This window comes from Parasulfuritortus cantonensis, assembly GCF_004337445.1.
GTDB classification, from domain to species: domain Bacteria; phylum Pseudomonadota; class Gammaproteobacteria; order Burkholderiales; family Thiobacillaceae; genus Parasulfuritortus; species Parasulfuritortus cantonensis.
Genome location: NZ_SJZB01000001.1, coordinates 55,717 through 113,387, shown reverse-complemented (window position 1 = coordinate 113,387; position 57,671 = coordinate 55,717). Strand labels below are relative to the sequence as shown.

At 66.3% G+C, this 57,671-nt stretch carries 44 protein-coding genes, 1 rRNA gene and 1 pseudogene (2 of these 46 only partly in view); 23 read left to right on the top strand and 23 right to left on the bottom strand.

Annotation, left to right across the window (positions count from 1 at the left end):
* The 3 genes from EZJ19_RS00520 to tagH all read right to left on the bottom strand — a co-directional run.
* Positions 1-900: ribosomal RNA gene (locus EZJ19_RS00520) — 16S ribosomal RNA — on the bottom strand (it extends 627 nt beyond the left edge of the window).
* Between the two features lie 446 nt (positions 901-1,346).
* Positions 1,347-2,567, bottom strand: a complete 1,221-nt coding sequence (tyrS, locus tag EZJ19_RS00515) for a tyrosine--tRNA ligase (protein WP_131444350.1) — start codon at positions 2,565-2,567, stop codon at positions 1,347-1,349.
* Positions 2,567-4,327, bottom strand: coding sequence for a type VI secretion system-associated FHA domain protein TagH (tagH, locus tag EZJ19_RS00510; protein ID WP_131444349.1), 1,761 nt, complete (start codon positions 4,325-4,327; stop codon positions 2,567-2,569). The genes tyrS and tagH overlap by 1 nt, the downstream gene beginning before the upstream one ends.
* 188 nt (positions 4,328-4,515) lie before the next feature.
* Between tagH and EZJ19_RS00505 the strand changes: the two genes are divergently transcribed.
* Positions 4,516-4,905 (top strand): DUF4280 domain-containing protein, encoded by a 390-nt coding sequence (locus EZJ19_RS00505; protein WP_131444348.1) that lies wholly within the window; start codon positions 4,516-4,518, stop codon positions 4,903-4,905.
* Positions 4,906-4,912: 7 nt separating this feature from the next.
* Here the strand turns inward: EZJ19_RS00505 and EZJ19_RS00500 are convergent, their stop codons facing one another.
* From EZJ19_RS00500 to tssA, 18 genes are all read right to left on the bottom strand, one after another.
* Entirely contained in the window at positions 4,913-6,415 is a 1,503-nt protein-coding gene (locus EZJ19_RS00500) for a type VI secretion system contractile sheath domain-containing protein (protein ID WP_131444347.1), read from the bottom strand.
* Between the two features lie 37 nt (positions 6,416-6,452).
* Entirely contained in the window at positions 6,453-6,863 is a 411-nt protein-coding gene (locus EZJ19_RS00495; RefSeq protein WP_131444346.1) for a hypothetical protein, read from the bottom strand.
* Positions 6,864-6,945: 82 nt separating this feature from the next.
* A complete protein-coding gene (locus EZJ19_RS00490; RefSeq protein ID WP_131444345.1) occupies positions 6,946-7,500 on the bottom strand; it encodes a M35 family metallo-endopeptidase in 555 nt (184 codons plus the stop codon).
* Positions 7,501-8,250, bottom strand: a complete 750-nt coding sequence (locus EZJ19_RS00485) for a hypothetical protein (RefSeq protein ID WP_131444344.1) — start codon at positions 8,248-8,250, stop codon at positions 7,501-7,503.
* A gap of 18 nt (positions 8,251-8,268) precedes the next feature.
* A complete protein-coding gene (locus EZJ19_RS00480; protein WP_131444343.1) occupies positions 8,269-8,814 on the bottom strand; it encodes a DUF4123 domain-containing protein in 546 nt (181 codons plus the stop codon).
* The gene (locus EZJ19_RS00475) at positions 8,815-10,896 is read right to left on the bottom strand and encodes a type VI secretion system Vgr family protein (RefSeq protein WP_131444342.1); all 2,082 of its coding nucleotides are present in this window, start codon (positions 10,894-10,896) and stop codon (positions 8,815-8,817) included. It abuts the gene before it with no gap.
* Positions 10,897-11,035: 139 nt separating this feature from the next.
* Positions 11,036-13,768, bottom strand: a complete 2,733-nt coding sequence (gene tssH / locus EZJ19_RS00470) for a type VI secretion system ATPase TssH (RefSeq protein ID WP_131444341.1) — start codon at positions 13,766-13,768, stop codon at positions 11,036-11,038.
* Positions 13,769-13,853: 85 nt separating this feature from the next.
* On the bottom strand, positions 13,854-14,273 hold the full coding sequence (locus EZJ19_RS00465) for a hypothetical protein (RefSeq protein ID WP_131444340.1): 420 nt from the start codon (positions 14,271-14,273) through the stop codon (positions 13,854-13,856).
* Positions 14,254-15,039 carry a hypothetical protein gene (locus EZJ19_RS00460; RefSeq protein ID WP_131444339.1) on the bottom strand — a complete coding sequence of 262 codons (786 nt, stop codon included), beginning with the start codon at positions 15,037-15,039 and terminating at the stop codon, positions 14,254-14,256. The genes EZJ19_RS00465 and EZJ19_RS00460 overlap by 20 nt, the downstream gene beginning before the upstream one ends.
* A 146-nt stretch (positions 15,040-15,185) precedes the next feature.
* Positions 15,186-16,223, bottom strand: coding sequence for a type VI secretion system baseplate subunit TssG (gene tssG / locus EZJ19_RS00455; RefSeq protein ID WP_131444338.1), 1,038 nt, complete (start codon positions 16,221-16,223; stop codon positions 15,186-15,188).
* A complete protein-coding gene (locus EZJ19_RS16120; protein ID WP_240754603.1) occupies positions 16,187-16,615 on the bottom strand; it encodes a type VI secretion system baseplate subunit TssF in 429 nt (142 codons plus the stop codon). The genes tssG and EZJ19_RS16120 overlap by 37 nt, the downstream gene beginning before the upstream one ends.
* Positions 16,585-18,060 carry a type VI secretion system baseplate subunit TssF gene (gene tssF, locus EZJ19_RS00450; RefSeq protein ID WP_240754602.1) on the bottom strand — a complete coding sequence of 492 codons (1,476 nt, stop codon included), beginning with the start codon at positions 18,058-18,060 and terminating at the stop codon, positions 16,585-16,587. The genes EZJ19_RS16120 and tssF overlap by 31 nt, the downstream gene beginning before the upstream one ends.
* Before the next feature lie 2 nt (positions 18,061-18,062).
* Positions 18,063-18,569: a type VI secretion system baseplate subunit TssE gene (gene tssE / locus EZJ19_RS00445; RefSeq protein ID WP_131444337.1), complete on the bottom strand. Its 507-nt coding sequence runs from the start codon at positions 18,567-18,569 to the stop codon at positions 18,063-18,065.
* A 1-nt stretch (position 18,570) separates the two neighbouring features.
* The gene (locus EZJ19_RS00440) at positions 18,571-19,368 is read right to left on the bottom strand and encodes a type VI secretion system accessory protein TagJ (RefSeq protein WP_131444336.1); all 798 of its coding nucleotides are present in this window, start codon (positions 19,366-19,368) and stop codon (positions 18,571-18,573) included.
* A 98-nt stretch (positions 19,369-19,466) separates the two neighbouring features.
* Positions 19,467-19,949 carry an Hcp family type VI secretion system effector gene (locus tag EZJ19_RS00435; RefSeq protein ID WP_131444335.1) on the bottom strand — a complete coding sequence of 161 codons (483 nt, stop codon included), beginning with the start codon at positions 19,947-19,949 and terminating at the stop codon, positions 19,467-19,469.
* Positions 19,950-20,034: 85 nt separating this feature from the next.
* Positions 20,035-21,534 (bottom strand): type VI secretion system contractile sheath large subunit, encoded by a 1,500-nt coding sequence (gene tssC, locus EZJ19_RS00430; RefSeq protein ID WP_131444334.1) that lies wholly within the window; start codon positions 21,532-21,534, stop codon positions 20,035-20,037.
* A gap of 33 nt (positions 21,535-21,567) precedes the next feature.
* The gene (gene tssB / locus EZJ19_RS00425; RefSeq protein ID WP_131444333.1) at positions 21,568-22,071 is read right to left on the bottom strand and encodes a type VI secretion system contractile sheath small subunit; all 504 of its coding nucleotides are present in this window, start codon (positions 22,069-22,071) and stop codon (positions 21,568-21,570) included.
* Positions 22,072-22,117: 46 nt separating this feature from the next.
* The gene (gene tssA / locus EZJ19_RS00420; RefSeq protein ID WP_131444332.1) at positions 22,118-23,155 is read right to left on the bottom strand and encodes a type VI secretion system protein TssA; all 1,038 of its coding nucleotides are present in this window, start codon (positions 23,153-23,155) and stop codon (positions 22,118-22,120) included.
* A gap of 259 nt (positions 23,156-23,414) precedes the next feature.
* On the opposite strand from tssA, the gene tssK reads away from it, so the two are divergent.
* The 8 genes and pseudogenes from tssK to EZJ19_RS00370 all read left to right on the top strand — a co-directional run bounded on the left by tssK (position 23,415) and on the right by EZJ19_RS00370 (position 36,009).
* Positions 23,415-24,746, top strand: a complete 1,332-nt coding sequence (tssK, locus tag EZJ19_RS00415) for a type VI secretion system baseplate subunit TssK (RefSeq protein ID WP_131444331.1) — start codon at positions 23,415-23,417, stop codon at positions 24,744-24,746.
* Between the two features lie 35 nt (positions 24,747-24,781).
* Positions 24,782-26,101 (top strand): DotU family type VI secretion system protein, encoded by a 1,320-nt coding sequence (locus tag EZJ19_RS00410; protein WP_206199262.1) that lies wholly within the window; start codon positions 24,782-24,784, stop codon positions 26,099-26,101.
* Positions 26,102-26,189: 88 nt separating this feature from the next.
* A pseudogene (gene tssM, locus EZJ19_RS16730) lies at positions 26,190-29,340 on the top strand (type VI secretion system membrane subunit TssM); the annotation flags it as partial.
* 45 nt (positions 29,341-29,385) lie between these two features.
* Positions 29,386-29,733 (top strand): type VI secretion IcmF C-terminal domain-containing protein, encoded by a 348-nt coding sequence (locus EZJ19_RS16725; protein ID WP_420813081.1) that lies wholly within the window; start codon positions 29,386-29,388, stop codon positions 29,731-29,733.
* Between the two features lie 43 nt (positions 29,734-29,776).
* Positions 29,777-30,499 carry a type VI secretion system-associated protein TagF gene (gene tagF, locus EZJ19_RS00395; RefSeq protein ID WP_131444328.1) on the top strand — a complete coding sequence of 241 codons (723 nt, stop codon included), beginning with the start codon at positions 29,777-29,779 and terminating at the stop codon, positions 30,497-30,499.
* 41 nt (positions 30,500-30,540) lie between these two features.
* Positions 30,541-34,239, top strand: coding sequence for a serine/threonine protein kinase (locus tag EZJ19_RS15695; RefSeq protein ID WP_165873396.1), 3,699 nt, complete (start codon positions 30,541-30,543; stop codon positions 34,237-34,239).
* Positions 34,240-34,254: 15 nt separating this feature from the next.
* A complete protein-coding gene (locus EZJ19_RS00375) occupies positions 34,255-35,163 on the top strand; it encodes a sel1 repeat family protein (protein WP_131444327.1) in 909 nt (302 codons plus the stop codon).
* Between the two features lie 27 nt (positions 35,164-35,190).
* Positions 35,191-36,009 (top strand): Stp1/IreP family PP2C-type Ser/Thr phosphatase, encoded by an 819-nt coding sequence (locus EZJ19_RS00370; RefSeq protein WP_240754601.1) that lies wholly within the window; start codon positions 35,191-35,193, stop codon positions 36,007-36,009.
* Positions 36,010-36,099: 90 nt separating this feature from the next.
* Here EZJ19_RS00370 and EZJ19_RS00365 read toward each other — a convergent pair whose 3' ends face one another.
* Both EZJ19_RS00365 and EZJ19_RS00360 read right to left on the bottom strand, forming a co-directional pair.
* Positions 36,100-42,357 (bottom strand): two-partner secretion domain-containing protein, encoded by a 6,258-nt coding sequence (locus EZJ19_RS00365; RefSeq protein ID WP_165873395.1) that lies wholly within the window; start codon positions 42,355-42,357, stop codon positions 36,100-36,102.
* A 198-nt stretch (positions 42,358-42,555) separates the two neighbouring features.
* On the bottom strand, positions 42,556-44,250 hold the full coding sequence (locus EZJ19_RS00360) for a ShlB/FhaC/HecB family hemolysin secretion/activation protein (protein WP_131444325.1): 1,695 nt from the start codon (positions 44,248-44,250) through the stop codon (positions 42,556-42,558).
* Between the two features lie 1,117 nt (positions 44,251-45,367).
* Here EZJ19_RS00360 and EZJ19_RS00355 point away from each other — a divergent pair.
* The 14 genes from EZJ19_RS00355 to EZJ19_RS00285 form a co-directional block, all read left to right on the top strand.
* Positions 45,368-46,096 (top strand): hypothetical protein, encoded by a 729-nt coding sequence (locus EZJ19_RS00355; RefSeq protein ID WP_476704061.1) that lies wholly within the window; start codon positions 45,368-45,370, stop codon positions 46,094-46,096.
* Between the two features lie 176 nt (positions 46,097-46,272).
* Positions 46,273-46,485 carry an AlpA family transcriptional regulator gene (locus tag EZJ19_RS00350; protein WP_131444323.1) on the top strand — a complete coding sequence of 71 codons (213 nt, stop codon included), beginning with the start codon at positions 46,273-46,275 and terminating at the stop codon, positions 46,483-46,485.
* Between the two features lie 44 nt (positions 46,486-46,529).
* Positions 46,530-47,399, top strand: a complete 870-nt coding sequence (locus tag EZJ19_RS00345) for a ParA family protein (protein WP_131444322.1) — start codon at positions 46,530-46,532, stop codon at positions 47,397-47,399.
* Complete coding sequence (locus EZJ19_RS00340; RefSeq protein ID WP_131444321.1) at positions 47,383-47,643, top strand: hypothetical protein; 261 nt, start codon at positions 47,383-47,385, stop codon at positions 47,641-47,643. Before EZJ19_RS00345 ends, EZJ19_RS00340 begins: the two co-directional genes overlap by 17 nt.
* Complete coding sequence (locus EZJ19_RS00335; protein WP_131444320.1) at positions 47,636-49,330, top strand: ParB family protein; 1,695 nt, start codon at positions 47,636-47,638, stop codon at positions 49,328-49,330. Before EZJ19_RS00340 ends, EZJ19_RS00335 begins: the two co-directional genes overlap by 8 nt.
* A 15-nt stretch (positions 49,331-49,345) precedes the next feature.
* Entirely contained in the window at positions 49,346-49,906 is a 561-nt protein-coding gene (locus EZJ19_RS00330) for a DUF2857 domain-containing protein (RefSeq protein ID WP_131444319.1), read from the top strand.
* Positions 49,907-49,909: 3 nt separating this feature from the next.
* Complete coding sequence (locus EZJ19_RS00325) at positions 49,910-51,094, top strand: STY4528 family pathogenicity island replication protein (protein WP_131444318.1); 1,185 nt, start codon at positions 49,910-49,912, stop codon at positions 51,092-51,094.
* Between the two features lie 235 nt (positions 51,095-51,329).
* Positions 51,330-52,100, top strand: coding sequence for a PFL_4669 family integrating conjugative element protein (locus tag EZJ19_RS00320; protein ID WP_131444317.1), 771 nt, complete (start codon positions 51,330-51,332; stop codon positions 52,098-52,100).
* Positions 52,097-52,645 carry a DUF3158 family protein gene (locus EZJ19_RS00315; protein WP_131444316.1) on the top strand — a complete coding sequence of 183 codons (549 nt, stop codon included), beginning with the start codon at positions 52,097-52,099 and terminating at the stop codon, positions 52,643-52,645. The genes EZJ19_RS00320 and EZJ19_RS00315 overlap by 4 nt, the downstream gene beginning before the upstream one ends.
* Positions 52,642-53,025 (top strand): single-stranded DNA-binding protein, encoded by a 384-nt coding sequence (locus EZJ19_RS00310; RefSeq protein ID WP_131444315.1) that lies wholly within the window; start codon positions 52,642-52,644, stop codon positions 53,023-53,025. Before EZJ19_RS00315 ends, EZJ19_RS00310 begins: the two co-directional genes overlap by 4 nt.
* A gap of 286 nt (positions 53,026-53,311) precedes the next feature.
* A complete protein-coding gene (locus EZJ19_RS00305) occupies positions 53,312-55,327 on the top strand; it encodes a DNA topoisomerase III (RefSeq protein WP_131444314.1) in 2,016 nt (671 codons plus the stop codon).
* Positions 55,328-56,127: 800 nt separating this feature from the next.
* Positions 56,128-56,379, top strand: a complete 252-nt coding sequence (locus EZJ19_RS00295) for a hypothetical protein (RefSeq protein WP_131444313.1) — start codon at positions 56,128-56,130, stop codon at positions 56,377-56,379.
* A gap of 24 nt (positions 56,380-56,403) precedes the next feature.
* The gene (locus tag EZJ19_RS00290; RefSeq protein ID WP_131444312.1) at positions 56,404-56,796 is read left to right on the top strand and encodes a hypothetical protein; all 393 of its coding nucleotides are present in this window, start codon (positions 56,404-56,406) and stop codon (positions 56,794-56,796) included.
* Positions 56,797-56,960: 164 nt separating this feature from the next.
* On the top strand, positions 56,961-57,671 hold the 5' portion of the coding sequence (locus EZJ19_RS00285) for a DUF5983 family protein (RefSeq protein ID WP_131444311.1). Its footprint extends 6 nt past the window's final position; only the first 711 of its 717 coding nucleotides appear in the window; its start codon is at positions 56,961-56,963; its stop codon lies beyond the right edge, outside the window.

Here is a 57,671-nt window from a genome sequence, read left to right as displayed (position 1 = left end):
AGTTTCAACCTTGCGGCCGTACTCCCCAGGCGGTCAACTTCACGCGTTAGCTTCGCTACTAAGTACTCTCGCACCCAACAGCTAGTTGACATCGTTTAGGGCGTGGACTACCAGGGTATCTAATCCTGTTTGCTCCCCACGCTTTCGTGCATGAGCGTCAGTGTCATCCCAGGGGGCTGCCTTCGCCATCGGTGTTCCTCCACATCTCTACGCATTTCACTGCTACACGTGGAATTCCACCCCCCTCTGACGCACTCTAGACATCCAGTTTCAAATGCAATTCCCAGGTTAAGCCCGGGGATTTCACATCTGACTTAAATATCCGCCTGCGCACGCTTTACGCCCAGTAATTCCGATTAACGCTCGCACCCTACGTATTACCGCGGCTGCTGGCACGTAGTTAGCCGGTGCTTCTTCTTACGGTACCGTCATCCACCTCAGGTATTAACCAAGGCGATTTCTTTCCGTCCGAAAGCAGTTTACAACCCGAAGGCCTTCTTCCTGCACGCGGAATGGCTGGATCAGGCTTGCGCCCATTGTCCAAAATTCCCCACTGCTGCCTCCCGTAGGAGTCTGGGCCGTGTCTCAGTCCCAGTGTGGCGGATCATCCTCTCAGACCCGCTACAGATCGTCGCCTTGGTAGGCCTTTACCCCACCAACTAGCTAATCTGACATCGGCCGCTCCAATCGCGTGAGGTCCGAAGATCCCCCACTTTCACCCTCAGGTCGTATGCGGTATTAGCTAATCTTTCGACTAGTTGTCCCCCACGACTGGGCACGTTCCGATGCATTACTCACCCGTTCGCCGCTCTCAACCCCCGAAAGGGTCTACCGCTCGACTTGCATGTGTAAAGCATTCCGCCAGCGTTCAATCTGAGCCAGGATCAAACTCTTCAGTTCAATCTTGCTACTCATTACCTACAGTTTCGTAGGCCACTCAATATCTCTCAGAATTAACTTAGAAATATGAGCATTCAGTCTACCTTTTAGCCTTCAGCCACCGCCTAAGCAGCAGCCTATGCCTCAACTCAATGCCCACACCTCTTAAAGGCTGTTCTAACTTTTTAAAGATCAGTTCGCTTTCGCGTGTCGCTACATCAACTAGCGAGAAGCGGAATTATTCGCGATTCAGTTCGCTTCGTCAACCCCCTCAGCTATTTTTTTGCTTCGGGTGACTGCCCATCGGGCCGCTTACCAAACCACAACTACCTCTTCGTTTCCTCGCTGCCGCCTTGTCTGCAGCAGCGAAGAGGGGCGCATTCTACCGAGCCGTTACCGGACGTCAACAGTTTTTTTACGATCTCGTTACGAACGCGGCACACCCCTTAGACAATCAAACACTTGCCTCAGGCGACGTGGACGCGGGCGAACTTTCGTTTGCCGACCTGGGCCACCACGGTGCTGCCCTTGGCCACGAGAAGCGCCTTGTCGGCCACCTTTTCGCCGTCCAGGCGCACGCCGCCGCCGTCGATCTGGCGCATCGCCTCGGAGGTACTGGCCACCAGGCCCGCCTGCTTGAGCAGTTGGGTCACCGGCAAGCCCGCCTGCCCGCCGTCGAGCGTCACCTCGGCAATGTCGTCGGGGATCGCGCCCTGCCGGAAGCGGGCCTCGAAGTCGGCCAGCGCCTTCTCCGCCGCGGCACGGTCATGGAAGCGGGTGATGATCTCCTGGGCCAGCGTCACCTTGATGTCGCGCGGATTGCGCCCCTCGGCCACGTCCCGCCGCCATTGCGCCATCGTGGCCAGCGACTCGAAGGAGAGCAATTCGATATAGCGCCACATGAGGTCGTCGGAGACCGACATCAGCTTGCCGAACATCTCGTTCGGCGGCTCGGCGATGCCGATGTAGTTGCCGAGCGACTTGGACATCTTCTGGACCCCGTCCAGCCCCTCCAGGATGGGCATGGTGAGCACCACCTGGGGCTCCTGGCCGTAATGCTTCTGCAACTCGCGACCGACCAGCAGGTTGAACTTCTGGTCGGTACCGCCCAGTTCGACGTCGGCCTTCATGGCGACGGAGTCGTAACCCTGGATGAGCGGGTACAGGAATTCGTGAATGGCGATCGGCTGGCCGCCGCTGTAGCGCTTGGCGAAGTCGTCCCGTTCGAGCATGCGGGCCACCGTGTGCTTGGCGGCGAGCTGGATGAGGTCGGCGGCGTTCATCTCGCCCATCCAGCTGGAGTTGAACATCACCAGCGTCTTTTCCGGGTCCAGTATCTTGTAGATCTGCTGCTCGTAGGTCTTGGCGTTCTCGATGACGTCGTCGCGCGAGAGCGGCTTGCGGGTGACGTTCTTGCCGGTCGGATCGCCGATCATGCCGGTGAAATCGCCGATCAGGAACATCACCTCGTGGCCCAGTTCCTGGAACTGGCGCAACTTGTTGATCAGCACGGTGTGGCCGAGATGGAGATCGGGCGCGGTGGGATCGAACCCGGCTTTGACGCGCAGCGGCTTGCCTCGCTTGAGCTTGGTGACCAGTTCGGCCTCGAGGAGGAGCTCCTCACAGCCGCGCTTGATGACGGCCAGGCTCTCGGCCACGGCCCCGGTGTCGTTGGTATTGGCTTGCATCAGGTCTTCTTGGTCTTCTTCAGTTGCTTGGTCTGTTCCATGTAGGCGCGCACGAATTCGCGCCCGAACAGTTTGTCGAAATGGTCCTCGGCTTCGCTTTCGATGTCCTTGTAGAACTCCGTATAGGTGTCCCACAGCTTCGCCTTGTAGAGCGCCGGCACCACGGAATCGAGTGCGCCGGCCTTCTTGATACGGGGCTCCAGGGCCTTGGGGTCGAAACGTTTCAGAACGCCCTGCAGCCCGGCCCGCATGCCGGCCATGACCGCCAGTTCATGCGCACGCATATCGTTGAATGCATCCGCCATGGCACGGGCCGGCGGCAGGAAGGCGGCATTGGGCGCACCGTAGGCGAGCAGGTAGTTGAGGGCCTCCTCGACCGTCTCGGTATGCTTGAGCGGATTGTTCTCGCGCGAGGCGATCATGGTGCGATCCTCGGCACGCAATTCCTTCTTCACCTCGGCACGCAGCAGCAGCAGGGTATGCACGCCCTCGACGGCGATGCGGAACATGCGGCCCAGTTCCAGCATGAAGGCTTCGGCGTCGTCCGGCGCCACCTTCAGGCCCGGCATGTTCAGGCCTTCGGCCAACTTGGCGAGCAGACGGTCGCCACCGGCCCCGACCGGCGCTGACGGTGCCGGCGCTGACGGTGCCGGCGCGGCCGGCGTCGGCGACGGCGACGGCGACGGCACGGCAACCTCGTCGACCGGCCAGTCGACCGGAGCGGCCGCGGCTGGGGGAGGCGGCGGTGGAGGCGCCGGCCTGGCCGGCGCCTCCACGCCCAACAGGTTGTCCAGGACCGAGAACAGGTCGTCGGCCGGCGCGCCGGCCGCCGCGGGTGGCGCCGCCGGAGCCGCTTGCGGAGCCCCGGACAGGGAACCCAACAGGTCGTCGAACATGGCGTCATCCAGCCGCCCCGGCGGCGCCGCCGGCGTAGCGGGTGCAGGCGGCGCCGTGCGCGCGCCGCCCTGGCGGCCTGGCGCGTTGAATGGCAGGTTGATGTCGTGGACGTGGTCGACGTGGCCGGCCATGCCACCGGAGCCAGGCAGGGTCGAATCCGACAGCGAGCTCGACGGGCTAGAAAGTGCCGAGTCGACATCGAGCCCCGTACCCAGGAAGCGGTCCACAGCATTCTCGTCCAGGCTCGCCGGCCGGCTGGGCGCGGGCCGGGAGGGGGCGGACGGCTTGGCGGTGCCGGATTGCAGGATGCCGAGCAGGGAATCGCCCTCGGGTACCGACGCGGCCTGCACCATGTCGGCGAGGTCGCTGCCCGCGGGCTCCGCGCCGATTCCGCCCCATACCGTGCTGGGACCGTCGTCCGGCTCATCCTCGCGGTAGAACGGATCCTGCTTGAGCGTATCCTCGCCGGGCGCCCCCCGGGGCTGAACCATGCCGTCGAACATGGCGAAGGGATCCGTGCTCCCGAAGCCACCCTGGGCAGCCGGTTCGCCATCGCTCACCTCGGCCACGAAGCCGTAGTCCCCAAGGGTCAGGACATCCCCTGCCGACAGTTCGGTCATCTGGTTGAAGCCGATGGGCGAGCCGTTGACCAGTACCGGATTGACCTTCGACAACACCTTCAAATAGAAATGGCCGTCCTGTTGGCGAATCTCGGCATGGACACGGGAGATGTAACGGTTCGGGTCCGGGAGGATCAGCGTGCAGCCCGGATTGCGGCCGATGCTCCCGCCGGCGGTACCGAAGGCGGATGACACGAGCGAGACGCCGGGCGGCGCACTGGTGGCGCGTAATATGAGCTGCATGAAAGACTGGCTGGTAAGCGAAAAATTAATTATGCAGCCCGCATCCCGGCACGTCGAGCCGGGCGCGGCGCGCGGCCGGGCTGTTGGAACAGGCGCCGCCGGCGTCTAGAATGACCAACGGCGGGTACCTCCACGGCTCCCGCCCTGGCCACGGCCAAGACTGACCAATCCATCGAGCAGGGGGTCCCATGTCCCAACAGGTATGCAACACCGCCGTACTCAAATGCACCTTCGGCCTGGGGCCCAGCATGCTGACAGTCTTGCCGACCAACAGGACGCTGACCAGCAACCAGCCGGCGGCCAACATCATGGATCACATCCCGATGACCAACATCGCGCCGTTCCCGCTTTGCAACTGTCCGGGCAACCCGGCGGTCGCGGCCGCCACCGCAGCCGCGCTCGGCACCCCGACGCCGGCAGCCTGCACGCCGGCCACGGCGGCACCCTGGATACCGGGCCAGACCACGGTACTGATCGCCAACCAGCCGGCGCTCGACACCAATTCCAAGCTGGTCTGCAGCTTCGGCGGCATGATCGAGGTCGTGGTGCCCGGGCAGTTCACCCACATGATCCCCTGACCCGCAGTCAGCCGGCCAGCACCCCGGGCAGGCCCCGCGCCGGGTCGGCCAGCGACTGCCAGCGCAGCAGCCGCGCATAATTGCGGCCCCGGAAACTGATCAGCGGCATCACGCCGCGCGCCAGGATGGCTTCGGCGGCCGAGTCGCTGAGGTAGAACTCGGCACAGGCCTGCTGGCGCGGCTCGCCATCCGCATCGCGCACCACATGACTGGGCAGGTCGGTGACGTTGAGGCGCGCCGAGACGTCCATGCCCGCCCCCTCCTCGCCCCACCCCTGGCCGACCAGCCAGGCCAGGGCATAGGCCGGATTGCCCCACAGATAACCGGCATGACCGGAACCGTCGGCCAGTTCCTCGAAGGCGAACGCTTCGACCGCTTCGCCCCCGGCCCCGTAGGGCAGGCGGACCAGCACCCGCGGCAGGGCGAGCCCGAGCCATCCGGCCGCCGGGCTGCGGCGCAGCGCCTGCCAGGCGGCCAGGGCCGGTGCGCTAGCCGGCTGCCATTGTGCGGCAGGCGCCAGGTCAGCGAGGTCGGCGACACCCAGGACGCGCGCATCGGCGCCGCCCAGCAGCGGCGCACCGACCCGGCCTGCCAAGGTGCCCAACGCCGCCAGCAGGGCGACGTCGGTGACCTCGGGACCGAAGCCGAAGTCGGCCACCAGCAGGGACCAGCGCGCCCCCTCGTCGAGCGCGGCGCCGGCGCCGCCGAGCAGCCGGGCCATGGCCGTTCCGGACAGGTCGCCGGCGGGGACCGCCAGGTCGGCGGCCAGTTCGGCCCGGCGAAGGTCCAGCACCGCCAGCCGCACGGCATTGTCGGTGTCCAGCTCGGTCGCCAGTTTCCAGACCCCCCGCCAAGCCGCCTCGAGACGCTGGAAATCGGGGTGGTGCAGGATGGCGCGCATGCGCCCGGCGATCAGCCGGTCCAGGTGCGCGTAGGCCTCGTCCCGACCGAGGGGCGCATCGGGCACGACATGGTCGGCGACCGCCTCGCGTACCAGCCGGTCCACCAACCCGGGGCTGGCCGGCTGGGCCGGTTCGGGGGCCCGGCCGAGCAGGCGGGTGAGCATGTCGCTGTCGCTCTCGGCCGGTATCCCGGCCGTTGCCGGCACCGCTCCGGCGGCGAGGCCGAGCGCCGCGGCGGCCCGGGCGAAGCTGGCCGGGTCGCCGAGCTCCTCGCGCAGGCCACGCAGGTCGGCGAAGGCGGCGGAATGTCGGAACAGGTTGTCGGGGTGGAAGTCATCCAGGCTGGCGAAGGTCAGTTCGACGCGGCGCGCCCCCCCGTCCGGATCGGCCACGGCCAGGGACAGCGCGGGGGCGAAGCGGGCCAGCACCCGCTCGGCATTGTCGACGTCGATCGACACCGGGGTGCGCGCCGCGAGGGACAACTCACGTTCGCGGTTGCCGGCCAGGTCGGCCAGGACCAGGATGCTCAGCCGCTCGTCGCCGGCGTCGGCCTCAGGCGCTTCTCCGGTACCGAATTGGAATGCGAAATCCAGACGTCCGCCAGTCATGTTGCCTCCAATGTCTTGCTGCCGGGCGCACCCGTCCTCAGGGATAGGTGAACCCGGCCGGGTTCGAAGTCAGGAACGCCAGCCCCTTCTCGTCGGGCAGGGTGTTGACCACGTCGTAACGGATCCGGTAGCGCTTGCCGGTGGTGGGAAAGGCATATTCCTTGTCGAACGGGTAGATGGTCCGCAACTCGGCACCGGGCTGCACGACGACGTAGTCGTCCGGGAATTCGGGGGCATCCCGCTTGCCCGACATTCCGATGAAAGGCACCTCCGCACCGTTCTCGTCGACCACCTCGAACAGCGCCCGGCCAGCCGGGACGTCCTCGCCCGAAAGACTGCGCTCGAGCGCGAAGGGGAGCTTGCCGGGGTTGCTGAAGCGGAGTTGGGCGTAGAGCCCGGTACCGTGCCTGACCACTTCCAGGGTGACGCTGAGGGTGTTCGGTTCCATAGTCTCGACTCGCTCGGTTGCGGCGCAGGCGGCCAGGGCGACCGCGGCCAGGGCCGCTGCGCACAGCCGCCATGGCCAGGGCCTAACTGCCACAGGCACCCTCGCAGAAGTATTCGAAATTGTCGGCGTTGGTCAGGGCCTTGTCCGGGGCGCTCTTGGCCAGGGCCTTGCTGCCGGCCGTGCCGTAGACGTGGTCCTTGGTGGCGCCGACCGAATTGAAGTGCGACATCTCGTGGCACAGCACGCCGGCCTTGGAATCGGCGCCGGTGGCCGGCGCCGACCAGAAGGCCTTGTCCACGTAGACCTTCTTGTCGTCGTTCGGATAGACGTAGGCGAAACGGTTGTCCTTGGGTGGGTCGCCGGGCGCAACGTTGTCGGCCGTATAGCCCTTGTTCAGTTCCAACATCTTGTCGACCCGGTCCTTGACCTTGTCGCGTGCGGCGTCCGAATCGCTCCCGAAGCAATCCTTGAACTTCTTCTTGTCCGCCTCGTTCCAGCGCTCCAGTTCCGCCTTGCGCGCCTCGAGCATGGTCTTCTGGTCCTTGAGTGCCTGCTCGATGGCCGCCTTCTGCGTTGCGTCCCAACCCGACTGCTTGGGGCATGAGGTGACCGGGTTGCCGGGCGCTCCGTCGCCCATTCAGCGCCCTCCCGACGGCTTGCCCGCCAGGCGGCGGGCGAACGCCTGCATGCGCGCGAGCAGGTCCGCCACCGGTAGCTCCGCCGCCGCCGGGCCGGCCAGGGCCGCCTGGAACACCGGGCTGGCGGTGGCACCCCAGCCGAACAGGTAGTCGAACTCGATCGTCAGGACGATGCGGTCCTTGGCCCGGATGCCCGCCTGCAGGCCGGCGGCGATGGTCCCCTGCATGAAGGCCTGCACGGCGGGGTAGCCGGCCGCCTGGTGTTTCTCCGGATACAGCCTGGCGAGCGTTTCCGCCAACTGGTCGGACGACTCGACCGGGCGGACGACCAGTTCGTCCACGCCCGCCGCGGCAAAGCGGCCGAGCGCCGCGGCGAGGCGTTCGCCACCGGGGCCGGCCACCTTGGCCAGGTAATCCTGGGCTCGGTCGCCCAATTCCTGCAGCCGCTTGCCGCCTTCGCCGGCGGCCTCGGGGAAGCGTCCGGCCCAGGGCAGCAGGGGATCGTCGTCGAAGGCAACGCCCAAGCGCACCATCAGGTCGAGCCAGAGCATGATCTCCGGCTCGGCGAGGTAGCCGCGCCGTTCGGCCCGGAGGCCCGCCAGGTCGGCGAGCGCGACCAGGCCCGGCTCGCCCAGCGCCGCGGCATACGCGGGAAAGAGCTGGCGCACCCGATCGACCTCCCGGCGCTTGAAGGTCGCCCGCATGGCCTGGGCGATGGCCTCGTACATGGCACTGTCGATATGTAGCACGATGTCGGCTCCGTCCGGTCAGCCGGCCGCGGGCACGACGACCTTGCCGGCCGCCAGGGCGCCTTCTTCGAGCCGGTAACTCAACAGCTCGGTAGCGCTTTCGCTCTCCGCCAGGTAGAGGTCGACCGGACCGAACATCTCGGCGAGCTGGTGCTCGCGGCAGGTGGGCAGGAAGATGCGCAGCACCCGGGGATCGTAATAGCGGAAGAACAGGTAGCGCTTGCCGGCCTCGTCGTAGACCCGGACCAGCGAGCGGAAATGGTAGCGGACCGACTGGAAGTCGAGCGGGCTGAGGGCGAAGATGCCCCAGTGCTGGCCCCAACCGGCTTCCAGCAGCCAGTCGGTGAAGGGGGCGTCCGGCTCGAGCTGTACCAGGTAGGGCGCCACCTCGAGCATGTCCGGGGTCAGGGTCCCGGGCAACAGGCATTCGAAATGGGCCGGCGCCTGCTCGCCGTGCAGCTGCACGAGCAGGGCGGGGATGGCCGCGCCGTCCAGGATGGCGTAGACGTTCGCCCCTTCCGGCAGGAACAGTTCCCGTTTCATGAAGTCGCTGTGACGTGCCATTTAGAGCCCCGCGCAGACTTCGCAGAACGGCGTGCCGCTGGCCGAAGCGTCCTTGAATGCCGCCGCCTGGGACGAGTATTTGACCGCCTGCGGTGGCACGCGCTCCGGCAACTCGGACTGCTTGTCGCTGTAGATGTCCTCGAGCTCGCGCGGCGGGTCCGGCGCCTTGGGCGTGGCCCCGGCGCCGCTGCCCGCGCTGCCGCCGCTGTTGATCTTGACCATCGGCCCCGAGATGTCGACACCGCTCGGACCGATGTTGACGAAGCTGCCGCCCACCTTCAACGACATGGAGGTCCCCGCCTCGATCACCAGGGTGGTGCCGGCCTTCAGGTGGATGGCCTGCCCGGCCTTGAGGTTGTAACCCTGGCCGACCTCGTGCTGATGGTTCTGGTCGACCTTCAGCGACAGTTCGCCGGTGACCTCGGAGTTGAAGTCCCCCTTGCTCTTGTCGTGGCGGTCGCCGCCGGTTTCCTCGAAACGCTTCTGGTCGATCTTGAGGTGGTATTCGTTCTTGGTCCACTCGACGCGGTCGTTCTTGACCAGGGTGAGATAGTCCTTCTCGGCCTGGATGAAGATGTGTTCGTCGCCCTTCTTGTCCTCGAAGCGCAGTTCGTTGTAGTTCTCCGCCGTGCCATCCGGCGAACTGCGACTGACCAGGGTGGTGACGGTGTTGCGGTCCGGCAAGGCATACGGCGGCGGCTGGTCGGCGTTGTAGACCCGGCCGGTGATGATCGGCTGGTCCGGGTCGCCTTCCAGGAATCCGACGATCACCTCCTGGCCGATGCGCGGCAGGGCCAAGCCCCCCCAGGCCTTGCCCGCCCAGACCTGCGATACCCGTATCCAGCACGAGCTGTCCTCGTCGGACTTGCCATAGCGGTCCCAATGGAACTGGACCTTCACCCGGGCGTACTCGTCGGTGTGTATCTCGTCGCCGTCCGGGCCGACCACGATAGCCGTCTGCGGCCCCTGGACGATGGGCTTGGGGGTCATGCGCTCGGGCCGGAAACTGACCTCGCCCTTCGGCATGGCGTTGAAACTGCAGCGGAAGTCCAGCGGGCTGCCGCCCGAGGAGGTGGTCGCATCCACCGCCTGGAAGTTGCTCGACGTGACCAGGTATTCCCGGTTCTGGGCACCGACGGGATGTTCCTCCAAGGTGAACAGCGCCCCGACGTCGAGCCCGTGGAAGCGGGTGGCGCCGCGGCAGATCTCGTACTGGCACTGCAACTCGTGGATGCGCACCTGGGCATAGTGCTCGCCGTCCGACCCCTCCACGTATTCGCCCGGATAATCGAACATCTCGAATCCGGACATGTCGTGCTCGCGCGTGACGTCCTTGGCCTTGCCGAGGTCGGCACGCGGTTTCGTGAAGTCGAAATCGTCGACGGCATAGCGGCCGGGCTGGATCGCCACGGTGCTGTCCCAACGGGTGATGTAGTAGTCGCCCGACACCCCCTCGACCGGGGTGGCGTTGTAGACCAGCGCCTTGCCGAGCCGGTTGGCCTCATGGCTGCCGAGGTCGTCCACCAGAACCATGACGTGTTTGCCGTCCTCGTGCTTGAAGTAGTAGTAGATGCCCTCCTGTTCCATCAGACGGCTGATGAAGTTGAAGTCGCTCTCCCGATACTGCACGCAGTATTCCCAGGGCGCGTAGCTGCCGTTCAGGTTGACCTCGTAGCTGGATATCTCCGCATACGGCGTGCGGTCCATCACCTGCTTGATGATGGCCGGCACATCCATGTTCTGGAAGATCTGGCAGGTCGACGAGCGGCTCAGGAACCAGGCCCAGGGCCGCACCGTCATGGCGTAGGAGTAGCCCTCCTCGGCGTCGTACCCGGTCGTCGACAGCTGGCCGAACAGGGCGAAGCGGGTGACGTAGCCGTTGATGAAACGCGCCGTCGAGCCCTCCGGGGCGATCTTCAACGTGACGTTCTTGCCCAGGATGTCCTTGGCGGTGATGTTGCCGTTCTTGCTGATCAGATCGACCTGATACTCGCTCAGACGGCCCAGTTCCTCCCGGCCACTCACGCCGCGGACGGTGAAGCCGTCCGTTAGGGGCGTGGCAATCTCGAGCATATGGGGCATATTCGACTCCTCAGTCCTGACCACCCGGTGCGACGGCCGGTTCTTCTGCGCGCAGTATAGCCCGCCCGGCCGCGCTCGACCCGGCCGCCGTCACCGTCCTGCCCACATTCGACCCGACCGCCACGCCTTCGCTCCCCGCTCAGGAATAGCTGTAGCTGAACTCGCCGTCGGCGACGCTGATGTGGACCTTCTCGATCGGCTTGCCCTCCATCATGTGCTCCAAGAAGTGCCGGCTGATGGCCGGCAGCACGGTGTTGGTCAGGATCGCGTCGATCATGCGGCCGCCGCTCTCCAGCTCGGTGCAGCGGGCGGTGATCAGCTTCACCACCTCGTCGTCGTAGGTGAACGGGATCTTGTGGTGTTCCTTGATCCGCTTGGCGATGCGGCCCAGCTGCAGGCGGGCGATCATGCCGATCATCTCGTCGTTGAGCGGATAGTAGGGGATCACCACCAGGCGGCCCAGGAGGGCGGGCGGGAAGACCTTGAGCAAGGGCTCGCGCAGGGCCTTGGCGATGGCCTCCGGTTCCGGGATCAGGTCCGGGTCCTTGCACAGGTTCATGATCAGGTCGGTGCCGGCGTTGGTGGTGAGCAGGATCAGGGTGTTCTTGAAGTCGATCACCCGGCCCTCGCCGTCCTCCATCCAGCCCTTGTCGAAGACCTGGAAGAAGATCTCGTGCACGTCCGGGTGGGCCTTCTCGACCTCGTCGAGCAGGACCACGGAATACGGCCGCCTACGCACCGCCTCCGTGAGCACGCCGCCTTCGCCATAGCCGACGTATCCCGGGGGCGCACCCTTCAGGGTCGAGACGGTGTGGGCCTCCTGATATTCGCTCATGTTGATGGTGATGACGTTCTGCTCGCCGCCGTAGAGGGCCTCGGCCAAGGCCAGGGCGGTCTCGGTCTTGCCAACGCCGGAGGTGCCGGCGAGCATGAACACGCCGATCGGCTTGTTCGGGTTGTCGAGGCCGGCACGCGAGGTCTGGATCCGGCGCGAGATCATCTCCAGGGCGTGGTCCTGGCCGATGATGCGCTGGCCGATCAGCTTGGGCAGGTTGAGGATGGTCTCGACCTCGTTCTTGGCCATGCGGCCGACCGGGATGCCGGTCCAGTCCGCCACCACGCTGGCCACCGCCTGGTAGTCGACGGTGGGCAGGATGAGCGGGTGCTCGCCCTGCAGCTCGGCGAGCTGGGTCTGCAGTTCCTTGAGCCGGGCCAGCAGGGCCTGGCGTTCCTCGTCCGACAGCTTGGGCGCCTGGGCGGCCTGGGCGGCGGCATCGGCGGCGTTCTCCAGCTGGCTGCCGGTGCCCTCGACCGCCTCGGCGGCGCCGCGCAGCTTGGCCCGGGTGTCGAGCAACTCGTCGACCAGGGCCTTTTCCTCGTTCCAGCGCTTCTCCAGGGCGGCCAAGCGCTCGTGTTCCTCGTGCAGCTGCTGGGTCACCATCTCCTCGCGGCCGCTGACGTCGACGCCGATGCTCTTCTCGCGGGCGATGATGCGCTGCTCGGTATCCAGGGCGTCGATGCGCTTGCGGCTGTCGTCCACCTCGGCCGGCACCGCGTGCAGGCTGACCGCGACCCGGGCGCAGGCGGTGTCGAGCAGGCTGACCGACTTGTCCGGCAGCTGGCGGGCCGGGATGTAGCGGTGCGACAGCTTGACCGAGGCCTCCAGGGCCTCGTCCAGGATCTGCACCTTGTGGTGCTTTTCCATGGTGCTGGCGACCCCGCGCATCATCAGGATGCCCTTGTGCTCGGACGGCTCGTTGACCTGGACGACCTGGAAGCGCCGGGTCAGGGCCGGGTCCTTCTCGAAGTACTTCTTGTACTCGGCCCAGGTGGTCGCCGCGACGGTACGCAGGGTGCCGCGCGCCAGGGCCGGCTTGAGCAGGTTGGCGGCATCGCCGGTGCCGGCGGCGCCGCCGGCACCGACCAGGGTGTGGGCCTCGTCCATGAACAGGATGATCGGCTTGGGCGAGGCCTGCACCTCCTCGATCACCGAGCGCAGGCGCTGCTCGAACTCGCCTTTCATGCTCGCCCCGGCCTGCAGGAGGCCGATGTCGAGGGCGAGCAGCTCGCAGTCCTTCAATTGCGGCGGCACGTCGCCGCGCGCGATGCGGGCGGCGAAGCCCTCCACCACCGCGGTCTTGCCGACGCCGGCCTCGCCGGTCAGGATCGGGTTGTTCTGGCGCCGGCGCATCAGGATGTCGACGATCTGGCGAATCTCCTCGTCGCGCCCGACGATGGGGTCGAGCTTGCCGGTGCGGGCCTGCTCGGTCATGTTGACGGTGAACTTCTTCAGGGCCTCCTGCTTGCCCATGGCGGCCGGGGCGATGGCGCTGCTGGCCTCGCCCGGCGCGGCGCCGCCGCCGACTTGGGAGCCGTCCTGGGCGGCCAGGACATCCTCCGGCGAGCCGGACAGGATGGTGCCGAAGCCTTCGGTGAGATCGTCCGGCTTGATCTTCTTGAACTCGCCCGAGATCGCCAGCAGGGCATTGCGCAGGGTCGGCGTCTTCATGCCGGCAACCAGCAGGTGGCCGGTGCGCACGGCGCCCTCGCGGAACATCAGGGTGCCGAACACCCAGCCGCGCTCCACCGACTCCTCGATCAGGGGCGAGAAGTCGGAGATCGCGGTGGCGCCGCGCGGCAGGGCATCCAGCGCCGAGGTCATGTCGGTAACGAGGCGGCCGGCGTCGAGGCCGAAATGTTTGACGATGCGGTGCAGGTCGCTGTCCTGGGTCTGGAATATCTGGTGCAGCCAGTGCACCAGTTCGACGTAGGGGTTGCCGCGCAGCTTGCAGAACACCGTGGCGCCCTCGATGGCCTTGTAGGCCAGGGGATTCAACTTGCCGAACAGGGAAACGCGACTGATCTCACTCATAGCGACACCTTATTGTTGATTGATCGATCGTCGGCCCGGAAACCCCGGACCAGGTTGTTGCCAGGACATCCGCGGCGGACCGCCGTCACCGGCCCGCCAGCTTGCTGGCGCCGATGCAGACGTTGCCGTCGAGCACCGCCAGCCCGAGCCGGTCGCCGACTGCGACGGCCGGCAAATCGTGCGCCGGGTAACGCAGGTGCACCCGGACCGACGGCTGCCCGGACGGCACGCCGAGCAGTTCGCCTTCCAGAATCATCGGGTTCGGGAAGCCGTCCGCCATGGACGGGGAATTGCGTATCCCGAACAGGCCGCCGCCGTCGGCCTTCACCTTGTCGACGCGGACCTCCAGCGTCTGGCTGGGCTGGCGCCCGGCGGGCCACTCCCAGCGCAACTCCAGTACCTTCTCCGAACAACCGAACATAAGCGCCACCCCGCAGGTCATGAGTATCGCGGCCACGTAGCGGGCGAAGCCGTATCCGAACCGGTCACGAAGTCGGATAGACATAGCACGTGAACCCCGCACCCGCACGTTGGAAATCCAGATAGCCGGCGTATGAAGTCGCCTTCGCACCCAGCACGTTGGCCAGTTGGTTGTAGAAATTGTCCGGGGTATCCAGGCCGGGGATGCCCTCGCTGACGATGCCCGCCTCGATGAATGCCTCGGCGGCATGGCTCGAGCAGTTGTGGCCGAGCAGGTAGAAGTCGCCCGGCTGGGCGCGCCGGTCCTGCCAGTACTTCGTAAACGCCTTGGCCTGCTCGGCGGTCACCGTCACCAACAGCAACGTCGACACCGCCTCCACTTCGCGCGCCTTGTCGGCACTCACGTACTGCGGCCGCCGGCGCTCGAAATCCTCGTAATAGAACACCGTGCCCTTCATGTTCATGCCCGAGATGTTCGAACTGGCCGACGGCCCGGGCCTGGAGGACTGGCTGCTGCTGCCCGAGGAGGAGCCGCTGCTGCCGCTGCTGCCACTCCGGTCCCAACCGCTCGACCAGTCGCCACCGTCGCCGAAGAAACCGACCGGGGCACCGTTCGGGAGCACGCAGTCGGCGTGCTGCTGGAGCACGCCCGGGGCATGGCCGATGCCGGTCTTGCCGCGCACGACCAGCCCGACGTGAAGGCCGTCGAAGCGGATTTCGAGTTGCCGGTTGCAGCGCTCCACGGCAACCGGCCCCGGCGTGGACCAGGCCTTGCTGAACAGCGAGCCCTCGTGGTTGATCACGGTGTTGAACACGTTGCAGGTCACACCGGGCACGCTGCTACCGGCCATGGCCACCTCCGGCGTCCCGGCGGCGGCCGCGGGAGCGCGCCGCGCCGAAGCCGAGCGCGGCGGCGAAACCCTGGTCGACAGTCATTCTGCGCAATCCCCTCATGTCACTCCTCCGGCGTCGCCCCCGGGGGCCGGCCCGGGCCGGCTCAGGTCCGGTCGACGCTCAAACCACCGCATAGCCACATGTCATCCGCATCGCGCCCCGCGCGCCGCTCGCCCAGCCAGGCCAGCCAGCCGAGGCCGCCACCGACGCCCAGTTGGAGCCTGGGGACCTCGTCTTTCTTCAGCACCAGATTCAGATCCCAGTCGAACTCGTAGCCGACATAGTTGCGTATCCAGTCGGCCAGGCGCCGCAGGCTGGTCTGCCCGGGCAGGAAACGCTGGTAATCGGCCAGGGTCAGCGGCCCCAGCACGATGAGAAACTTGCTCTGGACGTCCCAGACCCGTTCGCCGGCCACCGCCGTGACGCCCAGGCGGGCATTCGGGTCGCCCCGGCTCAGGCTGGTACGGGTTTCGCGCGGCAGTTCCAGCCAGTGGCCGCGGCATTGCTCGATGCGCACCGGGACCCGGAAGTAGCTGGCCAGCATGACCTCCAGGGAACCGGCGTTGCGAACCTGGCGCGCGAACAGGCCGGTGAAGGCGATCTTGGCGTAGTCGGGCACGCTGTCGCGGCCGCGCAGGCTCTCCATGCCGAGGCCGCCGAAGGCCCCCAGGTAGTGGCCGAAGGCGTCGTCGGCGGGGCGGTCCAGGCTCACCGTCGGCTGCGACCGGGCCCAGGCCCGGTAGAACAGCGACAACAGGCGATGGTGGAATACGTCCAGGAAGCGCACCAGGGTGGGGTCGCCCTGGTTGCGTTGGCGGTCGCGGGCGAACTCGGTCAGGTGCAGCGGCAGCGGACCGTTGGGACCGAGCAGCCCCAGGAAGCTGACCAGCAGGCGGGCCGGGTGGCCATCGTGGGCCGGCTCCAGGGCACGCAGGGTGGAAGGGGCGAAGGCCAGGGAGGGTTCCTGGGCAAACCGGACGAGATCGTCCTTGAGGCGCTTGCTGGTGCCGATGCGCGGCTTGGCCGGATCGGCCAGTTCGATCCGGCGCATGGCCTGGAAGAAACCGAACGCGTACGGGTTCTCGGCCAGGTGGCCGAGCAGGTCTACAGCACCTGACGCTGTCCGAGTCTCGCCGGCCATCGCTTGATCTCTCCGCGGCTGACTGAATTCAGCACGGTCTGGGTGAACGAATTGAGTGACGCGTGCCGGGCAAAGAATCGTTCCAGCACGGCCCCGAGCAGGAAGATGCCGCTGCCCTCGAAGGGGCGTTCCTCAAAGGTGAGCTGGATCTCGACGCCGCGCCCGAAGGCGATCGGCCCGGCCGCCGACGGCATGCGCGCGACGATCTGCCGGGCGGCCACCGACTGTACGCCTTCGAGCTGCTTGTGCAGCGGCGAATGGATGTCCAGGCCGTACAGGCCGAGCATTTCGCGCAAGGCGGCGGCACCCTCGCGCGGCCCGGCGTCGATCAGGGACAGGTAGTTGAGCGACAGGTGGCTGATCAGGCGCCAGGGCGTCTCGCCCTCCAGCACCGGCGCGACCGGCCGGGAAGGCCCTTGATGCAGCGGATACCGCTCACCGGGGCGGCGACTTCGAGGGAAAAGTCGTTGTTGTTGCCCAAGGACAGGAACAACGGCAGGTCGCGGTTGGAGCACAGGGTGTTGATCGACAGCTGGCTGAGATCGGAGGCGTAGGGCGCCTGGGCAGGGTCGACCAGGGACAGGAACACCTCGGTGCCGATGTAGCTCGAGCGGGCACCCTTGAGCTTCTGCCCCGAGGACAGCATGCGCGGCGTCCGGCGCAGGGTGTAATAGGCGCCGTATTGCGTGGTCACCTGATCGTGGATGGCGTAGAACGGCTCGAACTCCTGCTGGCTATCGCCGCCCGAGCCGTATCCGGTCACCTCGCTGACCTCGTATATCTCGTAATCCATCGGCCGCATGCGCTCGGGGACGACCTGGTACTCGTGGCTGGTCTCGCTGAGGTGGATGCGGTCGGCACGCTTGGCGAACAGGTTCACCGCCGGCACGGCATTGAGCATGAAGTTGGTGACGTCGACGGCCTTCTCCAGGGCCGCATCCGGCTTGTTCAGCAGCAGCACGATCTCCAGGCTGTCGCCGTCGCAGTCCGCCACCGCCTGGCGCAGGCCGGCCAGGTCGATGAACAGGTAGCGGGACGGGAAGGCGCTGTATTCCTTGAGCAGGCGATAACCGCCGAAGGCGCGCGGCGACTGCGGCAGCAGCGCCTCCTCGTCGGAGAAACCGACCGGCTGCACCGCCTCCGGCCCGAGCAGGCGGTACCAGCGACCGTTGGCCGGACGCACCAGCACGGCGACGGTGTAGGCGCACATGTGCTCGTACAGCTTGTGCGCCGTCCCCTCCTCGCCGGAAAGGTGCACGGTCAGGCGATCCAGCGCGGTCTGCCGGAAGGCCAGGCCGGCCGTGCTCTTCAACGTCAGGGTGAGCGCGGCGCGGGCCGATTTCGGCAGGTCCGGGCCGCTCCCCGAGATGGCCGGCAGATAACCCTGGTAATGCGCCTCGGCGAGTTGCACGGGCCACATGGTGAGATCGTGGGCGGTGCGGAATACGCAGGCCGTGCTCTCGCCCGGCTGCAGGCGCGAACGCAGGACGGTCTGGCGCGGCAGGGCGACGCCCTGGGCCAGGGCCGGCTCGTTGAGGTCGACCTGGAACTGGACGATGGCCATCGCCGGCGTCGGCGCCTGGTAGCCCGGGTACACCATCTCCAGCAGATTCTGGGTGAAGACCGGAAACTCGGAGTCGATCTTCAGCTGGATGCGCCCGGTCAGATAGGCGAAACCCTCGAGCAGGCGCTCGACGTAGGGATCCGGGCATTCCTTGGCGTCGGCGTCCAAACCCAGGCGGGCGGCGATCTTGGGGAATTCGCGCGCGAACTCCGCCGCCCCCTCCCGGATGTGCAGGAGCTCCTGGTTGTAGTAGTCGAGCAGACGCGGATCCATGCCTACTCCCGCTTCGCCTCGACGACCCGCGATTCGCCGCTTTCCATGTCCAGCTCGGTACGCAGCAGCAGATCGATGGGATACGGCTGGGCCCACATCTGGGCCTCGATCCGGAACGAGATCACGTTGTGGCGGGCGAAGCCCTCGTCGTTGGCCTGAGCGCGCACGCGCACCGTGTCGGCCAGCAGGCGGGGTTCGAAGTCGATGATGCTGCGCCGCAGCATCTGTTCGACCTCGCGCAGGTTGAGCGCCGCCGCCGGGCGCCCGGACAGGGCCGGGATACCGTAGTTGACCACCGAGCGACGGACCTGCGGGTAGTCCTCCAGGGCCGCGTCATCGTACTGGGTCGCGTTGAACAGCCAGTTGAGGTCGCGCAGGACACTTTCGCGCAGGCGGGCGGTGGAGAACGACCGGGCATCGCGCGCCTCGCTGCGCTTGTCCGGCTCATTGTCGATCAGGCGGTCGAGCAGGGAGGGATTGAGTCGCTCCTTGGCGACCGGCTCGGCCATCTCAGCTGCCCAGGGTGACCCGGCGGACATCCAGGAGCGGGTAATCGGCCGCATCCGTCGTCCACATCCGCTGGCCGAGGCCGATGAAGGTGTCCGGGGTGATCTCCCGCCACTCGGTCCGCCGAGCCAGCTTCAGGGCATCGTCCTCGGCCCGCTCGGAACCCGGGTAGCGCGCCGGCAGCAGGGCCACGTTCTCGCCGCCATTGGCGAAGGTCAGCGTGGCCGGCAGCCAGACCAGATCGCGCAAATCCTCGGGCGGGTCGATCTCGATGCGACTGAGACGCTCGAACGGAATCCAGTAATACTTGCCGTCCAGGATCGCCTCGAGCACCGGGCCGAGGCGCATGTCGGCATCGGCCAGCCAGGCGAAGGCCTGGCCATCGACGTCGCCGGCGCTCTGCGGCGCCGCTTCGAAGGCCTGGCCGCGCAGGCCGGCCGCCTCGGCATGATGGCCTTCCGCGTCCAGGCGGACGGCCTGGATCAGCAAGGCGACCCATTCGACCGGGTCGCCCAGGAGCAACGGCAGGCGAGTGCCGGCGAAGACCTCCTGGCGCAGCGCTTCGCACTGCAGGGCCGCCCGATAGGTCTGCACCATGGCCAGGGTTTCCTTGTCCAGCTCGGCCAGCGTGGCCAGCTGGGTGGCCGCCTTCTCCCACTGCCCGAGCAGGCTGTAGATCTGGAACAGGAGAATGCGGTGACTGATCCGGGCGGGCTCCGCCCGGACGGCCGCCTGGACGGCGGCGAGCGCCGACGCCAGATTGCCTTCCTTGAGGGAGCGCTCGATTGTATCGGCCTGCATGGCTTGCCATCCTTCGCGTCAAAAGGCGGACACACCCCGACCGCCCGGGCCGGCCAGGCCGATCCGGGCGGTTGGGCCCTGCACGATCAGAGCGAGCGTCAGGCGCCCTTGTTGGTGATCAGGTCGTAGCTGGCCTTGATGTCGCCACCCAGGCTGCCGTCCTTCTTCTGCGGCTTGTAGATCATCTCGATCTTCGAGAACGCGAACGAAACGCTCTCCATCGGCGTATCGCCGGAAGCGGAAACGCTGTACGACGTGACCATGCATTCCGTGAACGTGATCTTGAAGTACTCCTGCTGTTCCTTACCGGCCTTGCGCCCGACCAGGATGATCGAGTCGATGTGGTCGCCGATCGCGCAGGTCTTCATCAGGTTGACCGAACTCTTGTCCACCACCTTGGAGACCGTGAAATCCTGCATCTGCACGCGGCCCGCACCGGCACCGCCGGTGGCGCTGCCGATCGTGGCCGAGTTGGACTCGCCCCAGGACCACGACATCAACTCGATCTCATTGGCGTGCTTCGAGTCGGTGGATTCACCATCGATACCAGCAATTTTCAGGAAGTAGTCAACATCTGCCATCACATTCTCCTTTCAGGATTACTTGCTCATACCGCGGCCGGACTGGCCGGCCGCGGCACCTCTCTGGACCAATTCTGCGTCCGTGTCAGCTGCCGCCCTTGAGGGAAGGCAGCTTGGAGACCAGACGCAAGGACACGGTAAGCCCCTCCAACTGGTAATGCGGCTTGAGGTAGAACCTGGAGGTGTAGTAACCCGGGTTACCTTCCACCTCCTCCACCACCACCTCCGCGGAAGCCAGCGGCTTCTCGGCCTTGACCTCCTCGGAAGAGTGCTCGGGATCACCGTCGACATAGTTGGTGATCCAGTCGTTCAGCCAGCGTTGCATCTCGGTCCGGCTCTTGAACGAGCCCAGCTTGTCACGCACCATGCACTTCAGGTAATGGGCGAAGCGGCAGGTGGCGAACAGGTAGGGCAGGCGCGCCGCCAGGTTGGCGTTGGCGGAGGCGTCCGGATCGTCGTACTCGGTCGGCTTCTGCAGCGACTGGGCGCCGATGAAGGCGGCGAAATCGCTGTTCTTGCGGTGCACCAAGGGCATGAAGCCGTTCTTGGCCAGTTCGGCCTCGCGCCGGTCGCTGATGGCGATCTCGGTCGGGCACTTCATGTCGACACCGCCGTCGTCGGTCGGGAAGGTGTGCACCGGCAGGTTGGGCACCGCACCGCCGGATTCGACGCCGCGGATGCGCGAGCACCAGCCGTATTCCTTGAACGAGCGGTTGATGTTGACGGCCATGGCGTAGGCGGCGTTGGCCCAGGTGTACTTGCCGTGGTCGGCCCCCTCGGTGTCTTCCTCGAAGCTGAACTTCTCGACCGGATTGGTCTTGGCACCGTACGGCAGCCGGGCCAGGAAGCGCGGCATCGCCAGGCCGATGTACTTGGCGTCGTCGGACTCGCGCAGGGAACGCCAGGCCGCGTATTCGGCGGTCTGGAAGATCTTCGTCAGATCACGCGGGTTGGCCAGTTCCTGCCAGCTATCCATCTGCATCACGGTCGGGCTCGCGGCTGAGATGAAGGGGGCGTGCGCGGCGGCGGCCACCTTGGCCATCTCACCCAGCAACTCGACGTCCTGCGGACCCTGGTCGAAATAATAGTCGCCCACCAGGCAGCCGTACGGCTCGCCGCCGAACTGGCCGAATTCCTCTTCGTACAGCTTCTTGAAGATCGGGCTCTGGTCCCAGTTCGTACCCTTGTAGCGCTTGAGGGTCTTGTGCAGATCGGTCTTCGAGATGTTGAGCACGCGGATCTTCAACTGCTCGTCGGTCTCGGTGTTGTTGACCAGGTAGTTCAGGCCGCGCCAGGCGCTCTCGAGCTTCTGGAAGTCGTCATGGTGGATGATCTTGTTGATCTGCTCGGTGAGCTTCTGGTCGATCGCGGCGATGATCGCCTCGATCGTCTTGACGGCGTCGTCGGACACCAGGGCGGTATCGGCCAGGGCCTGAGAGGCCAGGGTGCGCACCGCCGACTCGACGGCCGACTTGGCCTGGTCGGTCTTGGGCTTGAATTCCTTCTGCAGGAGGGCGGAGAAGGCGTCCAGTTCAGCCTCTACGGCACCGGCTTGCTGCAATGTTTCTTGTTGTTCGTTCGCCATTATGGAATCTCCTGAATGCGACGTATCGGGTGCTTATTCCTGATCGGCGGGCTTGGCCGCGGACGCCAGGGAATTGAGCAAGGCAGGATCCTTGAGCACCTTGGCAAGCAGTTCTTCCGCACCCGTCTTGCCGTCCATGTAGGTCATCAGGTTGGAAAGCTGGGTGCGCGCCTCCAGCAGCTTGTTGAGGGCATCGACCTTCTTGGCCACGGCGTCGGGCGAGAAGTCGTCCATGCTCTCGAAGGTGATGTCGACGTTGAGGTTGCCCTCGCCGGTCAGGGTGTTGGGCACCTGGAAGGCGACGCGCGGCTTCATGGACTTCAGGCGTTCGTCGAAGTTGTCGACGTCGATGCTGAGGTACTTGCGGTCGGCCACCGCGGGCAGCGGTTCCTCGGGCTTGCCGGACAGGTCCGCCATCACGCCCATGACGAAGGGCAACTGCACCTTCTTCTGGGCACCGTAGAGTTCAACGTCGTATTCGATCTGGACACGGGGTGCGCGGTTGCGCGCGATGAATTTCTGACTGCTGCCTGCCATTTCCTCTACTCCTTATCAGGAAGTTGGTGTTGTTCCGACAAACGCCTCAATCCTCGTTCTCTTCGAATCGTATGCCACCGATCAGTTCGATGCGCTCGCGCGATTCCGGCATGAGTTCGCGCACGATGTCGACAAAATCCATCTCCAGCAGCTTGACCGCCCGGTCCAGCAGCATGGGCGCCGGGCTGCTCGGCTCCGCCCGCTTCAGGAAGTCCGACACCTGACGCAGCACGCGCACGGCATCGGCACGGCTGGCGAGACCGCCCACGGACTGGCCGCCCCCTGCTGCCGGGGCCCCGGCAGCGCCCGCCGCCTCGTCGCCGGCCGCCGCGTCTGCGCCCGCACCGCCGCCCGACAGCTCGGCGTAGAAATTGCGCAGTTGTTTGAGCTGGCGCACCAGGTCGCCGAAATCGGGCGACGTGCCGGCCTCGTTGCTGAAGGTGGACTCGATGTCGTTGAGCGCCTCGATGGCGGCGTCGACCGCCGCCGCCCGCGTCGCATTCTCGTCCGCGTCGCCGTCCTGCCAGGCTCCGGCGAGCAGGGCAGGACTCGCTGCCGTCTCGCCTTCGCGGGCATCCAGCCGGCCCTGGGCGATGTCCAGATCGCGCATGTTGAAGCGGCCGATGCCCGGCGCCTCGACGATGGGCGTGCTGCGGAAGAAAGGCATGAAGCGTTCGGGGTCGACGAGCATCGCCAGGGCGTTCAGGCGCTCGATGGGATCGTTGTCCTCGTCCTCGATCAGGTTGGGAAAGAAGTTGGGCCAGAACTGGCTCACCATGCCGCCGATCAGGTTCAGGCCGGTCGCCAGGCCGGCCATGCCCTCCAGGCGCATCAGGGCGAGCGTCAGGATGAAGGCGACGCGCACGTCGTGCGTGCGCCCGGACAATTCCAGCGCCAGGTCGCGCACCTGGCGCCAATCGGGCTCCTCGGCCCCCGAGGTCTCGCCGGACACCGGATCGTAGACGCCCGGCTTGCCCTGCGCCAGCCGGTCCAGTTCCTGGAATGCGGCATCGTATTCCAGATTTTCCCCGGACGGACTGTCCTCGCCAATCGGCTGCAGTAGGCTCTCGATATCCAGTGCCATGCCACTCCCCCGCTTTACCGTAACCCGCACCCAACGCCACCGAATGAACCGGACTGCGCGCGCACTGGCCTCGTGAATGCTGGTACGTGCCGCGCTGCAGGATTCCTAGGGGTCATACGGCTAGGACTGGATTGTTGTTGTTGAAGAATCTATACCATAGCACATATTATTTCCGCACCACCCACCAGCCCAGCCGGTCCGGCGCAACAGGCCGGTAACGGAATCTGACAAAAATGAACGAAGTGCGTGAGGCATGTAGATGAGTCAGCAAAATCGTGTGGTCTGGTCAGAAGGTTTATTTCTCCGGCCCCAGCATTTCCAACAGGCGGAGCGCTTCCTCGAGTACTGGATAGAGAGCCGGATCGGCGCCGGCTTCGCCTACGGCTATGGCTTCAGCAGCCTGGAGCTCGACCCCGAACTGCTCAAGCTCGGCAAGCTCGGCATCCGCTCGGCGCGCGGCATCATGCCGGACGGCACGCCGTTCGCCATCCCCGACGAATGCCCGGCCCCGCCGCCGCTCGAGGTACCCACGGACTGCAAGGACACGGTGGCCCTGCTGGCCCTGCCGCTGCGCCGCTCCGGCATGCCGGAGCTGAGCCTGGGCGACGCGGCCGGGCTGCCTCGCTACCGCGGGGTCGACGCCCTGGTCAGCGACAACGTCGCCGGCATACCCGGCGAAGCCGACATGAAGGTCGGCCAATTGGCCTTCAAGCTGGTGCTGGCCAACAGCTCGACCGAGGCCTACACCACCATGTCGGTGGCCAAGATCAGCGAGCGGCGCAGCAGCAACGTGGTGGTGCTGACCGAGAACCACATCCCGCCCTGCCTGGATTGCCGTGCCAGCGAGACCCTGCACGACTACCTGCGCGATATCGCCAGCCTGATCAACCACCGCGCCAACGGCCTCGCCGGGCGCCTCGGCCAGCCCGGCCAGCAGGGCGTCGCCGAGATCGTCGATTTCCTGATGCTGCAGGTGGCGAACCGCTTCGACCCGATCTTCCGGCACCTGCAGGAACGCGAGCCGCTGCATCCCGAGAGCCTTTACATGGTCTGCCTGGGCCTGGCCGGCGAGCTCGCCACCTTCACCCATGCCAACCGGCGTCCGGCCGACCTGCCGGCCTACCGGCACGACGCCCTGCTGGAAACCTACCTGCCCCTGATCAACGACCTGCGCGACTCGCTGACGGCAGTGATGGACCAGAACGCACTCTCCATCGAGCTGCAGGACCGCGGCCGCGGCCTGTACACGGCAAGCATCCCGGACCTCGACCTGCTGCGCAGCGCCTCCTTCATCCTGGCCGTGAACGCCCAGGTGGCCGGCGAACTGTTGCGCCACGACTTCCCCACCCAGGTCAAGGTCGGCCCGGCCGAGAAGATCCGCGACCTGGTGATGTCGCACCTGCCGGGCATCGTCCTGCAGCCGCTGCCCGTGGCGCCGCGGCAGCTGCCCTACCACGCCGGCTTCACCTACTTCGAGCTGGACCGCGGCAGCGAATTCTGGAAGACCCTGGAAGCGAACCGCCTGCTGGCCCTGCACATCGCCGGCGACTTCCCCGGCCTGCAGATGGAACTCTGGGGCATCCGCAGCTGAGCACCCGAGCATCAAGCTCCCAATAAGGACCCGTCATGAGCGAACCGACCCTACCCGACTTGCCGGACATGCCCGACTCCGACGCGACCATCATGATCCCGCGCCCCGGCGGCAAGCGCGCGCCGGCGGCCGAGCCGGCCCAGCCCGCGGCCCCGGCCCGGCGGGTCCGCGAGGCCGCCTACGAGGAGCCGGCGGTGCCGGCCGCCGCCGGCGGCGTCAACCCGCTGCTCGCCGCGGCCAACCCGGTCCTCACCCTGATCCCGCAGATCCGCGCCACCCTCGCCCACCCCGATCCCAAGGGCCTGCGCGACTACCTCCTGCACGCCATCTCGGAGTTCGAACAACACGCCCGCCAGGCCGGCGTCGCGCCCGAGAAGATCGTCGTCGCCCGCTACGCCATGTGCACCGTGGTCGACGAGACGGTGGCCTCGACGCCGTGGGGCGGCACCTCGCTGTGGGCGCGCGAGAGCCTGCTGGTGACCCTGCACAAGGAAACCTGGGGCGGCGAGAAATTCTTCCAGCTCCTGCACAAGATGCTCGAGGATCCGCAGCGCAACCTGGACCTCATCGAGCTGATGTACGCCTGCCTGGCGCTCGGCTTCGAAGGCCGTTTCCGGGTACTCGACAACGGCAAGGCCCAGCTCAACGAGTTGCGCAACCGCGTCTACCAGACCATCCGCCAGCAACGCGGCGAATACGAACGCGACCTGGCCGCGCACTGGCGCGGCGTGGCACGCAAGCCCAAGGCCCTGATCCGGCAGATCCCGCCCTGGGTGATCTTCTCGGCCATCGCCTTCGTCCTGTTCGCCGTCTTCCTCACCCTGGTCATCCTGCTCAACCAGTCCTCCGACCCGGTGTTCTCCAACCTGGCCGGGATCAAGGCGAACACCGGCAACCTGCAGCGCGCCGCCGCGCCCATCGCCAAGCCGCGCCTGCGCACCCAGTTGAGCAACGAGATCGCCCAGGGCCTCCTGGACGTCCAGGAAGATGCCCAGATGAGCCGGGTCATCATCCATGGCGACAACCTGTTCGAGCCCGGCAGCGCCGATCTCAACCCCGCCCTGGTGCCGGTGATCCAGCGCATCGCCGCGGCCCTCAACGAGGTGCCCGGCGCCGTCGTGGTGACCGGCCACACGGACGACGTGCCGATCCGTTCCCTGCGCTTCCCGTCCAACTACCACCTGTCGCTGGAGCGTGCCAACTCGGTGCTCGCCATGCTCGCCAAGACCCTGCGCGACCCGAGCCGGATGCGTGCCGAGGGCATGGCCGACGCGCAACCGCTGGCGCCCAACGACAGCCCCGCCAACCGGGCCCGCAACCGGCGCGTCGAGATCCTGCTGAGGGTGGCGGGATGAGCCGGTCTGCCATCGTCCACGCCCGCCCGGTCAGCCGTCCGCCGCTGATCACACCCAACCGCTGAGCGAACCGCAAGGGACAGCCGCCATGAAGGAAAAATTGCGCAACGTGTTCACCAACCACTGGGTGCTCGCCGGCCTCGGCCTGCTGCTGCTCAGCCTGGTCATCTGGTTCGTCGGCCCGGCCTTCGCCTTCTACAACCACCGGCCGCTCGGCTCGGCCACCAGCCGGATCGTCCTCATCCTGCTGGTCATCCTGATCTGGGCCGCCTACGAGGGCTGGAAGGTCTACCGCGACTGGCGCGCCAACAAGCAGATGCTGGCGGCCCTCGCCGAGGGCGAAAGCCAGGACCAGAACCTGTCCGCGCGCGAGGTCGCCGACCTCAAGCAGCGTTTCGAGCAGGCCGTGTCCACGCTCAAGAAGGCCCGCTTCGAAAACAAGGCCGGCGGCGGCCGGAGCTACCTCTACCAACTGCCCTGGTACGTGTTCATCGGTGCCCCGGGCTCCGGCAAGACCACCGCCCTGATCAACTCGGGCCTGCGCTTCCCGCTCGCCGACAAGTTCGGCAAGGACGCCATCAAGGGCGTCGGCGGCACCCGCAACTGCGACTGGTGGTTCACCGACGAAGCGGTCCTCCTCGACACCGCCGGCCGCTACACCACCCAGAGCAGCAACCAGACTGTCGACAGCCGTGCCTGGCAAGGCTTCCTGAAGCTGATCCGCAAGTTCCGGCCGCGCCAGCCCCTGAACGGCGCCATCATCACCCTGAGCATCTCCGACCTGCTCACCCAGAACGCCGCCGAGCGCCAGGAATACGGCCGCGCCGTGCACCAGCGCATCCAGGAACTGTACGGCGAGCTCGGCTGCCGCTTCCCCATCTACATCATGGTCACCAAGTGCGACCTCCTGGCCGGCTTCATGGAGTTCTACGGCGACCTCGGCCGCGAGGACCGCGCCCAGGTCTGGGGTACCACCTTCGAATACCGGGCCGAGGGCGGCGGCACCTCGCCCTGGCCCAGTTCGACAAGGAATTCGACAGCCTCTCGGAACGCCTGTACAGCCGCCTGTTCGCGCTCATCGAAGCCGAGCGCGATCCCCAGCGGCGCGCCCTCATGTACGCCTTCCCGCAGCAGTTCGGCAACCTCAAGCCGCTCATCGACAACTTCCTGCAGGAGGTGTTCGGCAACTCGGCCTTCGAGGAACAGGGCATGCTGCGCGGCGTCTACTTCACCAGCGGCACCCAGGAAGGCAGCCCGATCGACCGCGTGCTGGGCACCCTGTCGCGCGCCTTCGGCATCGAGCGCGAGGTCCTGCCGCCGGCCGCCAGTTCCGGCAAGAGCTATTTCATCACCCGCTTCCTGCGCGAGGTCGCCTTCTCGGAATCCGACCTGACCGGCCAGAGCGAACGCATCGAGCGGCGCAACAAACGCATCATGCTGGCCTCCTACGGGGTCGCCGGCCTGCTCGCCGTGCTGCTCATCGCCGGCTGGATGGTGAGCTATTTCCGCAACCAGACCCTGGTCGGCGAGATCAACGCCAGCGCCGCCGAGATCAAGAAGCAGGCCGCCCAGATGCCGCCCGCCATGCAAGGCAGCCTGGTCGACATCCTGCCGGTGCTGAACGCCGTGCGCGACCTCCCGGCCGGATATGGCCAGCGCGATCGGAGTGTGCCCCTGACCCTGGGCCTCGGCCTGTACCAGGGCGACAAGCTCGGCGCCCAGGCCAGCGCAGTCTACTTCCAGCTCCTGCGCGACGCCCTGTTGCCGCGCATCGCCCTGCGCCTGGAAGAGCAGATCCGCGCCGCCGACAACCCGGACATCCGCTACGAGGCCCTGAAGACCTACCTCATGCTGTACGACAGCGGCCACCTGGACGTCGATGCCGCCGAGGCCTGGATCAAGGCCGACTGGCAGCGCACCCTGGCGCGCGACGTGAGCGAGGCCGACCGTGCCAACCTGGCCTACCACCTGCACGTCGCCCTGATCCAGCGGCCCATCGAGATGGTCCTGCCGCTCGACCACAACCTGGTCGAGTCGGCCCGCCAGGCACTCGCCGCCTCGCCCCTGGCCCAGCGCGCCTACTCGCGCCTGAAGCTGATCGGTGGCGGCGCCGAGGCGCCCGACTTCCGGGTCAGCGACGCCGCCGGGCCGTCCGCCCCCTGGTCTTCACGCGCGCCAGCGGCAAGCCGCTCACCGAAGGCGTGTCCGGACTGTTCACGGTCAAGGGCTACAAGAGCGCCTTCCCCAGCGCGGCCGACACCATCGTCAAGCAGTTGGCCGAAGAGGAGGCCTGGGTGTTCGGGCCGCAGTACGCGGGGGCCAGCGGCCGCAATCCGGACGCCATCAAGGGCGAAGTCCTGCGCCTGTACCTGGCCGACTACATCCGCGTCTGGGACGACATGCTGGGCGACCTGCGCCTGGTGCCGGGCAACAGCCTGACCCAGAGCATCCAGACCATCTCCCTGCTCTCGGCCGGCGATTCGCCGCTCAAGCTGCTGGTCGTCGCCGTGGCCAAGGAGACCACCCTGGCGCCGCCGCCGAGCGCCGGCCAGGCCGCCGCCCAGGCGGCCGGCGGCCAGATGATGAACCGGATGCGCCAGACGGTGGACCGCATCCTGGGGGCCGATACCTCCGGCGTGGTCGCGGCGATCCCGGTCGACGCCCATCCGGAAGCGATCGTCGACCGCCACTTCGACCAGTTGCGTGCCCTGGTGGCGGGTGCCCAGGGGGCGCCGATGCCGATCGACGCCACCCTCGGCCTGCTCAAGGAGTACGAGGTGCAGTTGCGCGCCACCGAGGAAGCCATCAAGCGCGGCGCGCCGCCGCCCACCGACACCATGATGCTGGCCCGCATCAAGAGCGAGGCCGACCGCCTGCCGCCGCCGGCGCGCAACCTGCTCGACAGCCTGATCAACCGGACCACCGGCCAGGCCGCCTCATTCGCCCAGGAGGGCCTGAAGAAAGCCATGTCGGGCGGCGTCGGACAATTCTGCAAGCAGGCCGTGACCGGGCGCTACCCGTTCGTGCGCAACAGCAGCCAGGACGTCGCCCTGGGCGACTTCGCGCGCCTGTTCGGCCCGGGCGGCACCCTCGACCAGTTTTTTCGCACCAACCTGCAAACCCTGGTCGACGCCAGCGGGCCGATCTGGAAACCGATCAGCCTGGCCGAAGGCGTGAGCAGCGTACCCGCCGCCACGGTCACCCAGTTCCAGCGGGCCAGCGTGATCCGCGACGCCTTCTTTCCGGGCGGCAGCCCGAATCCGAGCGCTACCGCCGACCTCTACCTGGTCAAGCTCGAAGATGGCCTCAACGAGGTCACCCTGGTCAACGAAGGCCAGACGGTCAGCTTTCGCAACGGCAAGGGCATGGCGACCCGCCTGGTCTGGCCGAGCCTCAACCCCGGCAACCAGGTGCGCATGACCGCCTCGCCCGGCGGCACCGCCCTGAGCGCGGACGGCCCCTGGGCCTTGTTCCGGCTGCTCGACATGGCCAAGGTCGAGGGCGGCAGCCCGGACCGCTACCGGCTCACCTTCAGCTTCGACGGCCGCCGGGCCACTTTCGAGCTGCGCGCCGCCAGCGTGCGCAACCCGTTCCGGCTCCGCGAACTGGGCCAGTTCGCGTGCCCGGCCTGAGACCGCCGGTCATGGCGACGGCACGGACGCGGGGACTCGGCTGATGGCATTGCAGCCGGGCTTCGTCGGCAAGATACCCAGCCAGGGCGACTTCATCTCGCGCCGCCTGCCCTACGACTTCATCGACTGCTGGGACAACTGGCTCCAGGACGGCGTCGGCACCGCCCGCAGCGTCCTTGGCGAGCGCTGGCTGCAGACCTACCTGGTGGGGCCGGTCTGGCGTTTCCTGGTCGGCCCGGGCGCTTGCGGCGGGCACGGCTGGCTCGGCCTCTGGTTCCCCAGCGTCGACCGGGTCGGGCGCCATTTCCCCCTGACCGTGGCGGTACCGGTGCCGGCCCGGCAGTGGCAGCCCGCCCTGCTGTTCAGCCAGGAGGACTGGCTGGGCCGGGTCGAGGATACCGCCCTGCGGGCGCTCGATCCGCGCATCAGCCTGGACCAGCTCGACCAGGCCCTGGCCGGCCTGCCCCTCGAACTGCCCGATGCCGCCGTCGTCTCGGGCGGCACGCTGCCCGCGCGCGGCGTCTATCTGCTGCCCGAGACGGCCACGCAATCCGCCCTGGTGCGCTACGCCGCCACCCTGCCCAGTGCCGCCAAGGCGCCGGTGTCGTACTGGCACACCTGGGGCACCGACACGGTGCCGGCCTGCTACGTCGTCGCCGACCGCCTGCCCGACGCCGCCCAGTTCCCGGCTTATCTTTCCGGCGAATGGGCGCAATATGGCCTGCAACCTGATACCCTAGTGCCTCCTGGCCCGGAGGCATATTGACCGACGTTCCGGCCGGGCTTTCCTGACCGCCCGCTAAGCCTGTGAGTACACCCGAGCAACTCGGCAAATACAAGATCGTCCGCGTCATCGGCAAGGGCGCGATGGGCATCGTCTATGAGGGCTTCGATCCGGTCATCGAACGCACGGTGGCGATCAAGACCATCCGCATGGACGAGCTGGACGAGTCCGAGGCCGAGGAGCATTCGCGCCGCTTCAAGGTCGAGGCCAAGGCGGCCGGCAAGCTCAACCATCCGAACATCGTCGGCATCTACGACTACGGCGAAGAGCAGAACCTCGCCTACATCGTGATGGAATACGTGCAGGGCAAGGAACTCAAGTCCCTGCTGGATTCCGGCCAGCGCTTCCCGATCAAGCAGGTCGTCCACATCATGACGCAGCTGCTCGAAGCGCTCGGCTACTCGCACGCCCGCGGCGTCATCCACCGGGACATCAAGCCGGCCAACCTGTTCGTCACCGAGGACGGCGTGGTCAAGCTGGGCGACTTCGGCATCGCCCGCATCGACAGCACCCACAAGACCCACGCCGGCACGGTGCTGGGCACGCCCAGCTACATGTCGCCCGAGCAGATCAAGGGCGAATCGGTCGACAACCGCTCCGACCTGTATTCCTCCGGCGTCATCCTGTACCAGTTCCTGACCGGCGCGAAGCCGTTCACCGGCAGCATGGTCGCGGTCATGCACAAGGTCCTGACCGAGGACCCGGCCAAGCCGTCGTCGGTCAACCCGCAGGTGACGGCGCAGATGGAACGGGTGGTCGCCAAGGCGATGGCGAAGGAGCCCAACGACCGCTTTGCCAACGCCCGCGAGTTCGTCGAGGCCCTGCGCGCCGCCGCCGGGCCCGAACCGGCCGACGACGACGCCGAGGCGACCCGCATCATCAACGTGAGCGCCTTCCGGGCCGCCACCGCCGCAGCCGACATGACCGGGCGGACCAACGCGGCCGAGGCCACCAGCCAGACGGCACGGACGGCCAACCTGGCCGACAACGAGATCGAAATCGAGTTCTGGCGCAGCATCAAGGACAGTACCGACGCCGACGACTTCGAGGTCTACCTGAAGAAGTATCCCCAGGGCCACTACGCCGAGCTGGCGCAGCTCAAGCTGCACAAGCTGCGCCGGGCCGACACCACCCTGGGCCCCGGCGCCGAGGAGACCGCCAGCGGACGCAGCGGCAGCAACACCATCGAGGACATCCGGCGCAAGGCGGAAGAAGCCCGGCGCAAGGCCGAGGAAGAGATGCGCCGCGCCGAGGAGGAACTGCAGCGTGCCGAGGCCGCCCAGTTCAAGGCCGAAGAGGAAGCGCGGCAAAAGGCCGAGAATGCCCACGGTGAAACCGCGGCGCTCGCCGAAGCGGCGCCCAGCCTCGCGAGCCGCGTTGCCGAGGTGCTCGCCGGCAATACCGTCAAGGAAGCGCGCGACGACATCCGGAGCCAGGCCGAGACCCTGCAGAAACAGGCCGGCGACCTGCAGGCCCGCCTGCAGGACCTGCTCAGGACGCCGGAACTGCTGCCCGCCGAGACCCTGCAGCAAGTCAACAACGACCGCGACCTGTGCGGCACGGCGGCGAGCACGGCCTGGGAGGCCTTGCAGCAGTTCGAGATCGCCTACACCAAGCGGCTCGACGAACTGCAGCGCAACGTCGACACCATCACCCGGCACGGCCACCAGGCGGCCCAGGCCCTGCAGGAAGCCGAGCGAATTGCGAATGCGGCGCGGAAGCAGGGCATGACCGCGCAGGCGGTGGCCGAAGTCAAGAGCGCGACGGACCGCCTCCGGGCCATCACCGGCGATGCCCGCAAGCATATCGAACTGGTCATGCCGGACCAGGACCTGCTGCAACCCGACGTGCTGAAGACGGTGCAGACGGCCGAGGTCGCCTACGCGCGGGCCGAGGCGAAGGCGGATGAAACGCTTGCCTCGGCGGAAACGGCGTTACGGGAAGCCGAACAGGAAGCCAAACGCAAAGCCGAGGAGGAGGCACGCCAGAAGGCCGAGGCGGAAGCCAAGCGCAAAGCCGAGGAGGAGGCACGCCAGAAGGCCGAGGCGGAAGCCAAGCGCAAGGCCGAGGAAGAGGCACGCCAGAAGGCCGAGGCGGAAGCCAAGCGCAAGGCCGAGGAAGAGGCACGCCAGAAGGCCGAGGCGGAAGCCAAGCGCAAGGCCGAGGAAGAGGCACGCCAGAAGGCCGAGGCGGAAGCCAAGCGCAAGGCCGACGAAGAGGCACGCCAGAAGGCCGAGGCGGAAGCCAAGCGCAAGGCCGAGGACGAAGCACGCCAGAAGGCCGAGGCGGAAGCCAAGCGCAGGGCCGACGAAGAGGCACACCAGAAGGCCGAGGCGGAAGCCAAGCACAAGGCCGAGGACGAAGCGCGTCAGAAAACCGAGGCGGACGCCAAGCGCAAGGCCGACGAAGAGGCACGCCAGAAGGCCGAAGCGGAAGCCAAGCGCAAGGCCGAGGAAGAGGCGCACCGGAAGGCCGAGGCGGAAGCCAAGCGCAAGGCCGAGGAAGAGGCGCACCGGAAGGCCGAGGCGGAAGCCAAGCGCAAGGCCGAGGAAGAGGCGCACCGGAAGGCCGAGGCGGAAGCCAAGCGCAAGGCCGAGGAAGAGGCGCGCCGGAAGGCCGAGGCGGAAGCCAGACGCAAGGCCGAGGAGTCGGCAGCGGATGAGACGCTGGTGGCGCCTGCGGGACGGAAGTTGCCCGAAGCGGACGCCGAAGCGACCATCATGGTCTCTTCGCCGACGAGCCGTCCGCAGGAAGCACCGGCCCGGCCGTCGCCTGAGCGCCCCGCGCCGGCGGCGGAGAAGAAGGGGCTGCCCATCGTGCCGATCGCCATCGGCGGCGTGCTGGTGGCCGGTGCCCTCGGCTGGTTCCTGACCCGCGGCCCGGCGACACCGGAGCCGGCGCCGACGCCGGCGCCACCCGCGACCGCACAGGCCCCGAGCGAACCCGCGCCGCCACCGCCCAGTGCTGAGACGCGCGCCGCCACCCAACAGACCCAGGCCGCGCAACAGGCCGCCGACGCCGCGCGCCAGCAGGCCGAAGAACAACAGCGCAAGCTCGTCGAGGCGCAGAAGGCGGCCGAGGAAGCCAAGCGGAAGATCGAAGAGGCCAAGCGGGCCGGCGATGCCAAGGCCGCCGAGGAGGCCCAGCGCAAGGCCGCGGAAGAAGCGCGCAAGGCCGAGGCCCAGCGCAAGGCCGCGGAAGAAGCGGAAGCCCAGCGCAAGGCGGCCGAAGCGGAGGCCCAGCGCAAGGCCGCGGAAGAGGCGCGCCTGAAGGCGGAGGCCGAAGCGAAGCGCAAGGCGGCCGAGGCGGAAGCCCAGCGCAAGGCCGCGGCCGACGCCGAGGCGAAACGCAAGGCGGCCGAGGCCGACGCCCAACGCAAGGCCGCGGAAGCCGAGGCCCAGCGCAAGGCGGCCGAAGCGGAAGCGCAGCGTAAGGCGGCGGCCGATGCCGAGGCCCAGCGCAAGGCGGCCGAGAGCAAACCCGCCACACCCAGCGCCAGCCCGGGCGATCTGTTCCAGCAGGCCCAGGCGTCCGAGGCGGGCGGTCGTTTTGCCGAGGCGGTCCGGTTCTACAAACAGGCCGCCAACGCCGGCTACGGACCGGCTTCCAAGCGTCTGGGCGAGATCTACCTCAAGGGTGCAAAAGGCGTATCGAGGGATTATGCTGAATCGGTGCGTTGGTACGACAAGGCCCGTCAACAGGGCATGGACATACCCAACTGAGATGGAGGATGAGCAATGAGGCTTCGACACACGGCCATCTGCCTGGGGCTCGCTGCCCTGCCGTTCGCCGGCTGCGGCGGTTCCCACGAGGAAGCCAAGCAGGCGGCCCAGGCACCCGCTGAGCCGCCTGCGCCGGTCACCGCGCCCGCACCCGAGGTCGTGCCGCCACCCGCCCCGCCGGTCGCGCCGCCGACCGCTCAGGAACCGATGGTCCGGCCACCCGGCGCGGATCCGGCCAAGCTCGCCGGACATGCGAAGGCATTGGCCGACCTGGGTTATGTGCAGGAGGCCGAAAAGTTGTACGGCCATAGCTGCGACTGGGGCTACCAACCTGCCTGTGCGGCCCTCAAGACGCTGTCCGCCCCGGCCGGGAAGGCCGCCGCGACCGCCGTCCCGGCCCACGAACCGGTCCCGGCCGTGGTTGCCAAGGCGCCGCCCCCCGGCCCGGCCATCAGCCGGCCCGCGCCCGTGCCGGCGCCTGGCCACGTAGCGGCTTCGGCGGCACCGGTCGCCTCGGCCTCCGTCCCGGCTCCGGCACCGGCGGCGCCCGTTCCCGTCGCACCACCCGGCACGGCGCAAAAGGCCGCGCCGGCCAGCCCGCCGGCGGTACCGGAACCGGCGCTGGTGGCCGCGGCGAAGCCCGCCCCCGTCGTCGACAAGCCCGTCACCGCCGTCGATACCCGCAAGGTCAGCCAGCAGGCGCATGCCCTCGACGAGATGGGCTATCTCCCGGTTGCGCTCAAGCTGTACAAGGACGCCTGCCTGAACGGCGACGGTGCCGCGTGCAAGCGGCTGGGCGAGATCTACATCAAGGGTAGCGACGGCGTCGAGCGCGACTATGCCGAGTCGGTACGCTGGTACGACCGTGCCCGTCGCCTGGGCGTCGCCGTCCCGGCACTGGAAAAACGCGCGGTTTACCGATGACCCATCGTCTTTGAAGGGATGCCCAGCATGGCCAAGCAAACCCCCGCCGTCGAGATGCTTTCGCTATCCGACCCCGGCATGGTGCGTGCCCTGAACGAGGATTCGGTGTTCACGGCGGCCGACATCGGCCTGGCCATCCTGGCGGACGGCATGGGCGGCTACAGTGCCGGCGAGGTGGCCAGCGCCATGGCCATCGATACGGTCAGCAAGGAGCTGCTCGGCAGTCTGCCCGGGCTCCAGGGGGAACCGCTCGACGAGGCGACGGCCGACCTGCACGAGGACATCGAGTTCGCGGTCGGACGCGCCAACGAGGCGGTCCACTATGCCTCGCACAACGATCCCGACTGCGAGGGCATGGGCACGACGCTGGTCGTGGCGGCGCTGCTCGACGGCCAGATCACGGTCGCCCACGTGGGCGACTCCCGGCTCTACCGCTTCCGGGCGGGCGTCCTGGAACAGGTCACGCGCGACCATTCCTGGCTGGACGAACAGCTGGCGCTCGGCGTCATCACGCCGGAACAGGCCATGGCCTCCCGTTACAAGAACATCGTCACCCGTGGCATCGGGATCGAGGAGACCGTCGACGTCGAGATTCACGACTATCCGGCCGAGCAAGGCGACATCTACCTGCTCTGCTCGGACGGCCTGAGCGACATGATCGAGGATCCGGACATCGAGCGTCTGCTCGGCGAACACGGCCAGGACCTGGCCGACGCGGCGCGCCATCTCATCGACCAGGCCAACGAGAACGGCGGCCGCGACAACGTGTCGGTCGTCCTGATCCGCTACGGCGACAACCCGAAGGGCTGGCTCGGCAAGCTGGGCGGCATGTTCGCGCGCAAGTAGGGGGCACGCCCGCGGCCGCACCGGACGCGGGGCGGAGGAGCAAAAGAAAACGGGGCCATGCAGGCCCCGTTTTCATGTTGCCGGAGGAGATCAGTTGCGCAGGCCGCGCTTCTTCAACTCCTCCTCGTCGATCAGGAACGCCGGCGGGTCGTTCACCAGGGCGAGGCTGCTGCCCGGCAGATTGACGCCGTCGCCGTCGATCGAGTCGATGCCCGGGGGCACGACGCCGAACTGGGTCAGGAAGCCGTTCTGGATCGACACCCGGATGTTGTCCGTACCGAAGGTCGAGTTGAACAAGTCCTGCGACGCCGACGCCAGGATGCTGCTGATGGTCGACACCGCCGCCGCCACCGATTCGCCCGTACCCAGGTTGGTACAGCCGCCGGAATAGCATTCCCAAGCGTAGTTGAGGGTGCTGAAGTAGTGCGGGACCAGCGCCAAGTCGCCCTGTGCCGGCACCGTGATGGCGGCATTGCCGGAGTTATAGACGTTCAGGCTGGAGGGCAGTTGGATCAGGGTGAGGCCACCGGCCGGATAGGCGGGACCGCCCCCGGCAATCCCGCTGACGGCATCGGCGCCCACGGTCGCGGCGGACAGGGTCACCGAGCCGGGAACGTCGAGGTTGCCACCGCTGGAGAGGTGGGTGACCGGGTCGTAGTTGGCGTTGTTGATGGCATGGTTCACCGCAACGAGGCTGACGCTGGGTGCCGTGATGAGACCCACGTTCAGGTCGCTGAACGTATACAACCGGACGCCGACGCCGCTGACCGGCGAGGTGCTGCCCGCGGTGGCGGACACCGAGGTGCCGAAGTAGGAGTTGTCGTTCCAGAGGTCGACGAAACCGGCGCCGGCGTCGAGGACCATGTCACCGCTGACGTTGATCTTCTCGCTGTAGTCGACGCCGGAGTAGCCGGAGCCGGCCTGGTAGATGTTGCCGCCGGAGCTGTACACGTACAGGTTGTTGAAGTTGTATACCATCGTGCCGGCGTTGACGGGCTGGACGACATCGCCGCCGTTGCTCGCAAGCGTGGTATCGCCGGTGACGGTGCCCGAGCCGGCCAGGCTGAGTTGGCCGTGCGACGTCGCATCGAGGCTGGCCGCCGACAAGGTACCGAGGGTCAGGCTGTCGGCATCGACGATCACGACGTTGTTACCGGTCAGGTTCACCGTGCCCTGGAAGTCGTTGCCGGCATCCGACAGGTCGATGTCGCCAGCGCCGGCGTCCACCGTCGTGACGCCGCTGACGGTCAACGCGCCGGACTGGCTCACGTCGCCGCCATTGCTGGTGGCGCTGATGCTGCCGACCGGACCGCTACCGAGGACCAGATCGCCCAGCGAGGAACCGTCGGCGTTGGCGATCACGGTCAGGGCGCCGCTGGGCAGCGAGCCGAGCGTCAGGCCATTGGCGTCGGTGACCGAGGCCGAGGCGGCGGTCAGGTTCACGGTGCCCTGGAAGTCGTTGGCCAGCTCCGTCAGCGTGATGCTGCCGGCGCCCGCATCCAGCGTGGCGACGCCGGTCACGGTGAGGCCGCCGGCGTCCTGCGTGATGTTGCCGTCGTTGCTGGTGGCGTCCAGGGTACCGTCGACGAGGCCGGAGCCGAGGTCGAGGTCCGCCGTGGTCAGGCCGCCGGCATTCGCGACAACGGTCAGGTCGCCCGTGCTCAGGGTGCCGAGGTCCAGACCGTTGCTGTCGGTCACCTGGGTCGTGGCACCGGCCAGGTTCACGGCGCCCTGGAAGTCGTTGTCGACGTCAATCAGCGTGATGTTGCCGAGGCCGGCATCGACCGTGGCCGTCCCGGTGACGGTCAGGGCGCTGGTCTGGACGATGTCGCCGTCGTTGCTGGTCGCATCCAGGCTGGCAACCGTTCCCGCGCCGAGGTCCAGCGTGGCCGTGCCGCCGCCGGCGTTGGCCACGACGGTCAAGGCGCCGGTCGACAGGGTACCGAGGACAAGGCCGTTGCTGTCGGTCAGTGACACGGCGCCGATGGCGTTCAAATTCACCAAGTCCTGGAAGTCGTTGTCGACGTTCTCCCAAGTGATGCTACCGGTAACTGCGGTGGTGTTCAGAGTCGTCGTGCCGCCGACTACGATCGGTGCGGACTGGCTCAGGGAATCGGCCGTGAGGATGAGGTCGCCGGCGGATTGAATACCCGTGATGTTCAAATTCAGCGGGCTGATGAAGTGCTCCAGATCGGTGACGTTGATCGCCCCGTCCACCTCATTGGTGGCCCCCAGGTTCAGCACGTCGGCGAGTTCGATGGCGTTGCCGTCGCCGATGCCGTGCTGGGCATTCAGGGTTACCGAATTGGCGAAGCCGATGTCCTCAACGGTGGTCGTTTCCACGGAGTCGGTGATGGCGCCCGTCGTCGCGGTCAGGCTCACGTCACCGCTCGTTGCGATCTCGAACAAGCCGGTGGCGCCGTCATAGGTGAAGGCGATGGATTGAGCGTAGACGTCGAGATTGAACGAGTTGATGGTCTGGCCAAAGGTGGCGTCGTCGAAGGTGAAACTACCGTCCGCCGCCGCGATCCCGATATCGGTCAAGCCGGCCGGCAACACGCCGCCCATATAGGACGACGAGATGTCGCTATTCTGGAAGTTGAGGTACAGCCCCGTCCCGGTCATGGTCAGGCCGAGTGACGTCAGCGTGCTGGCGTCGATGTCCAGGTAGCCTTCCGGGATCGGGCCTGTGACCATGTTCGGGGAGCCGATATCACCCGCCGCGGACAACGTCACGGTGGGCGAACTGATCGCCGTCGCGTCGTCTTCGTCGTCGAGTATCGCACCGGTCGAGGAGGTCAGGGTCACCGAGTTGGAACCACTCACATCCGCGACCACCATGTCGTTGCCGGTCGTGACCGCGACGTCTACGCCATCCGCGGACAGCGCGCCTTGGAAGTCGTTGCCGGTGTCGGTCGCCGTGATGTTACCCAGCACCGCCTGCAAAGTCGTCGCACCGGTCACGGTCAGGCCGAGCCCATCCAGTTCGGTAATGTTGCCCGTCGTGGCGGTCGCGATCAACGCGCCATCCACCATGCCGCTACCAAGATCCAAATCGCCCGTCAGAGCGGTCACGGTCAGATCGCCGGTATTCAGCACGCCCAGATCAAGGGCATTGGCGTCCTTCACCGCCGTGGTGGCGCCGCTCAGATCGACCGCGCCGACGAAGTCGTTGAGCGCGTGGGTCAGCGTGATGGCACCGTTGCCGGCGGCCACGGTGGTGGCGCCGGTCACGGAGATGCTGGTCAGCGTCCCGCCCTGGGTGACGTCGGCATTGGTGGTAGTCAGGCTCAGGTCGTTGCCGGCCGTGATGTCATGATCGAGAGCGAGTCCGGCACTGCCGGTCAGCGAGATGTCGTAACCGCTGAGGTCGGCAGCCGTCGCCAGCGTGCCGCCGTCGCTCGCCAGGGTCAGGTTGGCCGTACCGGTATCGATGGCGCTGGCCGGCAGGGTCAAGGTACCGCCGGCCCGGATGTCGACAGACTGATTGGTACCGTTGCTGAGCGCGCTGATGGTCAGGTCGTTGGTATCGCGCAGGGTGATGGCGGCACCGGTCACGTCGACGCTGGAGAAATCGTTGCCCGCCTGGGCCAGGGTGACGGCACCGGTCGCGTCCAGGGTAGTAGCGCCGGTGACGACCATGGTGGTGCCCCCGACCTGGGTGATCGCGCCGTTCAGAGCGGTGGCATCGAGGGTGCCGGTGATGGCGGCGTCGCCGAACTCGATATAATTGGCACTGGTCAGAGCGACGTTGTTGACGTCGCTCACGCTCACCGTGCTGCCGAAGTCATTCGCCGCGTTGTTCAGGGTAATGTTGGTACCCGTAGTCGCGGCCAGAGTGAGGGTACCGCCGACGACCAGCGAACCACTCGTGCCGTCGTCGATGCCGGCGGCCGACAGGGACACGTTGTCGGTGTCCAGATTGCTCGCCGCCGTCAGGGTGAGCGCCCCACCGGTCACCGCAATGTCTACGGCCGTGCTGCTGGCAGCATCGGTATCGAGAACCCCCAACTGCAGATCGGCATCCGAAGCGATGCGGATTTCACCGGCAGCGCCACTGCCGTCCGTCGTGACCGTCAGCACGCCCGGCGTGTTGCCATCACCACCGGTCGCCGGACCAATGTGAACGTTGAAATAACCGGTGCCGTTTGCAGACACCTCGTTGCCACTCAGATCGATGCTGCCCGCATAGGCGTCGTCATTGCCACTCGCATTGTTGATCGTCGCACTACCCGTGACGATGCCCCCGGTGCCGAAGACGCTGCCACTGCCACCCGCTGCAATGGTCACACTCCCGCTGGTCGCCGTATGTGCGCCACCAATGCCGCTAGCCGAGGCATCGCCGGTCGTGACCGCAGAGTCAATGGAGATGTCGCCAGCCGTCGTCGACAACCAGATCGAACCCGAAGCGACACCGCTGGTGTTCGTATCTGCAGTAGTAATGCCATCCACGGCGGTGAAGATGGTGCCGTTCCCGGACACGGTACCGACGACGAAACCATTGGCTTCGTTCTGAAGCCGGAACTCCTGTCCCACACCGGTCACATCCGCGGCCACCGTGCCGATGTAATTCGCGGCGGTCAGGCTGACGGCGTTCAGGCTCTGGATACCCAGGCTGCCGGCCGTGATCGTCCCGGCGCTCTGGGTCAGCGTGTCGGCCACGATACGCACGGTCCCGGTTCCCGCATTGACGTTGCCGTTCAGGGTGACGCCGTCCTTGGCTTCCAGCGTGATGTCGCCACCGGCGGTCGTCAGGATGCCCACCGAGATGGAGCCAGTCCAGGCACCGCCGGTGAAGGCCGTGCCGGTCGTCGTGCCGGCCTGGATCAGGATGGAACCGGAGCCGGAGGCGACGATCGCATCGCCGTTGTCGGCGAACGTGATGCCGCCATTCTCGGTGTCATTGCTGGTCCGCAAGGTCAACGAGCGATCCGTCTTGAGTGTCAACGCATTGTCCGTAAGGTCGGCAAGGGTGATGGACTGGGTCGCCTGAAGGACGATGTTCGCGTCCGTGCCTTCGATTTCACTTTCGTAGATCGTGTAATCGGCCGGCGTTGCAGCAAACGCCAGCGTGGTGTTGCTGAAGGTGGTGTCCGAAGCATCGCTATCGTCACCATCCGACGTACCGTCCGCGATGGTGATGGTGGTCGGATCGAGCAGCAAGTCACCGACGGTGCCTTGGCTGGCGCCCAGATCGACGCTGCCGCGGTACACCAACTGGCCCTTGCCGGAGACTTCGGCAAAACCGCCGTCGCCACTTTCCGCGCCGCCTTGCGCGGAGACCTGGCCGTAGAACTTGGTCACGCCATCCGACCAGATGATCACCTTGCCGCCGTTTCCGCTGGTCAGGGCATCGGCGCTGATGCTGGTGCCGCTGCCGACGAAGGTCGCCGAAGAATTCTGCTCGGGACCATTGCCCTGGTAGTTGCCGCCCACCAGCACGGTGCCGCCACCGGCATCGCCGCTGGCGTCGATGTTCGCGCCGGCGAACAGGCCGACCTTGTCGCCCAGCACGGCCACCGTGCCGCCGGTCTCGCCGGCGTCCTTGCCGCTGGCATCCAGGGTGCCGGTGACGCTGACCACGCCGGCGTCGCCGCCGTCCAGGCGGATGACGCCGTTCTGGCTGGACAGGCTCTGCGCGCGGACGAGGCCGCTGACGTTGAGGACGGTGTCCATCAGGGCGTCGGCCGACCTGGCGCTGATCAGCACCTGGCCGCCGTCGGCGATGATGGCGCCGCTGTGATTGATGCTGGCACCGGCCGCGGCGGCGTCCACCGAGACGTTCATCAGGCCGTCGCCGGAGATGTCCAGGCTGACGCGGTCGCCCGCGGCCAGGGCCACGGTACCGCCGTCGGCGGTGATGCTGCCGCTGTTGTCGATGGTCGGGGCGACCAGGGCGATGTACTTGCCGGTCAGGCTGCCCTCGTTGACGACGCTGCCGGCGCCGCTGCCGTCGACGAACACGTAGTGGCCGCTGTTGAAGTCGTCATCCGAGATGTTCAGCGTCGAGGCCACCAGGCCACCCACGCTCACTTGGGCACCGGGGGCGAACAGCACGCCGTTCGGGTTGATCAGGAAGATCTGGCCGTTGGCACTCAACTGGCCGAAGATTTCCGAGGCGTCGCCGCCGACGATGCGGTTCAGGGTCACCGAACTGCTGCTCGGCTGCAGGTAGCTCACCGACTCGCCGCTGTAGATGCTGTAGGTGTCCCAGTTGATGATGCCCTTGTCGGTCGTCTGGGTGACCGTCATGTTGCTTCCGGAGGTGGCCACGTCGACGTTGCCAGACACCACCTGTTCGCCGGTCGGCAAGGCCATCGCCGGCGCCGTCACGGCCAGGCCCAGCATGGCCGCGAGCAGGCGGCTGACCCGGGCGCGCGGACGCCAGGTGATGGTGATGGACAGCTTGCGGCTGAGCTTGATGATCATGCGGCGCATGCCGCCTTGCTTGCGATTGTTTGTGCGGGCAGCGTTGGTATTCATGGTTTTCCTCTCCTACCTATCCTTGACGGGTCCGGGGCCGGTTTCCTAACTATAGGAACCTACTCAGAACCACTTGATGGCTTGAGCCCAGAGACGGGCGCGCTTGCTGTCGTCCGTCGACGGCTCGCCGTCCCGGAAGGCCACGTCCATGCGCATCAGGAAGTCGCCCCGCTTGCCCAGGTTCACGCCCACGCCGTAGCCGAACAGGGTGCTCGTGTTGTCGTCGTCCGAGGGCAACGGGTCGTGGTGCAGCTTGGAATAACCGAAATCGGTGAACGCGCTGACCTGCAGGGTGCCGCCGAGCGGCCGCAACGACGGGATGACGCGGCGCAGTTCCAGGGTGGCCAGGACGGCATCGTCGCCGGCGCCTTCGCCGACCGGGTGGCTACGCACGCCGCGCGGCCCGCCGAGAGACATCTGTTCCACGGCAGCCAGGTTCTTGTTCGCCAGCTGGCCGGCGAGGCTGATCATCAGGGCGGTGTTGTCGGCGACGTGCTGCAGGCGCTGGTAGGAGACGTTCAGCTTGGCGAACTTGCCTTCCGTGTCGTAGTTGTCGGCCGTGCCGTCGGAGGTGATGTCGACGTCGCCACCGGTCAGGGTGATGGTATAGGTGTTCAGGGCGCCGCCGCCGAGGTCGTCGCGGTAGTCGCCGGTTAACCCGAACCAGATGTTGTTCAGGGTGCGCTTGTCCTCGGTGGCACCGTCGAACTGGCGGTCGGCCATGCGCTTGTTGTCGTAACCGAGCAGGCCGAACAGGTTGTTGTTGCGGCTGCGGTTGAACGGGTGCACGGCGAGCAGCGAGGAGACCTTGGCGTCGCCGTCGGCGTCCAAGTCGGAGAAGGTGCCGCTCAGCTTGTAGGTGAGGTCGGAGTAGCTGGCCGTCAGCTTGGTGCCGGCGGAGCCCACCGGCAGGGTATAGGCGAGCCGGGCCAGCGTGGTGCCCTTGTCGTCGGCATACAGGCCGCGGATGGAGAGCAGGTCGCCGTAACCGGTCAGGTTGCGTGCCTCGAAGTCGCCGGTCACGCGCAGCTTGCCGGAGTTGCGGTTGCCCCAGTTGTCGACCTGGACATCGCCGCCGAAGCGCTTGCCCTCGTCGCCGACGACGACATCCATGTCCGCCTGGCCCGTCTCGACACCCGGCCGGATGGTGCTGCGCACCGTGACACCCGGCAAGTCGTTCAGGAGCAGGAGCGGCTTCTCGATGCCGGTTTCCGTGATCAGGGTGCCGGTCGGCAGCATGGTGTCCATGTACTTGCGGGCCATGCTTTCCTTGAGGCGGGCGCCTTCGGCCATCTTGATGTGGGCCTTGCCGATGGCGCCTTCGACCACCTGGATGTGGACGACGCCATCCTTGATCTCCTGCGGCGGCAGGATGGCCTGGGCCAGGAAGTATTCGTGCTGGCGGTAGAACGACTTGATCACGTCGGCGGCCTCGTTGAGACCGTCGAGGTTCAATTCCTTGCCCTGGTACTCGGCCAGTTGGGCCTGCAGTTGGGCTTCGCTGTAGACGGTGTTGCCCGTGAAGTGGAACCCGGTCACCTTGACGCTCGGCCCGGCCTCCATACCGGTGGCGGCCTTGCTGGGTTCAGCGGGCTTTTCCAGCACTTGGTCGGCCGGCTTGGGCGCCGGCGGGGCTTCCTTCACGCTTTCCAGAATCATCCCGGCATTGGGTGGGTCCACGGCCATCGCGTTGCCCATGGTGGCAAGCACGCCCAAGGTTGTCATTCCCATGGCGATGCAGAGCTGTTTCTTTTGCATGAGTCTTCCCCAAGATGCTCGTCGGCGACATAAGACCGACGGAAAACTAGGCACAAACACCTAGTACATTATCTAAATTCGCTTCGAAACATAACTTAACACCATGTCGATAGCAATCACGACATGGCGGATATCACCATCGACTTATAGTTTGTGGCGTCGATGGACACAGCACGGGAGCGGGGCGGGAAGGAGTTGGAGCGGGTGAAGGAAACAGAACACCACACCCAACCCATTGATTAAAAACAGCTTCTTGCTGTTCGTCCAATGGGACAAGACCGTATTATGTACCGCCCCGTCCTTCTTCGGCAAGTAAAGCTGTCTGCCGACGTCTTCTGACGGCCACCGACTGCCACCGAGGCTTGGCCTCCGTGCGTCTTCCCCACGATGCTCGGCTGTGCCCGATGGACAGAGCCATGGCCTGTTCGTCCAGGAAAATCTCCCGCTGAAATTCTTGGCGAGGTCTCCGCGCGCAGGTCATTTGACCTTTTCCACGGCCCTGATCGAACAACGCAGCGTGGCCCAAGCGCTGTGGCGGACCGCACTCGGTCCCTTGGTGTGTGACCTGAGAAACAGGTATCGCATGGACGCCTGGGCGTCAATCTTACCAAGGCCACCACCATACTCTGGGACGCACCGTAAGCGCCGGAATCCACGAGGCGCCTGCTTCTATTTCAGTCTGACAGCATTTCCCACAGGTCTCAGCACGCGTACGGACCAGTCGAACGTACCCGGCCATGCTACATGGCGGCGTTCAGCGAACTTGTGGCGAGCACGCTGATAGACCCCATGCAGACCAGCATATGCCAAGCGGGTCTTGCCGAATTCCGGCCGCACAACAACGCTCTCTCCCGTACGCACGTGGCATGCGGAAGGGTTGTGTTGCGAGATTCCTCCGGTCCCACCCTTGCAGTCAAGAGCGGATCGGCCCAGACATTTGACTTTTCGCATAGATGGCCCGCGACGATCAGGCCGCTGCAACGCACGGTGCGCATGAATGAGCATGGGCGTTGACTCATTCGCTGTTGTTGCTTACGCCCGGAACGCTCAGGTCTTGAGGAGCTTTTGATGTAGATATTCCTTGTAGGGAGATGGATGCATGCACGACAGTCCACCAGTGTCCAAGGTCTACTATCGACCGATCGAAGCCGCCATACGCTGGGCGGGTTTGCTGAAACACAAGAAAGACATCTTGCGCTCGATAACGTCGCCGAGGCAGATGCCCACGACGCTCAATTTCCCTGGATGGGCCGAGCTACGCCTATGCACCGAGCGCATCTACGATGCCATCTTCAACGGCGAACTCCCATACGGCTGCAATGGCATCACACTGGACGACAAGACGCTCTGGGACTCCCCCGACCTCACCATCAGGCATTTGGATCTCAAGCGTTGGATGCGGGACCACTACCCTGAACAACGACCAGCCTTTCTCTTCAGCCGCCGCGAGCGCATCGCTCACCCCATCATCACGCTGGAAACGGGGCAAGCGATGCTGGTGGAACGGCAGGCACTGAAGGCAGAGCTGAAACACTGCCGACGCCAGCTTGAGATGCTGCAGGAGCAGCATCACGTATTGTCGAAACAGATCGAAGTGACGCCAGCAGGCAACGAGTGCTCGATCACGGATCGGGCGGAATCGACCTACCAGCACATCATCGGCGGCATGCTTGACCTGATCCTGGGCCAGTCTCCGGCGGGCACTCCCTACTCGAGCTTCAGGACACAGGAAGCCATCGTCAGCGCGCTGATCGCACATCACGGTGGCATCATGGGGATCACCGAGCGCACGCTGAATGGCAAGTTCGCCCAGGCTCGCCGAAGAGTGCGCAGCTCGGCCTCCTAGCTAGGTCTGCAGAGAGCCAAGCAGTCATCCTGCGGGCGCGCTGCTCCTGTCGCATTCCGACTTGCAAGCTTGTATGTGCAGTTCCGGAAACTGCATTTGCAATGGCTTCCCGCAGTGATGTCTATTTAATGAGGGTCACGCCAACGAACGCCACTGAGCGTTAAGGAGTGACCATCATGTCGCAGACGCCTGCATTGCCGCCGGGCGAGCGCCGCATCTTGCGGCTCGACGAAGTCGAAGCCAAGTCTGGATTCAAGCGCGCCCACATCTACAGCCTGATGAAGAAAGGCGAGTTCCCCCAGGCTCTGCGCCTTGGGGTTCGCGCCGTCGGCTGGAATTCGACCGAGGTGGACCTCTGGATCAGCGAACGCCTCAAGAACCGGGTGTGACCGGCTCTCCCACGGATTCACAGAACATCTACGAGGAGAGCCTGATGCAGGTCATATCCATCATTTCCACGAAGGGCGGTGTCGGCAAGACAACCACTGCGGCGAATCTGGGCGGCTTGGTTGCCGACGCCGGCCTGCGCGTGCTGCTGCTCGACCTCGACGTACAGCCCACGCTGTCGTCCTACTATGAACTGGCGCACCGAGCCCCTGGCGGCATCTACGAGTTGCTGGCATTCAATGAGCAGCGCCTGGAGCAGTTGGTATCGCGGACTGCCATCACCGGCCTGGACCTGGTTCTGTCCAATGACGACCGGGGCGAGCTGAACACGCTGCTCCTGCACGCCCCGGATGGGCGTTTGCGTCTGCGCCACCTGTTGCCCACCCTGGCAGCGCAGTATGACTTGGTATTGATCGACACCCAGGGTGCACGCAGCGTGCTGCTGGAAATGGCGGTACTCGCCTCCGACGTCGCGCTTTCGCCCGTGACCCCGGAAATCCTGGCTGCGCGCGAACTGCGTCGCGGCACCCTGCAGTTGATCGAGGACATCTCCCCATACCGGCATCTCGGTATAGCGCCCCCTCCGTTGCATCTGCTGATCAACCGTGTCCATCCGGTTTCGTCGAATGCGAAGTTGATCCAACAGGCATTGCGCGACGTGTTCGCGGGCCAAGTCGGCGTGCATGTCCTGGACACGGACGTTCCTGCCATCGAAGCCTATCCCCGCGCATCGACGAAGGGCCTGCCGGTGCACCGCGTCGAGTACCGACAACCTCTGGGGCGGGTCGCGCCGGCCGCACTGGAGACCATGCGTGCCCTGGCGGGGGAGCTGTTTCCGGTATGGCGTGAGCGCTTCGCGCTGGTGTCAGGCAAGCCCAATGATTCCAGGGGAGCCCGCCATGGCGAACGCGCATGAACTGGCGCGCGGCCACAAGCGATTGCGCGCCTTGATCGAATTCGCCCTCGCGGAGGGTTGGCACGTCAAGCGAACGCCTGGCGGCCATCTCAAGTTCACCAAGCACGGCTGTGCGCCGATCTACACCAGTTCGACGGCCAGCGACCATCGGGCCAGCCTCAATGCCCGGGCGCAGATCCGCCGTGCCGATCGTGAGGCCCGTTGCGCCCTCGATGCCAAGGCGATGGGAGGCGGGCATGGCTGAAATGACCCCTCGTGACATGGCGGACAAATTGCTCGCCGCCGGATTTCAGCGCAACGGTCCCGCCGCCACGACGTTGAGCGATCCGATCGCCGACACGCCGATGATCGTGACGCTGGACCAGTTGCGCCCATATGACCACGACCCTCGCGTCAAGCGCAACCCGGCTTACGAAGAAATCAAGGCGTCCATCCGCGAGCGCGGACTGGATGCGCCACCGGCGATCACGCGCAGGCCCGGCGAAGAACACTTCATCATTCGCAATGGCGGCAATACGCGATTGGCCATCCTTCGCGAGCTGTGGACCGAGACCAAGCAGGAACGCTTCTTCCGTATCTCCTGCCTGTTTCGCCCTTGGCCGGAACGGGGCGAGATCGTCGCCTTGACGGGCCACCTGGCCGAAAACGAGCTGCGCGGCGGCTTGACCTTCATCGAGCGCGCCCTGGGTGTAGAGAAAGCGCGTGAGTTCTACGAACAGGAAATCGGCGGCGCGCTCACCCAGTCCGAGCTGGCGCGGCGGCTGACTGCCGACGGCTACCCGGTGCAGCAATCCCACATCAGCCGCATGCAGGACGCGATCCGCTACCTGCTGCCGGCAATCCCGACGGTGCTGTACGGTGGGCTGGGCCGACACCAGGTGGAGCGGCTCGCGGTGCTGCGCAGGGCATGCGAGCGCATCTGGGAACAGCGCGCCTTGGGCCGTCACCTCGCCGTGGACTTCGCCTCGCTGTTCCAGGATGTGCTCTCGCAGTTCGACACGCAGCCTGACGGTTTCTCGCTCCAGCGAGTGCAGGACGAGTTGGTGGGCCAGATGGCCGAGCTGCTGGAAGCGGACTACGACACGCTGAGCCTGGAAATCAATGACAGCGAAAACCGGCAGCGGGTGTTGACCAGCGAGCCGTCGCCGGTAAGCCCGATTGCCCCCATCGTGTCTGCGGCACCGCGGCTCGAATCGCCACCTCCGACGATGCCAATTGCACCACAGGCCGGTACACCGGTTGGACCCGCTGTCGAGTTTCCTCCGACACAGACTGCTGCGGCTCCCGCAACTGGCAGCGGCCAAGCCACAGGAGAGGACGCCGTGCCAGTGCCGGCCGACCGCAATACGGAGCGCCTGCAGGGGCACATCGTATCTCCGGCGCCGACGACCGAACGCCTGCAATCCCTCCAGCGCCTGGTGGCCGACCAATTGGGCGACAAGCTGCCCGACTTCGAGGCCAATGCCTTGCGCGCGATTCCCGTGCAGGTCGGCGGGCTCTACCCCATCTCGGATGTCTGGTACATCGAACCCGGACTGGACGTACCGGACCGGCTCCGTGTGCATATCGCGCAGTTCGCTTGCGAGATCGCCGAGGAGGCGGCGGTCGGCGGGCATATCGAGCCCATTGAGCGCGGCATCGGTTTCGTTTGCACGGCTCCACCCGTTGCACAAGCGAAGGCCTTGACGGCTTTCGCTCGTGCCGTGCTGACCCTGCTCGATGCGCTAAGCGACGCGCCGGCACCCGCAACAGGGTTTGATCGTACGCGGTTGGCCGACGATCTGGCGCCGTTGCTTCATAGCAGCGGAGGCGCTTCCATGCGCCTGAGCGATGCCGGTCTGGTGAAGCTGTTTCGGCTGCTGCGCCTGGCGCGCCGACTGCTGGACCTGGAGAGCGGCGCAGCATCCGCCAATCCAGGCCATGATTCCTGAGCGAGGGAGACCGCCATGTCGTCACCCCATCCGCTCAATCAGGCAGTCATCGCCCAGGCGCTGCACGATCTGCGCAACGGCCAACTGCGCCGCTGCAAGGCGATGGGCTTCGGCGAAGAGGAGCTGGATGCGCTCAAGCATCCGGCGCTGGTCAGCGTGCTGGTCAACACCACCGTGTCGTGGTGTTCGGTCTCAATCAACCGCGAGGTGCTGAAGCGGCTGCTCAACCAGGTGCAGGACGTGGAGCAGGAAATCGCCACGGTGGACCGCATGCTGCGCCTGGGTGCGAGCACGGAGATGGTGAGCCGCTTCTACGGTCTCACGCATCAGGAAGTCGCCCTGCGGCGCGACATCCTCGGGCTGCTGAAGCGCAAGGGGCGGCACCCGGTGCTGGACGAAGCGCAGGAAACTGGCCTGTGGAAGCACTGGAAAGCCGGCGTCACCGAGCGTCATATCGCGTTGAGCGACGATCTGGCCATGCTGGGCCTGACCATGGACCTCGCCGAAACGCTGGCGCTGCCGATGTCGGTGGTGTGGGCGGCGATACGGAACTGGATCGACCAGGGGCTGGTGTAGGCCATGGCGACGGACGGCGCACCACGGCGCGATGGTCCCATGGCGCTGTCGGCGCTGTTCGACGATGCGCTGCAGAACCTGGCGCAAGGGCCAGGCGCGGCACCACCCGGCGACGGCTTCCTGTATAGCGGCAATCGCCACGAAAGCGTGCCGCGAGCGCTGTTCCTCGATCGACGCCTGACGCCGCTGGAGCGCAACGCCTGGCAGGTCTTCCGCTTCCAGCTCAACGACGACGGCGTGACGGCCTTTCCGACCTATGACCAGCTCCGGCCTTACCTGGCCTCGATGCCGTGCGGGGCGCAGGCCTCGCACGAGACCGTCGCGCGCGCCTTGACGCTGCTGCGTCTGACGCGCTGGCTCAGCCTGGTGCGCCGCCGGCGCGACCCCAAGACTGGTCGCATCCTGGGCAACCTCTATGTCCTGCACGACGAACCGCTGACGCCCTTCGAGGCGATGCAGCTCGATCCCGACTATCTGGGCCTGGTGAGTCAGGCCCTCACCCATGCCGCCAAGGCGGTGCAGATCGTCGGCATGCACACGCTGAAGGAAATTGCCGAAGACCCGCTGCTCAGCGGCCGCACGTTGCCGACGCGCTTGCAGGTGCTGGCGCAGCACATGGCCCGGCATGGCTGGGTGACGCCAAGTTACCCACAGGAGGGCGGTAACCACGATTCCGAAGACGGCACAGAAGGCTTGCTTCGGAATGCAAATCCCCCGTCTTCGGAATCCGAAGTGGGGCCGAAACCCGCGCCGGATGGCTCTCTTCAGAATCCGAAGGAGGACCGTACAGTACGTAAGGATCGTATAAATGAAGTACGTACAGTACCGCGCGCGAAGGCCTTGCAGAACCTGCGACTACCCGAGCGTTTCCTGCGCTTGAAGGATGAGCAGCAGGCCGGCGCGCTGGTGGCGCTGCAGCAGGTGGACGAGGCGCAGCGCCAGGCGGTGCTCGACGAGTGGGCGGCACGCTGCCGCAACAGCGCGGTGCGCAACCCGGCCGGCTACCTGTTCGGCATCATCCAGAAGGCGATCCGCGGAGAGTTCAAGGTCTGGGCCGGAGAAAGTGCATCGGCGCCGCCAGCGCCCCCGCCACCTGCGCCATCGTCACCGCCAGCATCCCGTGCCACTGACCCCGAGGTGGCACGTGCCTACCTGGCGCGGCTGCGGTCGGCCCTGCACGACCCTTGAGCGATCCGGCTATCCCCTGGGGATAGGCCGAACAGGCAGCCTTCCGCCGGTCGCCGGTCGCTCATCCCGATCATCACCTTCAGCAGGGCTATCCCCAGGGGATGGCTGGTACAGACAGCCTTCCATTGACGGACAAACAGACAAACCGGGCGCGCGTGGTGTGCGGTTTGTTGACTGACGGCCTTCCGGCTGGAACCGATGCTGGCGACTCGTTCATTCACCGCGAGTCGTCCCCATGGCAAACGAACCCCTGCAACTGAATCTCGGATCGCTGCGCAGCGCGATGTCGCTGACGCTGCACACCCACCACGCATCGCGCATCTGGCACGGCCGCGCGCCGGCCGAGGGGCGCCCCGGCATCATCGGCCTCAACGGCTACATCAGCGTGATGAACAAGATGAAGCGCGGCGCCGAACAGGACGATCCCTACTCGGACTGGTGGATGCTGCGCATCGAAGACAAGCTCACGCAGACCAAGGCCAGCCTGCAGGCGCTGCGCGAACAGGTGGACCAGGCGCTGGCTGACGTGCCGCCCGCGCTGTCCCTGGGCGAGAACATGAACGTGCAGCCGGTGAAGCTGCCGCTGTTCGTCAACGCGCAGCTCGGCTTCATGGCGGTGTACCTGCTGGCCGACTACGACGACCTCGCACGCAAACTGATCCTGGCCCACCACACGGCACTGATCGACCGCAGCACGCTGGAGCGCTGGCTCAATGACGGCGCCCATGCGCTGCGCAGCCTGTTTTCCCTGGCGCAGCAGTACCGCTACTCCGGCACGACGCGCGACGACTTCGCGGCGAAGAACGCCGCGGCGCGGGCGGCGCAGGAGAAGTTCGGCGAGTTGCCGCAGGACGTGCTCGAAGGTACCCACCGCTCGCGCTTTGCGCCACCCATCGTACGGCGGGGGAGTCGGCCCGAGGCATCGGTCGCTGACGCTATGGAGTCTGGCATTGCCGATGGCGCAGGCGATGTCGCAGGACAAGATGATGAGGGCTGCAAGGCATGACGGCTCTTTCTTCTTCCGGCCGTCCAGCGCGCTTCATTCCACTGGCACAGGCGGACTTCCAGCGGCTGGAACACGCAGGCTACCTAAAAGGCCTTTTACAGCCTTTTAAAGGTAAGGGGAGTCTGGAGACCTGGGCCAGCCAGTGCATGGCGCTGCGCGACGAGCTGATCGTCCTGGCGCAACGGCAAGTGTTGCCGCAGGCGCGCGCCTATCCCTTCAACCTGCTCGACGTGCACCTGGCCCAGCAGACGACTGGCGCAGGGACGACCTTTCTGCGCTGGCGCAACCTCGACCGCTCATCCATGGGCGTGGCCTTGTGGGAGTCGCTGCTTGATCGCCCCGCGACACCGGCCTCGCTGATCGATGACCTGTATGCGATCGAACAGCAGCGTATCGCGCTGAACATGCAGATCAGCCTGACCCACAGCATCGCCCGCCTTGCCCTGGAATGCGCCAGCCGGATGGCCCAAGCCGAGGCGATTTATCTGCGGCGTGCCCACGGGCATGTCGCGTCCGTTTCCACTACCCCAAAGGAGTCAACATGAGCACGCACTTCGTCGGCGAGGGCAACATCGGTTCCGCGCCGGAGTACCGCGAATTCCCCAACGGCAACGACGACCCGCGCCGGCTGCTGCGCCTGAACGTCTATTTCGATAACCCCATCCCGAAGAAGGATGGCGAATATGAGGACCGCGGCGGTTTCTGGGCGCCGGTAGAGCTGTGGCATCGCGATGCCGAGCGCTGGCAGTCGCTGTACCAGAAAGGCATGCGCGTGCTGGTCGAAGGCCGCACTGTGCGCGACGAATGGGAGGATGCCGACGACAACGAGCGCGTCACCTTCAAGATCGAGGCCCGGCGCGTCGGCATCCTGCCGTACCGCCTCGAGGCGGTGACGCTCGGCGCCAAGCCGGCCGTGGGCCAGTGACCAAGCATCGCGGGCGGCTGTAGCAACCGTCAGACGCCCGCCTTGCACCAGTAGGCTATCCCCTGGGGATAGTTCCACTGCGGTCCACCGAGTTTCAGGCCGCCCTCCCGACACGAATCTCCCGTCCCTCACATTGTCGCGACCCACAACTACCACTGCGGCAACCATTCCTCAGCCGATCACAATTCGGTGTCCATGCCATCCGGCTTCCTTGCTGCCGGTCTCACCTGGCCCAGCCATGCTGTTGTCCATCCGATGAACTGCACATTCCCGAGGAGGCTTCAACATGCGCGTGTTCCTATGCGAGAAGCCTTCGCAAGGCAAGGACATCGCCCGCGTGCTGGGCGCCGGCCAGCGTGGTTCCGGTTGCTACAGCGGCGCGGGTATCGTCGTGACCTGGTGCATCGGTCATCTGATCGAAGCGGTTCCGCCCGAGGGCTATGACGAGTGCTACAAGCGTTGGGTCATCGAGCAACTGCCCATCATTCCCGAGTATTGGCGCGTCGAGCCCAAGGCGGCGACCGCCGCGCAGTTCAAGATCGTCAAGCAGCTCGTCGGCCAGGCCACCGAGCTGGTGATCGCCACCGATGCCGACCGCGAAGGCGAGATGATCGCCCGCGAGATCATTGAGTTGTGCGGCTACCGCGGGCCGATCCAGCGTCTGTGGCTGTCGGCGCTCAACGATGCGTCGATCCGCAAGGCGCTGGGCGCGCTGAAGCCGTCGGCCGAGACGCTGCCGCTGTACTACTCGGCCCTGGCCCGCTCGCGTGCCGACTGGCTGATCGGCATGAACCTGAGCCGACTGTTCACGCTGCTCGGACGGCAGGCCGGCTACACCGGCGTGCTGTCGGTGGGCCGGGTGCAGACGCCGACGCTGAAGCTGGTGGTGGATCGCGACCGCGAGATTGCCCGCTTCGTCTCCGTGCCGTTCTGGGCCGTCGAGGTCACGCTGTCCCATGCCGGTCAATCCTTCATTGCAAGTTGGACGCCGCCGCAGGGTTGTACGGATGACGCCGGCCGCTGCCTGCAGCAGCCGGTTGCCCAGCAGGCCGCGGAACGCATGCGCGCCGCCGGCAACGCCCAGGTGGTGTCGGTCGAGACAGAGCGGGTGCGCGAAGGTCCGCCGCTGCCGTTCGACCTGGGCACGCTGCAGGAGGTGTGTTCCAAGCAGTTGGGGCTGGACGTGCAGGAGACGTTGGACATCGCCCAGGCGCTGTATGAGACGCACAAGGCGACGACCTATCCGCGCTCCGACTCGGGCTACCTGCCCGAGAGCATGCTGGCCGAAGTGCCGGCCGTTCTCGACAGCCTGGTCAAGACCGATCCCGGCCTGCGCCCATTGATCGACCGCCTGGACCCGACCCAGCGCTCGCGTGCCTGGAACGACGGCAAGGTCACGGCGCACCACGGCATCATCCCAACGCTGGAGCCCGCCAACCTGTCGGCCATGAATGACAAGGAACTGGCTGTCTACCGACTGATCCGCGCGCATTACCTGGCGCAGTTTCTGCCCCACCACGAGTTCGACCGGACAGTGGCGCAGCTCGCTTGCGGCGGACAGTCGCTGCTGGCCGTGGGCAAGCAGATCGCCGTGGCCGGCTGGCGCCAGGTGCTGACGGCGCCGGAGGAAAGCGATGCGGATAACGACGACGCCCCGCGCAGCCAGGTGCTGCCGGCGCTGCGAGCCGGCTTGTCCTGCCAGGTCGTCCACGTCGATCTGAAGGCGCTCAAGACCCTGCGGCCCAAGCCCTACACGCAGGGCGAACTGGTCAAGGCCATGAAGGGCGTCGCTAAACTCGTTACCGACCCGCGCCTGAAGCAGAAGCTCAAGGAGACGACGGGCATCGGCACCGAAGCGACGCGCGCCAACATCATCGGCGGCCTGCTCGGCCGCAGCTATCTGCTGAAGAAGGGCCGTGCCATCCGTGCCTCGGATGCCGCCTTCACCTTGATTGACACCGTGCCGGCCGCCATTGCCGATCCGGGCACGACGGCGGTCTGGGAGCAGGCGCTGGACATGATCGAAGCCGGCCAGATGACGCTGGACACCTTCATCGCCAAGCAATCCGCCTGGGTGGCCCAGCTCGTGCAGCAGTACAGCGGCGCAACGCTCGCCATCAAGCTGCCGCCTTCGCCATCCTGTCCGCAGTGCGGCGCGCCGATGCGCCAGCGCACCGGCAAAAACGGCGCTTTCTGGTCGTGCAGCCGTTACCCGGATTGCAAGGGAACGCAACCGGTCGATACCTCGACAGGCAAGCGCGGTGCGCCGCGCAAGCAGCGGGCTTCCCGCAAGGCGTCCTGACGCCGACGAATCCCCGCGCCACGCCGGCCGTTTCCAACGGCGGGGCCAACCTCCCGCATCTCGCGGGACTCCCCAGCACACGCCTCCTTCTGCAACGGTGTGCGCGTCTCGCTGCCCCGCGACGGGTCCGCGAGACGAGAAGGTCGCTCCTCCGCGAATCGCCTCTGCCGCGATTCCATTGATCGAAGTGCTCCCGTTTATGACGAGGGATCTCCTGACGCCTGGCAGGCTTGTGCCGCTGCGAGCCGTCAGGAGACCCCTCGGGTCGACGGTATTCGGTGCCGGTGCCCGCCGGCGGAACAACGGGCTCCCTTTGTGCGCGGATGTGTGCCTAAGGATGTCGACCCCAGCCACGACACGGGTCGGGTGCGATTGCTGACGCAGCGAGCGGCTTTGACGACGGCCGGGACTGCCACAGCCCACAGGTGGTTTCTCTCTTCTCCGGCTGAAGGCTCAAGTGCCTTCGGCCTGTTGGTCTTTGTTTGATCCTGATCGGTGTCGCGCAGCCTCAAAGCCCTCAAAGCGGCCCTTGTGCAATGCGCATTCCTCGAAGACGCCAGTGATGCGACGCCTCCATTCTGCAGTCATGCGCTGCTGACAGCCGTCAGCACCATGCCCTGGCAGCTCCGGTCTTCAAGGCTGCAACGCGGTTCGCCGCGTGGATCGAACCAGTCCGCCTCGCATCGCCCATTGCGGACGAGCGTCTTCGCGACGCCCGATGCCATTCGTGTTCAACCCTTCGGGAGGTATCCGCTCCCGTCTGGGTGTTGGGCTCCCGGTCCTTCAACCAGGAGAGCCCCATGTTCCTTGCATTCGCATCGACGCCCCCGAGTGCCGCACTGGCCCGTGCCGAAGCCATTGGCTATCTGGCCCTGGCCTACACCGGCAAGCGCCTGCCTCTGCAGGTGCGCCACAGCGCTGCCGGCCACTACATCGGCACCGCCGATGAAGACGGCCCGGTGTCCCGAGAGTCCGTCGAGTACTTCCGTTCGCAGCACGCCGCCGACCACGCCCTGACAACAGGCCGCTGGCAGCAACGCATCCACCCCTGACTTCCACTTACCAGGAGCCATGTCATGAACCAGTCTTTGTCCCAAGACGTATTTGATCAGATCGCCGCGGAAGAACGGCATTTCGCCGAAGCACCGCGGGCCTTTCTCGAAGCGTGGAAGCGCGGTGCGGAAATCGCCGGCCCCGAGTGGTTCGGTGACGGCACCCCCGAAGGCCTGCAGCGCGCCACCAGCAAGTGGGATCTGCGCCCCAAGGTGTTGTTGCTCAACGACGCCCTGGATGTCCTCAGCGGCGGCCAGCGCATGTTCCTGTCCGCGATGGTGAGCTTCTACAACGCCCGCGAAGGCGGCGCGATGCTCAAGCGTTGCGGATTCGAGGGGCTTTCCGATCTGGGAGGCCTCGATCTGGAACGCCGCAAGGTCATTGCCGATCTCGCGCTGAACTACAGCGGTTGGTGACGCCGATCCGCTTGTTCGCCACCCGTTCCATTTTTCACCCATGAGGGACATGCGCCTCTATGCGAGGCCATGTCCCTCCTTGTTCTCGACATCTCTTCAACCACCCGCTGGGGCTTGCTCCCCAGCCGGGGAATGGGCTCCACTTCCTCTTATGGAGAAAACTCATGTCCCCGAATACCAACCCTTTCCTCCGCGGCTACCAGAACCTGCGCATTGATCGCTCCCTGTGCATCACCTACGAGGACGACTGTCCTCCGGTCTGGCGCCCGCTGCATCCCAGCCAGACGCCTCTGACGGATGACCAGGTCGCGCTCTTCCCCTGCGTCTTCAGCAATGACTTCGCGTTGATCACCGAAGGCCAGGACATTCCCGAAGACCTGGAGGCCCAATGCCAGACCGAAGGCGTGGCGCGCACCGTGGTCTACGCCGTCAGCGGCGATGACTTCGGCCAGCCCGTACACGTCGGCGACATCTACTCGGAGGAAGCCGCGCGAGAAGTTGTGCGGCGACTGAGCTTCGAGACGGGCTTCTACAGCCGGTGCTGGGAGATCAGCAGTGCCCATCTCACCGCCGACGCAGGCCGCTTTCTCGCAGATCTGGCGGACATCGCCACGCCGAGCGGTTTTCTGTTCGTCGCCTTCCGCATCCCGTACAGCCCCGCGATCGGCGTGAAGCTGATCGCCACCCCCTGGACGGATGCGAACCTGCAGCATGTCGAGGGCATTACCGCCGAAGAGCTGCGGCAGGCACACGGGGCCAAGGGCATGCCGGAGTCCCTCGTGGAAGTGCTGCACCTGGCTGCGCTCGCCGACGTTCGCATGCTGGTGTTCGATGCCGATGCGCCGGTGCTGGACGGATTGCCCTTGTACGACGAC

What these genes read in the sequence shown, in the direction of transcription:
- EZJ19_RS00360 (WP_131444325.1), bottom strand. Translation starts at nt 44,250, where the DNA reads ATGCAAAAGAAACAGCTCTGCATCGCCATGGGAATGACAACCTTGGGC.
- EZJ19_RS00370 (WP_240754601.1), top strand. Translation starts at nt 35,191, where the DNA reads ATGGCCAAGCAAACCCCCGCCGTCGAGATGCTTTCGCTATCCGACCCC.
- tssB (WP_131444333.1), bottom strand. Translation starts at nt 22,071, where the DNA reads ATGGCAGGCAGCAGTCAGAAATTCATCGCGCGCAACCGCGCACCCCGT.
- EZJ19_RS00465 (WP_131444340.1), bottom strand. Translation starts at nt 14,273, where the DNA reads ATGTCTATCCGACTTCGTGACCGGTTCGGATACGGCTTCGCCCGCTAC.
- EZJ19_RS00500 (WP_131444347.1), bottom strand. Translation starts at nt 6,415, where the DNA reads ATGACTGGCGGACGTCTGGATTTCGCATTCCAATTCGGTACCGGAGAA.
- EZJ19_RS00335 (WP_131444320.1), top strand. Translation starts at nt 47,636, where the DNA reads ATGGCTGAAATGACCCCTCGTGACATGGCGGACAAATTGCTCGCCGCC.
- EZJ19_RS00505 (WP_131444348.1), top strand. Translation starts at nt 4,516, where the DNA reads ATGTCCCAACAGGTATGCAACACCGCCGTACTCAAATGCACCTTCGGC.
- tagF (WP_131444328.1), top strand. Translation starts at nt 29,777, where the DNA reads ATGGCATTGCAGCCGGGCTTCGTCGGCAAGATACCCAGCCAGGGCGAC.
- EZJ19_RS00345 (WP_131444322.1), top strand. Translation starts at nt 46,530, where the DNA reads ATGCAGGTCATATCCATCATTTCCACGAAGGGCGGTGTCGGCAAGACA.
- tssF (WP_240754602.1), bottom strand. Translation starts at nt 18,060, where the DNA reads ATGGATCCGCGTCTGCTCGACTACTACAACCAGGAGCTCCTGCACATC.
- EZJ19_RS00375 (WP_131444327.1), top strand. Translation starts at nt 34,255, where the DNA reads ATGAGGCTTCGACACACGGCCATCTGCCTGGGGCTCGCTGCCCTGCCG.
- EZJ19_RS00310 (WP_131444315.1), top strand. Translation starts at nt 52,642, where the DNA reads ATGAGCACGCACTTCGTCGGCGAGGGCAACATCGGTTCCGCGCCGGAG.
- EZJ19_RS00475 (WP_131444342.1), bottom strand. Translation starts at nt 10,896, where the DNA reads ATGCCCCATATGCTCGAGATTGCCACGCCCCTAACGGACGGCTTCACC.
- tssH (WP_131444341.1), bottom strand. Translation starts at nt 13,768, where the DNA reads ATGAGTGAGATCAGTCGCGTTTCCCTGTTCGGCAAGTTGAATCCCCTG.
- EZJ19_RS00315 (WP_131444316.1), top strand. Translation starts at nt 52,097, where the DNA reads ATGACGGCTCTTTCTTCTTCCGGCCGTCCAGCGCGCTTCATTCCACTG.
- EZJ19_RS00490 (WP_131444345.1), bottom strand. Translation starts at nt 7,500, where the DNA reads ATGGGCGACGGAGCGCCCGGCAACCCGGTCACCTCATGCCCCAAGCAG.
- EZJ19_RS00305 (WP_131444314.1), top strand. Translation starts at nt 53,312, where the DNA reads ATGCGCGTGTTCCTATGCGAGAAGCCTTCGCAAGGCAAGGACATCGCC.
- EZJ19_RS00320 (WP_131444317.1), top strand. Translation starts at nt 51,330, where the DNA reads ATGGCAAACGAACCCCTGCAACTGAATCTCGGATCGCTGCGCAGCGCG.
- EZJ19_RS00440 (WP_131444336.1), bottom strand. Translation starts at nt 19,368, where the DNA reads ATGCAGGCCGATACAATCGAGCGCTCCCTCAAGGAAGGCAATCTGGCG.
- EZJ19_RS00460 (WP_131444339.1), bottom strand. Translation starts at nt 15,039, where the DNA reads ATGGCCGGTAGCAGCGTGCCCGGTGTGACCTGCAACGTGTTCAACACC.
- EZJ19_RS00480 (WP_131444343.1), bottom strand. Translation starts at nt 8,814, where the DNA reads ATGGCACGTCACAGCGACTTCATGAAACGGGAACTGTTCCTGCCGGAA.
- EZJ19_RS00325 (WP_131444318.1), top strand. Translation starts at nt 49,910, where the DNA reads ATGGCGACGGACGGCGCACCACGGCGCGATGGTCCCATGGCGCTGTCG.
- tssC (WP_131444334.1), bottom strand. Translation starts at nt 21,534, where the DNA reads ATGGCGAACGAACAACAAGAAACATTGCAGCAAGCCGGTGCCGTAGAG.
- tssK (WP_131444331.1), top strand. Translation starts at nt 23,415, where the DNA reads ATGAGTCAGCAAAATCGTGTGGTCTGGTCAGAAGGTTTATTTCTCCGG.
- EZJ19_RS00330 (WP_131444319.1), top strand. Translation starts at nt 49,346, where the DNA reads ATGTCGTCACCCCATCCGCTCAATCAGGCAGTCATCGCCCAGGCGCTG.
- EZJ19_RS00295 (WP_131444313.1), top strand. Translation starts at nt 56,128, where the DNA reads ATGTTCCTTGCATTCGCATCGACGCCCCCGAGTGCCGCACTGGCCCGT.
- tssG (WP_131444338.1), bottom strand. Translation starts at nt 16,223, where the DNA reads ATGGCCGGCGAGACTCGGACAGCGTCAGGTGCTGTAGACCTGCTCGGC.
- EZJ19_RS00340 (WP_131444321.1), top strand. Translation starts at nt 47,383, where the DNA reads ATGGCGAACGCGCATGAACTGGCGCGCGGCCACAAGCGATTGCGCGCC.
- tagH (WP_131444349.1), bottom strand. Translation starts at nt 4,327, where the DNA reads ATGCAGCTCATATTACGCGCCACCAGTGCGCCGCCCGGCGTCTCGCTC.
- EZJ19_RS00350 (WP_131444323.1), top strand. Translation starts at nt 46,273, where the DNA reads ATGTCGCAGACGCCTGCATTGCCGCCGGGCGAGCGCCGCATCTTGCGG.
- EZJ19_RS00435 (WP_131444335.1), bottom strand. Translation starts at nt 19,949, where the DNA reads ATGGCAGATGTTGACTACTTCCTGAAAATTGCTGGTATCGATGGTGAA.
- EZJ19_RS00365 (WP_165873395.1), bottom strand. Translation starts at nt 42,357, where the DNA reads ATGCTGGGCCTGGCCGTGACGGCGCCGGCGATGGCCTTGCCGACCGGC.
- EZJ19_RS00495 (WP_131444346.1), bottom strand. Translation starts at nt 6,863, where the DNA reads ATGGAACCGAACACCCTCAGCGTCACCCTGGAAGTGGTCAGGCACGGT.
- tssE (WP_131444337.1), bottom strand. Translation starts at nt 18,569, where the DNA reads ATGGCCGAGCCGGTCGCCAAGGAGCGACTCAATCCCTCCCTGCTCGAC.
- EZJ19_RS00290 (WP_131444312.1), top strand. Translation starts at nt 56,404, where the DNA reads ATGAACCAGTCTTTGTCCCAAGACGTATTTGATCAGATCGCCGCGGAA.
- EZJ19_RS00410 (WP_206199262.1), top strand. Translation starts at nt 24,782, where the DNA reads ATGAGCGAACCGACCCTACCCGACTTGCCGGACATGCCCGACTCCGAC.
- tssA (WP_131444332.1), bottom strand. Translation starts at nt 23,155, where the DNA reads ATGGCACTGGATATCGAGAGCCTACTGCAGCCGATTGGCGAGGACAGT.
- tyrS (WP_131444350.1), bottom strand. Translation starts at nt 2,567, where the DNA reads ATGCAAGCCAATACCAACGACACCGGGGCCGTGGCCGAGAGCCTGGCC.